Consider the following 57671-nt stretch of genomic DNA (forward strand, 5'->3'; position numbering starts at 1 on the left):
AATACTGAACAGTGTTATGGTTAAAGTGGATTGGTATAGTTGGAACGCCGTATGCGGTGAAAGTCGCTTGTACGGTGTGGACGGGGGGAAAAGGTAGCGATAACTTCAAAGCCTTACCTATCTGTATGAAGAAAAAGATAGATTTTGGTTTCAATAAACTCCATAAACCCAACAACGGCTTGCATTACTGATGTCAGTTTGCAAGCCATTTTCAATGCCATTTAAATGATATTCACCTCAAGATTGAACCCCTTATTTTAGTATATTAGAGCTTATCGCACACATCCATTAAACCCGTAATACGACACATAGCCCTTCGTGCCCCATATCTTTAATTTGCTCTTTTTGGCTAGATTTTCATCTGTTCTATATAGGTTAAGATATTTGTATGGTGGATCCATTATATAAGCTAGCCGTGCATATCCTTCCTTGATTAGCGTTTCTTGAACGGACTGTCCATCCACATATACATAAGCGAGCAATCTGCCGTAAGCATCCCTTTTTGTCCCCTACTCAACTTCCAAGGATAAACTTCCTTCCCTTACCAACTCGTTATTCCTTTGAAAAGCTTCCGATGCAAATGGCTGGACACATGTTCCTGGCTTTTTGGTTTCAGGCGTATCAACTAATAAATAACGAACAATTTCAACCTTCCCTTTTACTCTTGCTTTAATCGTATCCCCATCGATGGTTTCCACTAGTGTAATAGGAATTTGCTCAGGAGCCTGATCCACTACGTCTCCAGTAGGCACATCCTTGGGAGTATGGTTAACTGATCTATTTTCACTTGTAATTATTTCTGAAGGATGAATAGCAAAAAGGGATGCGGCTACGATGAGGGCCCCTCCCGCTAATTTCTTCTTCATGTTTTTCTCCTCCTTAGATATACCCTTCTAATTAGACTTCCACCTCTCCTCTATATAGTATTAAAGAGTAAAAAGGGACAGAGTGAGTTGGATTTTTTTCAAAATGACTTTTTATATTTCATTAATTTGTTCCTGGTACTGATTTAGAACAATGAAAAAAAACACATTAGAATTCATATGTGAATCCCAATGTGTTTCTTTATGTGTTTAGGCTGGTCATCGCAACACCGAAGGATAATAAAGATATGGATAGCATCTATTAACCTTCTAAAAAGTGTATTAAAAATTCAGAAGGAGGACCTGAAATTGGCTTCATCTCCATTATTGAAGTTACTGATTAAGCTCCCCATTTGGGATTATCGACGATTTCTACCTTGCCGTCTTTTTCGATAATTAGTTTCCGATAGCCTTTTGTTTCAATGGTACCATAATCATGTCCTGCATCCGCGCGGAAAACAAAGAAAGTAATAAGAGGCTGATCACCTACATTTATACTTCGGTGAGCATATCGACCCGGTACATACACAGCTTTTCCTGGAGTCATTTCTTCCGCAGCCCAATCCCCTTCTGGGTTTTCCATGAGCATATAACCATTTCCGCTCAAACAGTAGTAGACTTCAGCTGTATCTAGAATTGTGTGAAAATGTCCCTTGGTCATGAAAAATTCATTTCCAACTTTTCCTGGATAAACGATACTAGTGCCGAATAATAAATCTCCATCTTTTTCCGGCAGCTCCAATTCGAAAAATTCATACATCACCGAGTTTTCTTTTTGGATCATAGCCTCCAAGGCTTCACTATTCGAAAACATCCCTCTCATATTTGATAGCTGTCGTTTGGTTGTACTTTTTTCGTTAGACATTCCACTAATAAGATCAAAATACATTGTAAATGGTTTCACTGCGATATCCTTACTCATTTTGATACACCCCTCGTATGTTTTAATTATTTAATGCTTTCTGCAATTTTGGTACAATCTTGTAATAATTCACCTTTAATATCCACATGAAAGACTTCCGAGATCACCTGTGTCCAACCATGAATAAAATAAATCCAGCCATCTTCTACAAGTAAGTTACGTTTTTGTTTTTCTCTTAATGCTTGGTGCATGAAATCAAGTTCTCCGCGATAATTCAGCTCCCACACCAAGCCATTTTCCGGAAAATGCCCAAGATCCGTTAAAGGGGATCCCGGTCGATCTTTCCCCAGACCAGTAGCATTTATCACTAAAGAATAAGGCCTAATAGCAGACATCACTTCATCATTAAGGACAGGATCTGGACAATGATGATATTCGAAAGGCACTTCCGTATCAAGCTGCGATAGTAATTCTTTTGCTGAATCCAGCCTTGGTTTACTCCGGTTCGTCAAAATAATCTTGGAAGGCACGTTGTTTCCATGCTTTTTCTCTGTTAAATAAGAGCTGATTGCCAGCGCGCTTCCTCCACACCCCAGGATCAACACTTCACCACCGTGATTGTTCCAATAGTTGCTTGGAATAAATGCCTCCATTGCTAATCCGCTCGAGATCGGATCTTTCGCATAGCCTTCTAATCTTCCATTTTTCTTGGATATGGAGGAAAGCTCTTTGAACATTTGCGCATGCGGATCCAAGTAATCGAACAGGTCACTGGCGGCATGATACAGGTCGATTTTATGTGTAGTCACCAATGCACCAAGTGATAATTCGTCGTTTTTAATAAATTCCACGACTTTTCTATAATCTTCCGGTTCTGCATGAATGTCGATATCAATTCCTTTGATCACAGCGCCCTTTAGTCCAAGTGCCTCAGCCCATAGCGGGAACAGTTTCATTATCGAAGACATTTTTGTTGTAACGCCAATAAAGTACATTGTCGGTTGTGTTGCTTTAGTTGGTAGATTCATATATTCATTCTCCTATCAACGTATTAATCTCAAAAATCACTTTTGTAAAAGGAAATTTGTGTTCGACGAGATCAACGAAAACTTGTGGCGCTTCAGAAAGATGGAATGTATGAGTAACTAACGGTTGTAACTTTAATGCTCCACTTTTCACATAATCAATCGTCGCTTGCCACTCGACGCCAGGAAATGGCGCACTGTAAGAATTCCAAGAACCAACAATGGTCAGTTCGTTTCTAACGATGCATTCAAAACTTTTCGGTGGTAAAACAACATCCTTGTGAGCAGTTCCAAGATAGAGAACCCTCCCTTTTTTCTTGGCAATTCTCAAGCACTGCTCCTGCGTTTGCACCACCCCTGCGGTTTCTACCGCCACATTTACACCTTTACCCCCAGTCAATTTTTTGATTTTAAGCGCAGCATCGAGTTCACGAGAGTTCAGGCATATATCAGCGCCTAATTGCTCAGCTAATTCAAGTTTATCTGGAGCGACATCCACAGCAATGACCTGTGTGGCACCCATGATTTTGGCAAATTGGATTGCCATCAAGCCAATCGTGCCGCATCCAAGAACAGCTACGGTTTCACCCACGTTTATCGCTACACGCATCATCCCATGCAACGTAACAGCGGCTGGCTCAATCATAGCTCCCTCTAAAAAGGACAGTCCTTCTGGCAAACGAATTAGATTTCTGGAAGGAGCTGCTATATATTCAGCATATCCGCCATTGGTACGAGATCCGAGATAATTGTAGTTATCACAAAGTCCATAATCCCCCGTTTCACAAAACTCACATGTTCCACAAGGTAGAATTGGCGTAACGGCCACACGGTCACCTATTTTAAAATCCACTACATCGGTACCGACTTCTGCAACCTCACCGCAAAATTCGTGACCTGGAATCGTAGGAAAGCTATACGTTCCTGTCTTCATGACACGTCCTAAGTCAGAGCCACAAACACCCGCTGCCCTGACACGAACCAATACTTCGTCTCGCTTAACAAATGGTACCTCAACTTGCTCATATTGCAGATTAGCTGGTGCATGTAAAACAGCCGCATTCATTAACATGTTCATTTACTCCCTCCTGATTGTTACAGTTCTGTTGTAATCAGAGCTTTCATGCCCTGTCCTTGTGCTGCATAATCGAAAGCGGCCACTGTATCTGCAATCGAAAATGTAGCGGTAATCAACGATTTAACATCAATGATGCCGGTGGAGATCATCTCCATGGCTTTGTGTACATCCAATAAACTAGAGCCAGTGGTTGCTGTCACAAGAAGCTCCTTGTAGTGTATAAGGTTGGTATTTAATGACACTTCTTCCTTGCCTTTTGGTAAACCTCCGAACAAGGAAACACGCCCATGATAACCAGCAACTTCAAGTGCAACCTTCTGCATTTCAGGATCGGAGTTGGAAGTAATCACCACATCCACCCCAAAACCATTGGTTATTTTATTAATTTCTTCCTTCAAATCCGATTCCTTGTTGTTAATGACGATATCTGCTCCGTATTGCTTGATTTGTTCAAGACGCGCGTTTGATCTTCCCGCAACAATTATTCGTCCACCAGCTAATTTGTTGATCATGACATGCAGGGCACCGATTGGACCGGGTCCAATAATAAGAACGGTATCACCTGGCACCGTTTTATGTGCTTCATAGGCATGGAGTACGCAAGAAAGCGGTTCTGCAATTGCAGCCTCTTCATAACTAACATGATCGGGAATTTTGATCACGTTGTTAACCGCGAAGGCAGGAATTTTGACATATTCGGCAAAACCACCGTCCATGCTTATTCCAAACGCCTGATAATTAGGGCATAGCTGGTTGAAACCTTTTATACACATTTTGCACGTTCCGCATCCAACATTTGGTGGCAGGGCAACTCGTTCTCCACCCCTAAATCCTTTGACAGCGGTTCCGACCTTAACTATTTTTCCAGCAGTTTCATGGCCAAGCACACGCTTCATCCCTTCAGGTACTTTAAAATGTCCATGTCGATAAATACGATTGTCTGTTCCACAAACTGAACAGGCCTTAACCTTAACAAGAATTTCATCTTTTTGTATTTCCGGTATGGGTACATCTTCTACTCGAATGTCTCCAATACCGTAATAAAACGCTGCTTTCATGAATTTTCTCCTCTCCAGTGCTGTTTTGTTTTTAAAATTTTATTTTATTTAAATTTTAATAAAATATAATTTTATTCGATTCAAGACATCAGAAGCCCCCATCAAAATAACTTTGACAGAGTCGATTGATGATTCTGGAATTATTTCTCCCGTGAGCTCCGCAGCTCTTTATATGTTTCTTCCATATAATTTAACGTTTTAGTGAAATTCTTCGCAGCATAACAAGCGAAAATTAAATCAAGTACCAGAATTTGAGCTGTTTTGGATGCTGCCGCTTCCCAGTATAATGCCGATCCTTCATTTGAATATTTTGCAGATGTAAACAAGGTAATATCCGAATACTTTGTTAACGGTGAATCTGCAAATGATGTAATCCCTATCGTTCGTGCTCCTCTTGCTTGAGCAAGTCTCATAGAATCAACGACGTCTCTGGAACGCCCAGAATTACTGATCCCAATCATGACGTCACCCGGACCTGTAATGGCTGCACTAATTAATTGAATACTTTTATCTTCGAAAAGGATACACTTCTTACCTGCTCTAGTGAATCGCATAACACCAGAGATCGCCGCTGCCTTTGACGAACCCATGCTGCTGAAACAAATCACGTTTGCCTGTTCAATAGCTTCTACAGCTTTGTTAAGTTCTTCAAGATTTAGACGTTGCTTCGTCTCCGTCATTGTTTGAACGGTTCGGTACAAAACTTTTTCAAGTATCATTTCTTGTGTATCGTTTTGTGTTATATCTTCATAGACATATTTATCTTCAGCTGGCGAAGTAGAGGGATCGTTCATCGTCAATGATTCCGCAATACCGATTTTCAATTCCTGGTAACTGTCCAGACCAATCTCTTTAACAAATCGAGTAACGGTTGATTCTGCGACATTACATGCTGCCGCCAATTCCTTGTTTGTTATACTTTTGCACTGATTCGGATTTTCCAGAATATACTCAGCAATCCGACGTAAAGCAGGATTAAGATAGGCTATTTTAATATTAATAAGTCTCAATACGTCCTGGTTTGGGGTACGATTCCCTTCTTGCATTTGTGGTACACCTCGATTCATGAATATGCACCAGGATTTTCCTAAAATCCAAGGGGCGATACAAACAATTCTATCAAATAGCCACTTTTTTTCAACTAGCTTTGATTTATTAACAAACTTTCACGTACTTTTTTTCTTTTTAACTGAATCGACATAAACGGCGGTTACAATGACTAGACCTTTGATGATCATCTGCCAGTATGATGAAACATGCAGTAAATTCAACCCATTATTCAGGACTCCTATAATCAAAGCACCGATGAACACTCCACCAATTTTGCCTATTCCCCCAGAGAAACTTGTTCCCCCTAAAACCACTGCTGCAATTGCATCCAACTCAAATCCATTTCCTGATGTCGGTTGTGCAGATGACATTCTAGCTGCTAAAATAACCCCGCTCAATCCAGCTAATACCCCCGATATGGTATAAACAATTATTTCAATTTTGGAGATATGGATACCTGAGAACCTTGCCGCCTCACGGTTTCCACCAATCGCATAAACATGTCTGCCAAACCTCGTTTTATTTAAAACGAAAGACGTGATGATAAGACAAAGGATCATGATAATAACGGGTACAGGAATCGGCCCGATGTATCCATTTCCGATAAAGGATAAAACATCATTATTAAAACTCATCGGCCTTCCCCCAGTTAAAACATATGACAAGCCTCGAGCCATAATCATCATCGACAATGTCACAATAAAAGGAGGGATCTTCCCTTTAGTGATCACAAATCCATTGATGAAACCTAGGACCGCACCAATCAGAATTCCACCAAAAAGTGCCGGGACAATAGGAACCCCCATAAACAATAAACCGATGGTGATCACTTGTGAGGCTGCGAGGACGGACCCGACAGACAAGTCAATACCAGTAATGAGAATCGTAAACGTCATTCCAAATGCGATAATTGCGTTAATAGAGATCTGTCTTAAAACATTTAATAGATTGCTAGGTGTCATAAACGTAGAAGTGGTTATAGCGAAAAAAACAATCAAACTAATGAGGGCAATTAAGATGCCTGAATTGGAGAGGACAAAATTCATCATTGGCAGCTTTGTCCAAGACCCCTTCTTCTTTACGGCTGTTTGGTTAAGACTTTGCAAATTCGCTTTCATTGTTTATACCTCCCGTTGCATGGGTAAGAATATTTTCCTGGGTAATCTCACTTTCTATTGTTAATTCGCCGCTGATTTCCCCTTGATTCATGGTAATCACTCGCGTACTCATATTGATGATTTCTGGAAGCTCAGAAGAAACCATAATGATACTGACTCCTGACTGTGCCAATTCTGACATAATCGAATAGATTTCTTTTTTTGCACCCACATCAATACCTCGGGTAGGTTCGTCAAGAATAAGGATATTCGGTTCCGTAGCAAGCCATTTTGAGATGATCGCTTTTTGTTGATTCCCGCCACTAAGATTCATTAATTTCTGCTCTGGAGAAGGTGTTCGAATCGAAAGTTTATCAATATAATTATCTACTAACCTATCTTCTTGGTGTTTATCCACTTGAAACCACTTTACCAATTTGTTCAGTCTGGTAAGGCTCACGTTGTAGGAAACGCTTTGGATGAGAATAGCACCCTGTTCTTTTCGATCCTCTGGAACAAATCCAATCCCATGTTTGATTGCATCTCTAGGATTTTGAATTCGAACTTTTTTATTTTTGACATAAATATCGCCGCTGGTAGATTTGTCGATTCCAAAAATTGTCCTCATTAATTCCGTTCTACCCGAGCCCACTAATCCATATATCCCCAGAATTTCACCTTTGTAGAGGCTAAAACTAACATTTTTAACCTTTTTACCGCTCGTAAGGTTTCGAACTTCGAGAATTTTCTCTCCTGGCTGGACAGTTGGTTTCGTATAAATCTCAGATAACTCTCTTCCGACCATCATCTGAACAAGTCCTTTATATTCGACCTCGTTCATGTTTCTGGTCCCAACATACGTACCATCCCTTAGAATCGTCACCTTGTCTGCGATGGAAAATAACTCCTCCATCCGGTGTGAGATATAAATGACAGAGACCCCTTTCTGCTTTAGTCCCCGAATCGTATCCAAAAGTTTGGCTACTTCCTTCTCCGTTAAGGATGAGGTCGGCTCATCCATCACAATGATCCGGTTATCCTTAGATAATGCCTTGGCAATTTCAACCATCTGCTGCTGGGCAACCGTCAAATTACTTACAAATTCACCGGCATCAATTTCAAGATCAAACTGATTGAGTATTTCCTGTCCGAACTGCTTGATCTCTTTTCGATTGATAAGATGGAAGGGACCCTTTGAGGGCTCCCTGCCTAATACAATATTTTCAGCAACCGTCATATTCGGCGCTAGACAGAGTTCCTGATGAATAACACTAATACCCATACTTTCCGAAAAACTTACATCTTTCATATCCACTTTAGTCCCGTCGAGGTAAATTTCACCTTCGTCCGGAACCAATAAACCACCAAGGATCTTAATTAATGTTGACTTTCCCGCCCCATTCTCTCCTAGTAAAGCGTGGACTTCACCTGTCTGGACTTCAAGGTGCACTTTATCTAGTGCTTTAACGCCCGGAAAGCTCTTACTTATATTTTTCATTTGCAAAAGTGGCGTCTTGTTTTCCATAGCATCCCTTCCTTTTTATGTGCTTCTGAAACTTATTTTAAGTATTTTTCATAATTGGACTGGTCAACAAACAAGCTTTCTACTTTAACCCACTTCTCAAAGTCTTCTTTTTTAAGAATCTTATAAACCAAATTACCTGCAACCTGGCCCATCTTAACTGGGAACTGTGCAGAAGACCCAACAATCTTTTTATCTTTAATAAGTTTAATAGCCTCTTGCGAACCGTCAATGGAGTAAATTTTTATATCTGTTCGCTTGGCTGCTTCGATGGCAGCGAGCGCCCCTACTGCCGACGGATCATTAATCGTAAAGACGGTATCTATTTCAGGATTAGACTGCAGAAAGTTTTCCATGATCGGAAGAGCAGATTCTGTCGACGCTTTCCCATCCTGTCTCGCGACAATTTTTATACCCGGAGAATCCTTGATCGCAGATTCGAATCCGCTAGTTCGATCAACAACTGCCTGAACGACTGACCAATCGATAATGGCAACGTTTCCTTTACCATTCGTATTTTTCACCATTGCTTCTCCAAGTACTTTACCAGCCATAAAGTTATCTGTGGTGACCATTGCAGTGACCAGGTCCGTATCTTGTGGTGGAACATCCATAATAATAACGGGTATGTTCGCTTCTTTTGCGGATAACAGTGCTGTTTTGATTCCCTTGCTATCTACAGGGGCAATAAAGATTGCGTCAACCTGTTGTTGAATAAAGTCTTCGACATCCGAAATCTGTTTGTTAATATCCAACTGTGCATCTGCTTCTATCAGCTCGTCACCATGTTTATCGACGATTTCAGATCTTAGACCTTTGCTCCAATCGATAAAATGAGGATTATTCATGGTAAAATAGGAAGCAGCAAAAACTCGTTTTTTTTCATTTGAACCAGAAGTATTTTCCGTCTTTCCACATGCTGTTGTTACTATGGCTAGAATAAGCGCAATAATCAGTGATACCAACTTAAATTGTTTACCTTTTTTCATCAAAAAGACCCCCTTGAAAAGTCTGGTTAAATCTCTTCCCATGCTTTTGCTCTTTCTACAGCCCTTTGCCAGCCAGCATACAATTGATTACGCTTACTTTCATCAAATGTTGGTTCATACTTGCGGTCCAATTCAAACGTATCAACCAAATCGCTTTGACTTTTCCAAAATCCAGTTGCAAGCCCAGCGAGAAAAGCTGCGCCTCGTGCAGTTGATTCCACTATCTTCGGACGGATAACCGGAACGCCAAGCAGGTCTGATTGGAATTGCATTACAAAGTTGTTATTGCAAACTCCCCCATCTACCTTCAACTCACGATTGCTGATCCCCGAATCTTGTTCCATACAAGCAATGACGTCGCGAATCTGATAAGCAATCGATTCAAGTGTCGCACGAACAATATGATTGCGATTCGCACCGCGTGTCAATCCTAATATCGCCCCGCGTGCATATTGATCCCAGTATGGGGCTGAGAGTCCAACAAATGCAGGTACCACGTAGACCCCATTGGTATTTTCTACCTCTTGCGCGAGATGTTCCGTCTCCTTCGCATCAGAGATAAGTTTCAGCTCGTCTCGCAGCCATTGCACAGAAGCTCCTACCACATAAAGCAGACCTTCAAGCGCATATTCCACCTTATTGTTCAATCCCCATGCCACTGTGGTAAGGAGACCAGTATCTGATTTAATGGGCTTAGCGCCCGTGTTCATTAGCAATGAGCCTCCTGTTCCAAAAGTGGCTTTAACCATTCCCGCATCAAAACATGCCTGACCAAAAAGCGCACCCTGCTGGTCGCCAACCGCAGCTGCAACAGGAATACTTGCACCAAATAGCGATTCGACAGTCATCCCGTAAACTTCACTGGAGGGACGAAGGTCAGGGAGCATTGCCCGCGGTATGTCTAACTCTGTTAATAATTTATCATCCCACTCGATCTGGTGAATGTTAAATAACATTGTTCGTGAAGCATTGGAATAATCAGTGACATGGACCTCTCCACCTGTTAAATTCCATATCAACCAAGAATCTACCGTTCCAAATAGTAGTTCCCCCCTATCAGCCTTTTCTTTTGCCCCATCGATGTGATCGAGAATCCATTTTATCTTCGTTCCTGAAAAATAGGAGTCTATCAATAACCCCATATTATCCTTGATATATTCGCTCAAGCCCTGTTTTATCAGTTCTTGACAAACGTCAGCCGTGCGGCGATCCTGCCAAACGATGGCATTCATAACAGGCTTTCCGGTAGCCTTATCCCAGACAATTGTGGTCTCTCTCTGATTGGTAATTCCAATTCCCACTATATCCTTTGCACTTGCATTTGCTTGTCTCAGAGCTTCTCCTGCAGTTTTTAACTGGGCTTCCCAGATTTCTAGGGGATTATGTTCCACCCAACCTGGGTTAGGATAGATTTGTTCAAAATCTTGATAAGCCACTGAAACGATCTTGCCACTGTGATCAAATAATATTGTTCTTGTGCTCGTTGTTCCACAATCAAATGACATCACATACTTCCCTGCCACTCCATACCCCACCTCTCCAGAGCCGATAAACATTAGGAACTTCACTTTTTTAACCGCTTTCATTTAGGTCATTCAAGATGATCATTGGTCCAAGATAAAATTTTACCGAATTGATTACTTGACGACCCGATCCATTTCTTTTTCAAGGTAAATGGAAAGGACCGTCGAGATAATCATATAGGTGTTTTTATCTCTACACCAGTATTTCGTTATACTTCCATTCCATAACGATGTGCCTTATGTGTTGGATAGAAGGAAAACGAAGGAATTGTCACGTCTGGTGTTCTAGTTGCTACAAAAAGAGTCGCTTCGGCTACATTGTCGACATCGATACAGCTATTATAGATGCCCTCTTCAAGCTCCTTAGCATCTAACCAACCGTCGATATAGGCAGGAATTTCTCCGTCATAAATCCCTTTATCAATAACCTCGGTCATTGGTGTCTTAACATGAGAAGGATTAATGACAGTCACCCCGATATTCTTATCCTTGCCTTCCAATAAAATATTTTTACTAAGTCCCATCATTCCATGCTTTGAAGCGCGATATGGACTGTGTCCCGGACATGAAGCCACTTTCGCTGAAGAGGAGCCCATATTGATAATTCTTCCGCCAGTCGTTTGTTTTTCCATATATCGGAACGCTTCACGGCAGCAAAGGAAGACTCCCGTTAAATTTGGTCCAATTGTTTTGTTCCACTCTTCGAGTGAGGTTTGGCCGATAGGAGGAGACAGGGAATCACGGCCTGCACTATTAATAAGCAGATCTATACTTCCCCATTTGTCTTTTGCAAGTTTAAAGAAGCTGACAACTTCTTGTTCTTCGGTTACATCACCTATCATCCAATCACAAATACCATTTGCTGCTTCAATTTCAGCTGCCACTTGTTTCAAACGTTCCGTATCAATATCCACCAATAAAACTTTACAAGCATTCGCTGCAAAAATCTTTGAAACAGCTTCACCAATTCCTGATGCTGCCCCGGTTACGATCGCCACTTTACCCTCTAATTTTCTTCCTTGTGTATACAAATCTTCTTCCTCCCCTAATTGCGTTTATATTTTTAGAAAATTCTTACTTATAAAGGATTTATCATAATTATAAAATATTATTCTATTAAGTCAATAATAAAATGAAATTTTATTCTATATAAGATAAAAAAATATATCCATACCCTTTATTGGACTAATTCCCTTAGATCCGGTTCATATAGGAAATCAATTCTTTTATTTACATATATCCGAAATGACGGCTGGCTATCATCGATTAACCGTGATGCTGCCGCTTCATCCAAAAGGACCAATAAATTCGGATGTAATTGGAGTAAGGAGGCTGGGCAATGAGTTGTTATCGGTCCCAAAAAGGCCTCTTGAATAATCGAACTCTTCTCCTCACCTTGAGCAATTAATAGTACTTTTTTTGCTTTCATGATAGGACCAACCCCCATTGTGATTGCCTGTCTAGGTGTTTGCCCATCCAAAAGAAACCATCTGGCGTTTGCCCTCCTAGTCTCCTCTGTTAAGGTCACAAGATGGGTTTCACTTGATAGATTCTTCCCTGGTTCGTTAAAACCAATATGTCCGTTCAAACCAATTCCAAGCAGTTGGATATCTAGAGGCCCTGCTTCTTGCAACAGCTTTTCATATCTGATACATTCTTCTTCGGCGGATTCGGCAATTCCATTCGGAATGTGAATATTCCTTGGTTCTATATCGAGATGCTGAAATAGATGTTCTCGCATAAAAGCTGCATAACTTTGCGGATGATCCTCTGATAACCCCACATACTCATCTAAATTAAAGGAAGAAACATGTTTAAAACTAAAGTGGTTCCTTCTGTATAACTCTGCCAATTGTCTGTATATCCCAACAGGTGAAGAACCAGTAGCAAGGCCAAGCTTGGGATTAAGTTTTTCACGAATTTCCTTGAGCAGAATTGATGCACCTACTCGATCAGCGTTCACTGAATCACGAAAAACACTAATTCTCATCTTGAGTACACCCCATGAAAGGTTTTCACTTTTTCTACGAGCTGCCGACTTTTTTCGGTAATGGTTGCATAATCGCCTTGCTTCGCTGAACTAATCAAAGACCCACCCACTCCTACTGCAACGGCACCTGCTTCAAGCCAATCAGTTATTGTTTCGAGATTTACTCCACCGGTCGGCATTAGATTTATTTGTGGGAGCGGGCCTTTCAGCGAACGGATCATAGATGGGCCATATGTTTCACCAGGGAATAACTTAATGATATCCGCACCGGCCTCCATTCCTTCAATAGCTTCTTTCACTGTCATGGCTCCCGGCATACATGGTATTCCATAACGATTACATAATTGAATCGTATCTGTATTAACGTATGGACTGACGATAAATTGCGCACCCGATAGAATCGCAATACGAGCTGTTTCTGGATCTAATACCGTCCCCGCACCAATCGTAACCTCTCCAGGTGAAAAATGATTCGAAAGCGCCTCAATCACTTGATGAGCACGCGGAATCGTGAACGTTATTTCCAAACTCGAAATACCACCCCGTAGACATGCTTCCGCGATCTTGATAGCTTGCTCACTATCCTCTGCTCGGATAACAGCTACGATCCCTTCCGCACACAATCTGTGTACGACTTGCAGTTTATTGATGATCATTTGTTATTTCTCCTTGTTCATTAGTGAATTCTTAAATACTCTAGTACATTTTCAGCAGCCATGACGCCCATATTTTCAATAGCTTGATAGGTTGACGCAGCACAATGAGAACCAATGACAAGATTATCCAATTCAAGGAACCCTACATCCTGTGGCGGCTCCTGTTCAAATACATCCAATCCAGCGCCCCATATCCTTTTTTCTTGTAAGGCAGAAAGAAGGGCACGTTCGTTAATAAGTCCGCCCCTTGCAGTATTCACAATGACAGCGTTTTCTTTCATGGCACCTATCTCTTTTTCACCTATCAAATGATGTGTTTGTTTCGTTAATGGCAAATGCAGACTTATAAAATCCGAATTGGTTAGTAACTCTTCTAAACTTACATAGTTGATTTGATGTTCAGTCTCATACGATTCATCTTTTATCAAGTCATATGCAAGTATATTCATGTTAAACCCCTTAGCCCTTGCGGCAACACCTTTGCCAATGGCTCCAAGACCGATGAGACCAAGTGTTTTACCCCATACATCGACAGAGGTTACCTTATTCCAGTTCCGTTGCCTGCAGGCATGATCAATCGGAATCATTCTTCTTGCAGCAGCCAGCATAAGAGCAATGGTATAATCTGCAACAGCATCTTTATTTGCTCCATTTGTCACTGTTACTGGTATTCCCTTTTCTTTAGCGAAGACCAGGTCGATATTATCGGTTCCAACACCATATTTGGAAATGATTTTCAACTTAGGCGCTTGCTCAAGGATCTCTTTATCGATAGGATCCACACCGACAATCACCGCATCTACATCTCTGATCAATTCCTTCATTTCCTGTTTGTTAAGAATGCGGCCGTATGGATTTAGCACCAGTTCACAGCCCTTTTCTCTTAACATGTCAATCGGTTGTGGGTTCCCCTTTCCAAAGGAACGTGGAGTTACCATTACTTTGTAGGTCACATGTTTTCACCTCTTTGTTTTTTGAGAAAATGCAAAGGATGGATTATTCATCATCATATCTGCGATTGAGGATTCCGAAACACCATGTTCACGCAAAAGCGGGATGAAATTCACCTTCAAGTGATCCAAACCAATCTCACCACCGTAACTCTTCAATCTCGCCCGGGTTGTATCCAATCCTAAAAGTAGAGACTTCCCATAGCCCCAATCCAGCATTTGAACGATTAAATCCGCTTCTTCCTCATCACTATGATATTTATACCTGCCGATCGTGTCGTATTCCAGATAAACACCATATTCAGCCAGTTGTTTATGGACACTGTAATCGTCGAGTGTCCGATCCAAATGGCAGATGATTAGGTTCTTGGGAGAGACACCATGCTTTATGAAATGTTCCGCTGCAAAAACACCTTGACGATGGGTCTCCGTATGGCACATGATCGGGACCCCAGATTCCAGCGAAGCCTGCGCTGCGGCATTTAATAGTCTGATTGCTGTCAAACCCGGTCGATCCTCTTCAATTGCGGTCTTGATTATACCGGCTTTCGCGTGAATTTTGGTCCCGGGTTCGCAGTTATCTGCACCGATATACATCCCGTCTTCGATTTCATTGATGAAAAATTGAGCCAGATGATCCTCGCTCCAACGAAACAACCAATGATCTTCAACATAAAAGCTCTGCTTGTGAAACCCTGTTGATGCGATAATATGGATGTCTGTCTGTCTCGACACTTCCGTCAACCAATCTGCCATTCGTCCACATCCAACAGGCTGCGCATCGACGATGGCATTCCCTCCTAAACTATGAAAAACCTGTATTTCATCCTTCGTTTTCTCATAGTCGTCAATCTGTAAAACAGAATTGATTTTTGCTGGCTTACCAGCAGCAATAAAGAGATGTTCGTGACTATGACAGAACCCTAATTGTTCTTTAGGGATATCCCCTAAAACGGTTCGTATCGTTCCCGTTGCGGCTCCCCCCTTTAACATCAAGTTAGTTTCTCTCGTTGGAGCAATTTTACATTCTCCTTATTTTTTATTATAAAATTATATTTTTTATACGTCAATATAAAATAAAATTTTATTTTATGCTGTTAATCTTCATGGTAGTTCAACAAGAAGAAGCTGACAATCCTTAATAGATCATCAGCCCCGGTACCAGTTATTAGATTAACGAATTCTTGCCTTGCGGAAGCCATCAAATACACTGATGGCCGCCGATAGTATAAAGATGAAAATTCCACCGCCAACAATCCACGTTGTTAATTGATTAGCGGTTATAGTAAATAAATCTGTCATATACATAATAAAATCTTTGCTTAGTAAATTTGGATTTATTAATATGACAATAAATACAATGGTTGCCATTAGTTGGAGGACCGAATTGCAAATTGCCATTTTTTTTGTCCATTTTCCTTTTATTAATTTGTAAAGGGATAATGCTATTTCGAGTCCGATCATAATAACGATGATCGGCCAATACCGTAGTAAAACCTCTTGATTTAAGGATGGAGTCACGAATTCTAGTCCATCCCTTCCGCCTTCATATACACCTAAAAGATGATTCGCATAAAAATAAAGTGTTGCCCATATAGCAGTCCACATTAAACCTCCAAATACTTCGAACTTGGAAATGGCTTTTTTCTTAGGGATATAGGGGATATTTTTCAAATCATCCGGAGTCCATTTTTTAAGGCTTGCTGTTAGTGGCTGCTCATCCTTTCCTTTATCAGTTCTTTCTAAAATAGCAAACACAATAGTTAGCCAAAAGAATACTTGGATCCCTACTTCAATGATTCTCCATATTCCTTCGCCCAAAAGTCTCATAACAACATTTATTACCACTTCTCCCCCGCCATATCCGATAAAATATTCAGCAATCATCGAGATTAATGAAATGACAGCAGTAATCGGTAAAATCATTTTCAACAGCGTCACATATACATCAAAATAGCGAGGACCAATAAGATGCATGGGCCGATCTCGATAACCACTAGCCAAAGTAACTGGACTCCCCAATTTTTCAAGGACTTCCTTTACATCTTTTTCTCTGTAATCATCAGGCAGCATATCTTCTATAGATGACCGCAACTCAAGGGCAATATCTTCACGATTTTTTTCAGGAAGCCTTCGAGTAACTTCCTGAATATAAACCTCAATAAGATTCATCATCTTCCTCCCTCTTTAGTAAACTATAAAGCTCTTTTGAATTCTTGATCCATTCCTTTTTTAACAGCAAAAATATCTCTAACCCGTATTCACTTAAAACATAGTACTTACGGGGTCTACTCTCAGATGTATCCCAACTACTCGACACTAACTCCTGTTTCTCTAATCTGCGAAGCAATGGATATAAAGTACTTTGATCAATGGCAATACCTGTTCCCTCCAATAATTGGACAAGTGAATATCCATATTGGGGGGTTCGTAACTGACTTAAAACCGCTAATGTCAACGTTCCTCTCCGAAGCTCTGTCGTTAATGAATTCAATATATTACTCATTCACCCACCTCATTTTTATTACTATATGTCATACAGTATTTAATTTATGCTATGCGTCATACACTATTGTTGTGACGAAATCAATTGAAATTAATTCTATTAAAAAATATTAATGAGGTGAATATCTCCTAAAACTTCAATAAAAAAGCACAGAATCTTCCAAGATCCTGAGCTTAATATCAATTATGTTTGGTTATTTAACAATACCGCCTCGTTTGCTTCATAACAAAATAGATGACCCAAGCTCCATTATATCCTATAAACTAAACGACGCATTAAGTTTTCGAGTGGTCCATTAATATTGTGTTTTTCTAAAAGAAAGGCGATTGTGTCACCAAATATCCATATAGAAATCGCAATGATTGTGACTCCAAAGTTATTTAATGTTCCGCCTAAATCTAATGCTACCGGTGACAATAGGATTACTAACAACGTTTCATTTAATACATAGAATTTGAGAGAACGCTTTCCTAGAGCTATCAATGATTTTGTTAACATACCAGGGTTTTTAATAAAGTTACCAATGGCTCCAAATAAAGCTGCATAGCCTATTCCTGCAGCCATCCCTGTCATAATATGAACTCCCAAAAGAATCCCAGCTACAAAAAAACTAGGTTCCCATATCTTATTAATCATAACTATCGGAAGAGCACCAATAATTGATATGGTAATACCAATCAAAGCTATTCTTTTTAACTTCTTATGGTGAAGATGTGAATTAATCACAAGACGCTTTCTTCCCGCCCAGATTCCTAGTAGTACCGAAGGGAGAACTGGAAAAAGAAAGTGAATGAAGACAGGTATAATGGGAAAGGAGACAATTGCTTCCGAAAGCATTTGTAGATACCGTTCTTCTCCCGAATAATCAGTTCCAAATCCATAATTGCCCATTTCACTTAAGAATGAACCCCATATAAAAGGGAGATATAGCATAATAATCAACGAGATGGTGGTGGTTACTTTGATTAAAACCTTATTATCACGTGGTAATACCCAGGATACAATAAGACCAGCAGTTCCATAAGCCATTAATATGTCTTCTCCACCAACAAACACAGCTAATAGTATTCCGAATAAGATTAAATAATAACATCGTCTTCTAATGATTTTGATTGCTTCCTTTATGGAACCTCCTCTAGAGAGTTGTTTTTCAAAAATCATGACTAATCCGTAGCCAAATAAAACAGCAAACAATGGCCGGGCACGATTATCAATAAACAGTTCTCCGAAAGTGTTTATCAGTGTATCTACAAAAGTGACACTTTTAGGACAACTCATCATGCCTGGTTCAGAAGCGTATAAATATAATGGAGCATGTGCGAGTACGATTAATAAAAGCATAAATCCTCTGGCTAAATCTAATGAAATGGCTCGTTTAGATATTATCATTCTTACCATAATTCAACATCTTATAGCGGATCACCTCTTCCAATTCGGGTGCGCGAGTATCTTCTCTTTTCTCCAATCCTCATCTAGCAATTCTAAATAATCTTCGGAATTCTTTGCATCATATTGCATGTTTGAAGTCTCACTCCTACATTTTTGAATTTTACTGGTAGTGAATTTACTTTATTTCTCTGAATAATTCTTCAGCCCATCTACATTCTTAATATAAATTTTTTTGTTTGTAAAACCATACCAACTAATGGAGAAATTATTTTTCAACTTATTTTCTCAATAAGGGACATTGTTCACTAAAAGTCGTCTTACTCTAGCCTTGTCCTATATCGGGTAACATCAAAAATAAAATAAGCGGAGGTTTTCCCGTTAAATACAAAATACAGATCGTTTCGAGTTAAATAACGGGAGGATTTCCTGTTAAGGCAAGCAAAATCAACCATTTTTCACGTTTTCGCGTCAATAGGGGGAAAATCTCCCGCTATTCGAGCCCTTTTTAAAAATAATTTCTAATTAAGCGGAATTCTTCCCTCTATTTATCCGTTCGTGAGCATTGTAATCATAAGACAGGTTGCAATGAACGCATAAATGTTGTTTTATGTAATTATAATCCTATGTAAGAATGTGATATCCTACTCAACTCAACAATCATAAATTTTAAAAAGGGTCTTTGTTTACTTGGCATGATACATGGCCAAATCTGCATGGTGAAGCAGCAACTCCATATCTATGGGCTGCTTAATTATTTCATAAATCGTATTTGCATTATAAAAGGGTGAATAGCTATGACAAATAACATACAAAAGAGAAGAATAATTTTAGATTTAGCAGTTACTTTAGATGGTTTTATTGAAGGGAAAAATGGAGAGGTTGATTGGTGCATTATGAATCCTGATATGGGGTTCACTGATTTTTTGAATCAAATTGATACTATTCTATATGGTAGAAAAAGCTACGATTTATGGGGACAATATCTTCCAAAAAGTGAAGACCCTGATACCGAAAAGGAAATCTGGAAATTGGTTCATAGTAAAAAGAAATATGTGTTTTCCAGAACACATAAAGAGCCTGATCATCAAGCCATATTTATAAATGATAATATTCTTGAAGAAGTAAATCAATTGAAGAAAGAGTCTGGGAAAGACATCTGGCTATATGGTGGAGCAAGTCTCATTACCACTTTTATTAATTTAGGGCTTATTGACGAATTTAGACTGTCTATTCATCCGGTTGTTTTGGGAGAAGGAAAACCGCTGTTTGCTGATCTAAAACAGAGAATAAATTTAAAAATGGTTAATACAAGAACGTTCTCGTCTGGCGTTGTGCAAATAATCTATCATTGGGATGGTAACTAATAATATCTCTCACCTCGAAGATATATTATTTCACCGTAATACTTGACAGTAGTTTCACTTTTTTCAACTAAGCGGGAACCCATTATTTATGGGTTACTCCTTACTTATTATGGAATTATCAACATTAATATCGACAGAGCAAAAATAGCTATCCATTTGAATGGATAGCTAACGATAGAAGGCAGTGAAGCATTAAAAGAAATGTCAACATTAAACGTAATGCTGCAAAATTCTTGGCTTTCTTTATGCTCTATTTTTTAGTTTACAAAGGGGAAAACTTCGGAATGGTTATTTGATCGGACCATTCTTCAAAGATCACCTTGACCTTCATACCTATTGTAACATCTTGAGGCAGACAACCGATGATATTGCTCATCATTGTCACACCCTCGTCTAGTTCTATGAGAGCAACGACATATGGGACTTCTTCTGCATAAGCTTTTGAAATCGCGCGATGGACAATGGTGTAACTTGAAACATGTCCAATACCAGATGACTTAACCCATTCCACTTCTCTACACATACATTGAGTACAATGGATCCTTGGATAAAATTGATGGTTTCCGCATTTAGGGCAGAATTGGATCAATAGCTCTTTTTTACGACATCCTTCCCAAAACTCCTTCGTTTCCACTGTGGGCCTCGGGAAAAATTTCTGTAATTCAGCCATCATCCCACCTCCCTGCCAAGAATTAATGTGGTATGACTCGACATGATTCCGCCTTGGCCATGAACTAAGGCAACATTTGCCTTATGTACTTGACGTTCGCCAGCTTGATGCCTCATCTGCGTAACAGCCTCTGTCAAAGCAAACATGGAACCGGGATTTCCGGGATGGCAGTGGGACAATAAGCCACCGTGTGTATTGACCGGTAATGTTCCGCCAAGCTCAATTTCGCCGCTATCAATTAAGTCTCCGCCCTCCCCTTTTTTACAAAAACCAAGATCTTCTAACTCGATTAAAACGGTAGGGGTAAAACAGTCATACAGTTCGGCAAAATCAATATCCCTTGGGGTTAATCCAGACATTTCAAACGCCCGTTTTCCAGCTTCCACCGCTGCTGATGTTGTTAATTGATGGGCTTGACTGATATGTTCATGACTGTGCCCCTCTCCCACTCCAAGCAAATACACCGGCTGATTTTTATAATCCTTCGCCCGCTCTGCGGAAGTTAAGATAATCGCGGAGCCTCCGTCAGAGACCAATGAACAATCAAGCAAATGTAATGGGTCCGCAATCATCCTCGAATTCATAACATCCTCAATGGTAATGAGTTCCCTCATTTGAGCGCTTGGGTTCAGGCTGGCGTGCTTCCGAGCTGTAACCGCTATTTTAGCGAATTGCTCCGGTGTTGTTCCATATTTCTCCATATGCGCTCTGGCAATTAATCCATAAAATGCGGGAACCGTGGGACCAAAGGGAATCTCAAATTGAGAATGCCCCGCTGATGCTTGCATGGCCATCGCCTGATCACGAGATAATCCACTCCGCAAGCTATCACCCATCGCAATTAATACCGTTTCACACATACCAGTCACAATTGCAGATGCTGCTACATGAAGAGCGGAAAAGGTAGTCCCTCCCCCAGCATTGACCGTCATCGTAAAACGCGGGAAGATTTGCAAATTTTCGGCGATGGCTTCTGCATGATACATAAATGGCTCTGCCATCGAATTACACGTGATTAAGCCGTCGATTTTTTCCTTCGTAATCCCAGCATCCTCTATGGCACGATATGCCGCATCCACACAAAGTCCTGTTGCGCTGAAATTCGGAACGACTCCCACTTGCGTATCTGCCGCGCCTACGATCGCCACTTTTCCGTATAAAGAATTCATGATTATCCCTCATCAGTTTTTCTGTAATTTTAGTTTAGACGAATTTTGACTGTACCAGGGACGATGATCTCATCCGCTTCATTTTTAATAAAAGCTTTTACTGTCACTTCCCGCAATTCCTGATCATAGGCAGTCACTTCGCCTCCAGACCGGAGCGTTTCTCCAATATACGCTGCTTTCCGATTTGAATATTCGACGAAGGTAATCTGTCCCTCATCCTCCACCCACTCTAGTACAGCCTGTGTCAACCAATCGCCCATTAGAGGACCAGCAATGACTAATCCGGGATAGCCTTCTTCCTCTGTTGCATAGGGTAAGTCAAAATGAATTCGATGGGCGTTCCATAAAACGGCATTATATAAAAATAATTGAACATTATCAGGTGTATATTCAATTTCAGGTAACTGCTGCCCCACATAAACTTCTGCAATTTTATTCATGACTTCCTTTTCACCTCACCTTTAGAAGAATAGATTGATAGCTTGTGTTTATCGTAAAATCCTTGTTGTCTTTTCCGTAATGACTTTTTCTCCTAAATCATTCACAACTTCCATTGTCACTTCGTAGAATATTAATGGTCCCTTTGAACCCATTTTTTCGTAAATATTAGTTAATGTTCTTGTAGCCGTTAACCAATCACCAGGATAAATCGATTGATGATATTCCATTTCTACCCCGCCGGCCATTGCCTTTTTTAAGGGAAAATCGGGTAACAAAGTATCAATGGATACTCCATCGATACTCAGTTGATTTAACTCCACTACATCCCAGAATAATGTCAAATGATATAAAAGAGGCGCTTCATCGCCATTCAAATACTTAGGCAGTCGCTGGCCTGTCGCAACAGCATATTTCTTTAAATCTCTTCTTGTGACGAGTTCTCTTCTTGGAAGAGTAGAAGTTCCGATATATGAAATAATATTGTCTGTTAGTACGCTCATACTCTTTCCCCCATTTTGGCCGCATACGTCTCCCGTAGTTCTCGTTTAAGAATTTTACTTGTAGGTGACTTTGGCAAACTATCAACAAAATAAACCTTTTTCGGTTTTTGATAGGAGGCGAGATGATTTTTGGCAGATTCAATAATATCTTCCTCTGTCGCCGTTCTTCCTGGTTTTAAAACAACGGCAGCCGTCACATTTTCTCCCCATTCTTCGTCTGGAATCCCAAATACGGCTACTTCAAGCACCGCATCATTTTGGTAAATCGCATTTTCTACCTGGGTGCTGTAGATATTTTCTCCACCTGAAATAATCATATCTTTGGCACGGTCCACAATGAATATATATCCATCCTCATCCCATTTAGCCACATCCCCTGTATGTAACCAGCCATCTTGTAAGGTTTGTGCTGTCAGCTCTGGTTTATTCCAATAACCAATCATATTGGCATCAGATTTCACTACGATTTCACCCGTGGTTTTCCCATCCTTAGGGACTGGAACACCGTTATTATCGACAATTTGAATGGTATTTACAAAAGCTTCTCTTCCACAAGAAGATAATCGTTCCGGGTAAATACCGTTTACTGCCTTAATATGATCTTCCTGCGAAAGGAAGGTCATTCCCATGCCTTCTGTTTGTCCAAACCCTTGTATTAACGTACACGGAAAGGCTTCTAAGGCTGCCTTAACAACTTTCATTCCCATTGGCCCGCCGCCATATTGAATATTTCTAAGACTGCTAATGTCATAGCTATCAAAATTCTCTACCGACATCATCCAATTTAACATTGTCGTAATACCTAAAAACGCGGAAACACGTTCTTTTTCGATAACCTCAAGTGCCAGCTTAGCCTCAAAATTAATCAGCACCAATGGACATCCATGCGCCATATAATTGATGGCTAGAACGATGGGAATATGGAACATTTGTCCCGTTAGCATATAAACATCTGAAGGGACAATTCTTTCAGCAACTGTTTGATTCAACATCCCCGCATAAAAACTTTTGTGTGTATGAATGGCTCCTTTTGGCTCTCCCGTTGTGCCTCCTGTATATAAGATCAGCATCGGATCTTCATCACCAACTTCAGATGACAAGGATGGCTCTTCATTTGATGAAGCTTGAACAAGGATCTCATAGGAGTGATTGCTTCCTTCTCCAATTTCTAGCCAATAGTCAAGATCAACGTTTTGCTGCAAGTAATTTTTTACTTCTTCAAATTCTTTCAAAGTAATGATCACTGCAGGCTTCCCATCGTTTAAAATGCGGCTTAATTCTTTATTTCCTAATCTCCAATTCAATGGTTGGATAATTAATCCCACTCTTGCACAAGCAAAATAGCACTCTATATATTCCATGCAGTTTTTAGCTAAAATCGCGATGCGGTCCCCCTTCTTCAGACCAAAGCGATCAATAAATCCATTGGCTAATCTGCATACTCGATCGTCTAATTCTCCAAAACTCATGCGCCGGTCATTAGGAATATCGATTAATGCCGGACGGTTTGGTTCTATTCTTGCGTACTTGTTCGGAATGAATCCAATGTTCATTAATATCCCCCATTCATTAGTGTTGTTTCGAAACGAACATCCAAAAACAACTTATTATTTCAAATATTTCGAAAATATAGTAAAATAATTAATAAGGTAATTCTAAATCTAAATGACGTTTCTTTAACTTCCATTGATCATCGATTTTTACGACTTCATCTTGATATAATCCAGTTGTTAATAGTTTTATTTCGCCATTTTCTGTCGCAAAGAGTGATAAATAGGATAATACACTTGCATGTTCAGAATCTACTTTCTCAAAAAATACATTTGAACAGACATGTCTTCTTTTATCAGTCTGTGTGTCCATCGAGTCTTTCATCAGCTTCATAATTTCACCATGACCAGTAAATGGCCCAACCAAGTCACCTTCGGCAATACGCAAAGAAAATACCGCATCTTCTGAGAAGCATTCACCAAGCATTTCTAATTTTCGTTCATCAAGTGCGTATGCTGATTTACTTAATAGTTCACTGATTTTCATTTTTTCAGTAGTATCGACCATATTCACTATTTCCTCCTTGAAAATATTATTAATAATACTTAATAAATATAATGTAATCGGGATTGTAAACGCATACAATATGCAATTCATATGGGTATTGTTCAATATCGTACAACTGAACCACTTTTTGTCTAACAAAAATGAAAAAAAATCTTACCTAAAATCTGAAATTTCGAAATATTACTAATCTATTTAATAGAAAATGTCTCGATAGAGAAGGAGAGGTTACTTTTGCAGACCATTAATGATAAACGAATGAAACGCACAAAATTGATGTTTCACCAAGCGCTCCTTTCACTATTACAAGAAAAGACCTTTGAAGAGATTTCGATCTCTGATCTTGTCAGAAAGGCAGAAGTTAATCGGGGAACCTTTTATTATCATTACGAACAGAAAGAGGATTTATTAGAAGAAATGGTTAACACCGTCATCAACAATATGGTCATTGCTTTTCGAAAACCCTTTAAACCCTATCAGAAAATGGATATCAATGAGATTTCCATCATTCCTTTATTCGAACATTTTCTTGAAAACAGGGTCTTTTATAAAACTATGTTAAGTAATCGCGTTCCGGTTCATTTGGATGAACGACTCCTACAGACAATGGAGAAAAATTACTTTCATAATTTGGAGTTTTTCTTTCCTCCGCATGAAAAAGATGTGAATAAGGAATTATTCTATTCCTACAAAGTTCACGGACTCATTGGTTTTATCTTAAATTGGATCAAAAATGATTTCCAATATCCCATCACATACATGGCGGAGCAACTAGTCAATATCGTAACCATTAATAGCCAAACTGTTTACATAAAGTGTTAAAAACAAAGATAAGGGTCAGACCCCCAGTATATAAAAGAATTACAGTACTGAGGGTCTGACCCAAAAATTCACAATTTTGAATAGGCAGGTTGTCAATTGGACCTTATCGTTGTTCGCTCTGTGATTCTTCTAATTCTGCTAATTTTGCATAGTCGATCGAATACCAATTCGTTTAGTCGAGTATCACTTTATTCCAATTCACAGTGATTAAATAGCCCTGACGTTCAAGCTATTTGATCGTCCGTATGAATAAATTTAAAAATGGTTAAGACAAGAACGTTCTCGTCTGGCGTTGTGCAAATAATCTATCATTGGGATGGTAACTAATAATATCTCTCACCTCGAAGATATATTATTTCACCTTAATACTTGACAGTAGTTTCACTTTTCCAACCAAGAGGATACCCACTAAATCTTCCACAATTTGTGTGTGACTCAATTTTCTGAGTCACTTTTTTTGTTATTTTAATGATTGAGAAAATAAATAGATATCAAGCTATTTATGATACAATAAATAGATTGTTAGACAAATATTTACATAGATTAGGGAGTGGAGTATTGAAGTCGATCTTTTTAAAATTAGGTTTATTAACAACGCTTTCTGTTGGTTTAATTGCTGGAAAAGCATCAGCAGAAGAAATGGATTGGGCTACAAAATGTTTGTCAATGGGTGATATTCAAACAGGTAAAAATCCATCTTATCAACAAATTAATTGTTTATTAACGAACGCTGCATTAAGTAAGAATATACCACCTGAAGTTGTAAAAGCAGTCGCTGAGCAAGAATCTGCTTGGAGGCAGTTTGATGAAAACGGTGAAGTTGTTTCTGACGATAAAAATGGAATCGGTATTATGCAAGTTACCCTTAAAGACCCAACTGAAGAAACACTTAAAAGACTCACGGACGACATTATTTATAATATTGAGACAGGCGTTAATATTTTAAATGAAAAGTATAAATTACAAAATCCTTCTAGTGTTCTTAGAATACCTAGAATAGCGGGTGCGGGAAGAGAAATCATTGAAAATTGGTATTTTCCTGTCATGGCATACAATGGCATAGTGCCATCGAACAGCCCAATATTCCGTAGCAATGGAGCTAGAAATTGGTATACATATCAAGATCAGGTATTTAGTAAAATTGAAAGACAAAGCTTTTATGATGATACAAAATTAGTTCAATATCCATTTGAGTATAATGATTTTGAATACAAAACAGATTTCAGTACAGGTTTTAAGTTTAATAAATTTGACTATGTTTTAACTGATGTGCTCCATGAGTCAGGTTATTTACTGAAAAAAGGTGACGTTGTAATAGTTACTGAAAATAGGACGAAATTAAGGGAGGTTCACCCTACTAGTGACTCAAATGGAAGTGAACAACCTTTAAATAAGACGTTTATTATCACTGGAGATTTTGAATACACTAAACTAGGTAGCAAAGATTATAATGAAAAGCACTATGTTTGGTTCCCAGTTAAATCTACTGATGGAGCATTATCAGGTTATATCTCATCTGCTTATCTAGCGAAAAAGAAAGATTTCGTAGCTCCAATTGTAACTGGGGTTAAAAATAATTCGAATTATAATAAAGATGTTAAGATTACTTTTGATGAAGGCACCGCCTTATTAAATGGAGCTATTTTTAAAAATGGTGCTACAGTTACAAAAGACGGCAAATACACGTTAGTTGTGAAAGATGAAGAGAGTAACACAACAACAATTAAATTTACAATTGATAAAACTAGACCCGTTACACCATCGATGAATAGTGTTTCAGATCTTTCGACTACTGTAACAGGGAAAGCTGAAGCTGGATCCACAGTGAAATTATCAATCAACGGTAAGTACCAAAAAAGCACAACAGCGGCATCAAGCGGCAACTACAAATTTACGATTTCGAAGCAAAAAGCCGGAACAACAATTAGTGTAACTGCCACAGATAAAGTAGGAAATGTAAGTGCACCAAAGAGTTTAAAAGTCGTTGATAAGACGCCGCCAGCTATTCAAAGTGTTAATAAGGTCACTTCTAAATCTAAAACGGTAACTGGAAGCGCCGAAAAATACGCTTCAGTGAAAATCTATAGAGGAAGTACACTTATTGGCAAAGGGTCGGTTAACTCAAATGGCAAATTTTCAGTAGCTATAAAAACTCAGAAAGCTAATACTTATTTAAAAGTTTACGTGATTGATAAGGCTGGTAATAAAAAATACCGGACGATTAAAGTCGTAAAATAATCCATACGATGCGATAAGAAGTGAATCTCTTATTGCATCGTATTTTTTTATGTAATCTGGATATAAAAGTGGAGAAGTGCAAAGCTTGTCGAAGCTTTGCTTGACTGTACAGATTAAACCATCCTAGACTGTGGGTTTGTTCGACTCTCCCATTTTCATTTCTCCCTCTTAAAATTCCCCGCTATAGCAGGAACACTCTCGAATTCCTTCTTCATGTCCCGAAACGAAATCACATCATTTCCTCTATCTTCACTTTAACCTTACAAAAATTGTTAATAATTTATCATGGAAGTTCTCCTGCTGCTGATTGACGCGAACCTTACCTTTCTAATTTTTTACTCATTGATCTCAGCCTAAAGTCTGAGGTAAATTACATCCAATTATGGGGGATTAATCTTGTGATTTATCTTAAAATTTCCAATATACAATTTATTCATCTGATGAAAGAGGTTATAGTTATGAAGATAACAAACTTAGATTTAGACACTTCTAATTTTGAAGAGATGAAAAAGTTTTATTTGGAAGTTTTAGAACTACCATTAATAAATCAAACAAGACAAAACTTCTCGGTGTATGCAGGAGAAACGGTATTAACATTTCATCTAAGTGAGAATAATCCTAAGTATCACTTCGCATTTAACATTCCAAATAATAAAATAGACGAAGCAATGCACTGGCTTTCATCAAAAGTCGATATAATTAAATATGAGGATGAATATGTTATTCATTTTGAGAGTTGGAATGCTCATTCCTTATATTTTGAAGATCCTGCAGGTAATATTTTAGAGTTTATTGCACGTCATAACTTAATAAACTCGACACCAGGTCCTTTCACATATAAGGATATTTTGAACATTAGTGAAATCGGGCTTCCATTTGAAGACGTATTAGGAGCAGTAGATGTACTTCATTCTTCTTTTGGTTTAACTACGTGGAGACCGCCATCTCCAACATTTAGTACCATTGGAGACGAGAATGGGCTTATAATTGCTGTATCTAAAGGTAGACAATGGTTTATGTCAGATATCATTGCAGATTATCAACCATTAAAGATTGCAATAAAAACAGGCAAACAACACAATATAATATATGAGGGTTATGTTATAAATTCGAAGTAGTAGATTATTGATTTTAATTTTAAAGGGACTTCTCTTTTGAAGTCCCTTGTTAATTTCCTTTAATTTTCGGATCCAACGTTTCGTTTGCCAAAGGCTATCCTAAAATTAACATTAGAAAAGCACCGCTCCAATGATGAAACGGCACTTCTTTAAGTAAGTGATTGAACCCCCTGTACCTCAATACGATCCGGTCTTGTATAAATATTTAAAGAATGATTGCGAAGAAAACCAACGGTCGTAATTTGAAGCTCTTCCGCCAGCCTTAGGGCCAGTTCGGTGGGAGCTGATTTTGATAGAACGATGCCGCAGCCTATTTTGGCTACCTTTAGTAATACCTCCGAGGAGATACGTCCACTAAAAACAATAATTTTATCTGAAAGAGAAATGGAATATTGCAAGCAATGACCATAGATCTTATCAAGGGCATTGTGGCGTCCTATGTCCGTTCTGTCGACGATGATGCCGTTAGTGTCACAAAGGGCCGCATTGTGAACGCCCCCTGTATCCTGGAAGATAACGGACGACTCCTGCATTAGTCGCATTAAATGAAAGCATTGCTCAATAGAAATTGTAGCATCTACGTTTTCCAGCGGCTTAACGGTTCTAGCATCATTATAAAAATAAAAGCTTTGACGGCTTTTTCCACAGCAAGATGTGACAACTCGTTTGGAATGGAACAACTCGTTTAATTTGTTTACCTTATGCGTATTGACAATCGCACGGCCTGTCGCTTCTATAATCGTTAGCTCTTTAATCTCCGTAATATTTCTGATAATCCCTTCAGATGCCAAAAAGCCAACAACTAGTTCTTCAATGTGCTCAGGGCTGCAAACAAGTGTTGCGAATTCTTGGTCATTTAGAACAATGGTAATCGGATATTCCGTAACGATGGTATCCGTTATTTTGTGTAAGGCCCCTGCCTCGTACCGCCATATATTGCTTTCCCTTTTCATTGGCTGATCCATGTTTTTTCACTCCTAATTACTTTCCCGCGATCTGCTGGTCAAAAACAAAAACAGTCATGGCAATATCTTCTTTTATATTAATATCAGAAAATAACCCTACTACTTTTGCACCCATCAGGTTTTCAAACCGTATAAGGACCTCAGGTTTTTTATAGATTTCCTTTACAAATCGCGTTCTCGTTTCATGGACCATCTGATCGCCATTTTCGGAAGTAATCATAAACTTCTCCACATTTGTCAGGTTCCCTTTCATTTCACTGATCGCCCAAGAACCGATAAATTTAGTGGTGATTTCCTTTGGTCCATTGCCGACATATTCTTTTCTAATTTCCCGAACAAGCATACTAAATTGATGCTCCAGATTCTTTGGCATAACTGTCCTCCCTATCTATACCAGTTAGTTTGATTTTAAAAAGGAAACCCATTCATGACTTTAACGAATGGGTTTGTATTTTGTCTTTCATCCTACTCTTTCAATCCTTCACCCATACCTTTTAAAAGGTTAAATCCAAATCCTAAGACACGATTAATATCAGGATCCTTTAAGGCTTTCATTAAATCAAAGATGCCAATCTTCGAATCCTCTTTTAATCCCTGCTCCGCCTTTTTCAAGCCAGCCGTTAAGCTTTTAGCGAGCTTACTTGTTGTTTCGGGATCCAGCTCTGTCAGAATTCCACCTGCAGCCATCGCATTATTGATCATGTTTGTGACAGGCTCACGTGTAAACTGATGAACCGCAATTTTTGCTGCTTTCTCTTTCGCTTTTAGAAGACTTCCAAAAGCGTCTAGGATCCCACTATCATGTAGTTCTTGGAGCAGATTCATTGTCTCAAGAAGCGAATCTTTATTTTCTGCAACCCCGCAGAGAAGATTCTCCAGGGATTGCATTTTCTTTTGTTCTTCTGTCATTTCGGTCTTTTGAATGACTTTAATCGGCTGTGCCATTACGCATTCCTCCTGTCATAGAAACCAGGGTTAATATGATCGTTTACATCTGCAATCGGAGTGTAATCCCCGCGTTCCCACTTGCGGTAGATTTCAAGCCCCATTTGCGGTGTACGAGTGGCATTACGTGGATTATACCTTGGAAGTGGATTTTCACCATTCTGTTCAAGGACTTCCATCCGCACTCTCGTTTGTTTGTACGCTGGTGTATGTGTTACGACATCCACTGCTCCACCAGTCAGTAGGTTCACCGCACTCTCGTGGCTTGAGGAATGCATTGGCACATAAACCGTTTTTCCTTCCACACGATCGGTTACAAGAACAGGGAGTTTAATGGCACCGTATGGTGATACAAGACGTACAAATGAACCGTCCATTACACTGCGTTCTTTCGCCAATTCCGGAGATACTTCCACAAACACTTTCGGGAATTTGTAGTTAAGTCCCTCTGATTTTTGTGTTAAGTTTCCTTCGTGGAAGTGCTCCAATAATCGTCCATTATCCAATGCGAGATCGAACTCTTGCGGGAACTCCATAGGCGGCACATAATCGAATAAACCAAACCGTGCTTTTTTATCAGGGAAATTAAAGCCGTCTTGGAAAAGCAGTGGCGTGTTTGATCCATCAAGGGAGCCCCAATGAAAGCTGTTCCATCCTTCAAGAACCTCATAGTTACACTGGCTGAAGAATGGTGTTAAGCTAGCCATTTCGGCAAAAATCTCACTTGGATGGGAATAATTCCAATCGAAGCCCATTTTTTTCGCGAGCTGTGTAAGAATCCACCAGTCCGGTTTACTATCTCCTAATGGCTGTAATGCTTGGTACAAGCGCTGCACACGACGTTCTGTATTGGTAAACGTTCCATCTTTTTCAAGAGATGGAGCGCCTGGTAAAATTACATCAGCAAATTGGGCGGTTGTTGTTAAAAAGATTTCTTGTACGACAAGGAAATCTAACTTCGCAAGCATCGCCTGAGTATGATTGGAATCAGCATCGACCCATGCCATATCCTCCCCAGCGATGTACATCGCCTTCATCTCGCCTCTATCAACAGCTCCAAGCATTTCAATATTGTCAAGGCCAGGATTTGGAGAGATTTTCACTCCATAGGCCTTCTCAAATTTTTCTCGGATTTCAATATTTGTGACTGATTGATAACCAGGGAAGATATTTGGCATCGTTCCCATGTCAGCTGCACCTTGTACATTATTATGTCCTCGTAATGGGTAGGCACCAGCGTTCGGACGCATCATGTTGCCTGTTGCCAGAAGCAAGTTAGCAATGGCAACAGATGTATGCGATCCCGCGATATTTTGCGTTACACCCATTCCCCAACAAATGACTGTTCCATCCGCATCACGAATCATTTCAGCCATTTGGATTAATGCTTCTTTTGTAATACCGGTAATCTTCTCGGCCTCTTCCAAACTATAAGGCTCCATCATTTTCAAAAATTCATCATAGTGATTGACATGATCTGTGATGAATTTCACATCGTGCCAACCTTGGTCAATGATATACTTCGTAATAGCGGAAAGCCATACATAGTCCGTTCCTTGCTTTGGACGAACAAACAAGTCAGCACGGTCACCCATTTCATGTCTGCGCACATCCACGGTGATTAATTTTTGCCCATGAAGTTTTTGCGCACGCTTAATACGAGTGGCAAGCACAGGATGTCCTTCTGCAGGCGCACATCCTACAAGCATGACAAGACCCGCTCCTGCAATATCTTGAATCGTTCCAGAATCGCCGCCGATGCCTCCGGTTTGCTGCAGTCCCCATGAAGCAGGTGACTGGCAATAACGAGAGCAGTTATCTACATTATTTGTTCCAAATACTTGACGAGCCATCTTTTGAATCAGGTAGTTTTCCTCGTTCGTAATTTTAGATGACGAAATAAACCCAATCGCATCACTGCCATAGGTATCTTTGATCCCGCCGAGTTTTTCCCCAACGAGCGAAAGAGCCTCGTCCCAGCTTGCTTCTACAAATACATCACCTTTTCGAATTAATGGTGTGGTAATTCGTTCTTGTGAATTAACAAAATCCCAGCCGAATTTCCCTTTTACACAAGTGGAAACACTGTTAACTGGCGCATTTTCAGATGGTTCAATTTTAAGAATTTCACGGTCTTTGGTCCATACTTCAAAGGAACAACCCACACCGCAGAATGTACAAACGGTTTTTGTCTTTTCGATTCGCTCTTCACGCATGGCTGCTTCTACTTCTGACACGGCCATGATCGTTTGATAATCCGGCTCTACTGCTTTGACGATATCAATCATGGGTGTAAGCAAGTCATCGGAAATACCTGTCATAAATCCTGCATTACCAAGCATGGATTTTTCCATTAAGGCGTTACATGGACAAACGCTCACACATTGACCACAGGAGACACATGATGATTCGTTAATGCTTTTTCCACCGTCCCATAAGACACGCGGCTGATTGGTTTCCCAGTCAATAGTTAGTGTTTCATTCACTTGAAGATCCTGACAGGTTTCCACACAGCGTCCGCACAAAATACATTGATCAGGGTCATAGCGATAAAACGGGTGAGACATATCTACTTCATAGCCCTTCGAACGATGTGGTCGAGTTTGGTGTTCGACTCCCATCATTTCTGCCGTATTATGTACACGACAATTACCATTGTTATTATCACATACGGTGCAATATAATAGATGGTTTTCTAGAATACGGTCCATAGCTTCCTCTTGGGCTTCTTTTGCAAGCTCAGAAGAGGTCAAAATGTCCATTCCGTCCTCGACCACAGTGGAACATGCTCGCATAATGCTGCCGTTTACTTCACACATACACGTATCACAGCTCTGTACCGGTCCGAGAACTTCGGAATAGCATATGTGCGGATGCTCCATTTCCTGTTTTAATAAATAATATAAAATACGAGTTCCTTTTTCTACTTCGTGTGCTGTTCCGTTGATAAGAACATTCACTTTTTCCTTCACAGTAAGTCCTCCTTAGTAAAAAAACAGAAAAATCTATTAAACTACTAAAATTATTAGTTATTAACTTGCTTTTTTAATACTAGATATTGCTTTAGATGATGATTGAAGAGAATCCTTGTGAACCGTCCAATAGATCAAGGCTACAAAAACACCGCCACCAATTGCATTGCCGATAACTACCGGAATAAAGTTTCCTATATAATCTGCCCATGTGAAGTGCCCCGCGAAGATCGCTGCCGGGATGACAAACATGTTCGCCACTACGTGCTGAAAACCAATCGCTACAAATCCCATAATCGGGAACCAAATAGCTAATATTTTTCCACCGATATCGTCTGCACCATAGGCAAGCCAAACGCCTAAACAAACGAGCCAGTTACAACCAATCGCAGAAATTAGGGTTTTAATAAATGTTTCATCTATTTTTGCTTGGGCAATCGCAACAGTTTTGGTAAGAAATGGACCAGCTTCCGTTAAACCTACTATGTGACCAAAGAAATAGGCAACGAAAATCGCTCCAATAAAGTTACTAATTAATACTAGCAGCCAATTCCTACCTAGTTGGGCTAGTGTCGCACGCTTGGCTAGAACAGCAATCGGAAGAGCCATCATATTCCCTGTTAACAATTCGCCGCCTGCAATAATGATTAACATGAGGCCGACTGGGAAAACCGCTCCTCCCAATAGAGAGCTGAAGGTCCCCCATTCTTTCGGTAGATCAGCAATGACACGAATATCTAATAAAAATCCAAGTGCAATAAAAGCTCCACCTAAGAATCCTAATAATAGTGCATGTTCAGCACGCATGGATGCCTTTTTCGCGCCAGCATCCACTGCTAATTCCGCAATCCGCTGCGAACTATGAAACGCCATATTTTTTCCTCCAGTTAATTGAATGTAAAAGCTTTTTGTTCGTACAATGGGACAATAGCCGATCTCTTTGCACACTGTTTTTACGTATAAATAAAAACGCAAAAAAGCCCACCATAAATCGGTTTCCATGCCATACATGGACCGTTTTACAGTGGGCTGATAACTAAGCATTTATTATACTAGCAATCCATCCCGCTACAGAAACAATGGAAGAACAGGATATACAGTCAATTATTATTAACTTACATCAATGAACATTCCATCTTCTATAAACCTTTCTTATAGTAACATGAATTCATTGATTTGTGAACATTTTACGAATTTTTTTCAACTATTGGTTTAAAATTTTTAACTCTTGTTATAACTGAATGTGGATTTTGTGATGATGGGAAAATAAAGGTAAAAATTCCACTTAAATTGGGAAATATCCATATTTCCCTATATATAAAGGAAGCTTTTCCCCTTATATGATCCAAATCGTTGGATTTTGTCTTATTTTAGAGCAGTTAAAGGGAATATCTTCCCTTATTTCCACTTCTTAAGCTTCTTCTATTTACATTAACCGGAATTTCTCCGCCTATGAATTCTCACACGTAAACGAAAATCAACATTAAATAATAACAGAGCAACTTATCCGTCTGTTTTCTTATGAAAAAAATCAGGATTCCTAAATTTTTGTTTTTAGTGGTGACGAAAATTAGTATCTGCCAAAGTTTATGGTTTATCTCTCCAATAATTTAAGCTCCGATTGAACCATTATTTTCAATAAATTAGGAGCTTGAACAACTGCACTTTTTCTGTCACCCGTTCCAAAGTTATCTTCTTTTTGAAAGAACATCCTTTTATAGGATCTATTCATTAATCATCTTTAATGCCGTATTTAATGCGTCAACAACCCTATCACACCAATTGTCAAATTCCTCATCCAGTATTTGTAGTTCAGGATGGGCTAATATGTATTCGACCGTTTGCTTAATCCCTTGGTCAAATCGGGTCGTAGCAACAAAATCGGGAACCAGCCTTTTAAGTTTAGTATTATCGAAAACGACGGAATTGGCCTTATCCCCCAATAATCCCCCCCTGTAATCCTCTTTACTGCATGCATCCAAAAATTCAGATGACACATGGATCGCATTCAGTTTAACTCCGAGTGCATCCGCGATGGCCTGGTAAATTTGATTCCAGGTTAGACTTTCATCGGAAGTAATATGAACAGACTCACCGATTGCATGGATATTGCCCATTAAGCCAATAAAGCCCTTAGCAAAATCACGATTGTGTGTCATCGTCCACAGTGATGTTCCATCCCCATGAATAATAACCGGTTTATTCTCAAGCATTCGTTTGGCTACCTGCCAGGCACCTTTGCTTCCTTGTACTCCAAGAGGAATCGAACGTTCGTCATAGGTGTGACTTGGTCTTACAATCGTAATCGGAAAGCTTTCCTCTCGATAAAGCTTCAGCAAATACTCTTCACAGGCAATCTTATTTCTCGAATATTGCCAATATGGATTTGATAATGGCGTTCCTTCTGTAATTCGATAGTCGGACAAAGGAGTTTGGTAGGCAGAAGCGGAACTAATAAAGATAAATTGTTTCGTTTTCCCGTTAAATAATCGATAATCTCTTTCAAGTTGTGCAGGTTCAAACGCAATGAAATCAGCAACAACATCAAATTCTAAATCTTCAATCAGTCTGGAAACTTGGTCTTCATCATTAATATCGGCTTTAAGTAAGTTTACCCCTTCTGGCAAGCGATTCTTCCGACTCCCCCTATTAAGAAGATAAAGCTCACATCCCATTGTTACCAATTGCTTCGTTATGGCAGAACTAATCGTTCCCGTCCCACCGATAAATAAAGCTTTCATTTTTCCACCTCCGCTAATTTTCAAGCAAGCCATTCTATTAAAACGTTAACAAATAATTATTCTATATTGATTTCGAAATTCCTTTTGTAGTTATTATAACTAAAAATATTAAAAAAACGGGAACACTGACCCCCGGAGTGCAGGTTGTGTTCCCTATCCCTATCAATTAGATATTTTGATTAGTGGTTCTTTTTCAATGTCTCACTTTATTTGGTCGGTTCCATAATCCTAGACCCTATTTTAATTAAGTAAAAGGAGCTTACCCATGTTTTTATTTTTCCTAAATTCTCAATTCCACATGATGGTCGAGTCCGTCATCTCGTAATTCCACAAATGGTCCTGCAGCTTTTTCCTGTTCAAGAATCGGAATTTGCACGCCGTCAACAGTCAACTCGCTTCCACTGCCACCAGACCCATTCTTAACGTTAATGTGGTAAGGAGTCTTCCCAAATCGGTACGTAGCAGAGAATCCCGGCCACTCACTTGGAATACGCGGATCAATATAAAGACGAGTTTCTCGGCGTCGAATCCCTAGGATCCACTCGATACCGGCCTGATAAAACCACCCTGATGCACCCGTATACCATGTCCATCCTGAATGACCCTGATTCGGTTCTGCCGTATACACATCAGCGGCAATTGCGTAGGGTTCACCTGTATATCTTCTTACTTCTTGGTCAGTACGAGTATGCGTCATCGGATTAAGCATTGTAAACATCTCCATTGCCTTATCACCATTACCAAGCTGACACCAAGCGATGATGCCCCAAATTACTCCATGTGTATATTGGGCACCATTCTCCCTGATTCCTGGTGGATAACCTTGTATATATCCAGGGCTTGGTTCAGTCTGATCGAAAGCTGGAGTCAATAGCCGAACAATTGCAAGGTCCTGCTCGACGAGTTCCCTGTCAAACGAGTTCATAGCCTGAACCGCACGATCCATTGGTGCCGCACCTGAGATTACGGACCATGATTGAGCTATGGCGTCGATCCGGCACTCCTCATTTTGAATGGAGCCGAGCCATTGTCCTGCATCGGTAAATGCACGTCTGTACCATTGACCATCCCAGCCCTCATTGTTGAGAGAGTCTGTTAACTGTTGCCGCATTGTCTGGAATGACTCCACCCGTTCAGAATCCCCACGTAATTCGCAAATCTCGGCAAATCGGTTCAGCACGTCACAAATAAACCAACCGAGCCATACGCTTTCGCCTCGCCCTTTCACACCAACCTGATTCATGCCATCATTCCAATCTCCTACACCGATTAATGGCAAACCATGCTCACCAATCCGGCTCAATGCCCGATCGATCGCTCGCACGCAATGCTCATATACAGATCCCGTTTCAGAAGAACGTACGGTCGGTTCATAGCGTTCGTGTTCACCCTCAGCAAGCTGTTCACTCACTAGGAACGGTGCGACTTCGTCCAAAACCGTTCGATCACCAGTATGCTCGATGTAACGTGAAACCACATACGGCATCCATAATAAATCATCCGAAAACGTCGTCCGGATCCCACGCTCCGTTTCTTCATGCCACCAGTGCTGCACATCCCCCTCTAAATATTGGTGGGAGGCGTGGAGCACGATTTGTGCTCTTGTTTTTTCTGGCATCGTATGCAGGAGTGCTAGCGAATCCTGCAATTGATCGCGAAAGCCAAATGCTCCTCCCGCTTGATAAAAGGCCGTTCTGGCCCATATTCGACAGGCAAGAGACTGATATAATAACCACCCGTTCAACATAAAATCGGTTTCCTTTGACGGGGTTGACACTTGAATTTGGCCTAAATGATGGTCCCAAAAAGAAGTAATCTCCTCCATCGCTTGATCACAAGCGGAAGGTTGGCTGTATTTCTCAGTTAACTGTAAGACGCTCTCTTTAGAATCATCGCATCCTAATAAAATGTAAATTACCTGTTCTTTCCCCGGGTCTAACGTAAGCTTAGCCTGAATCGCACCACAAGATTCGTAATGGGTGCCTGTCCGACATGACAATCCCACACGATCCATTCCCGCTGGATGTTCCATTGTTCCATTTCGTCCGATAAATTCGTTACGGTCCGCGGTCCACGTAAGATCGTTTAAATGGTCTTGGCCCTTATCAGCACCCATCTGTGGATACATCCCCAAAAATGCGGTGGCATCACGGAAGGTTTCTTGATATGTGTTTTTGGCGATCATGACCCGCGCAGACTCATCCCATTCCGTCACAATAAATGGTGCATTCATCTGTCGCTGAACCCCTAATACCCATTCCGCATAATAGGTAATAGAAATCTGCCTTTGCTCCGTAGTCTTGTTTTGCAGCTTCAACTTGATGATTTTCACCGGATCCTCTAATGGTACATATACCATCATTTCGTGTTTAATGCCGTTTCTTTCGTGATCAAACTTTGTAAATCCTTTGCCATGCGTTATTTTATATGGCTCGTTTGAATGATCTGCGGATGGTGCAACTGACCAGAACTGACCACTTTCCTCATCTCTTAAATAGGCTGTTTCCGTGGGCGGATCAAGGACGGGATCATTAGACCATGGCGTTAGCTTGCATTCACGGCTGTTCTGCCACCAGGTATAACCCGTTCCCATCTCGGAAATGAGACAGCCAAAACGAGGATTGGACAGGACATTAATCCACGGCGCCGGTAAGTGGTTTCCATTTTTAATCATGAGCCGGTACTCTTTTCCATCGGGGGAAAAACCACCCCACCCGTTGAAAAATAACCAATCTTTCGTTTCCGCTTGAATGGCTTGACCTGAAGAAACGAACTTATTTCTTGCAGAAGATACTGGATTCAGTTGGTCCGGCAACCCATTCTTCGTTTCAGACCTAAGCGGTTCATTTTCTGTTTCAACCTTAGGCAATCGCATTTGCGTTTCTATACTAGCACCGCCTGCTCGGAACTCGACACGAGCTACAGCCATTAACAATGCTTTGTCCTCCGCAGCCAATTGATTAGAGGCAATCACATATACTCCAGATAAACCTGCACCAAATCGGTCCACTCCATGTTCTGCCGCCTGCTGAAGTGCTTCTTGCAAGAATTGTTGATAACCTTCCTCCGATTCGTTAAGGAGTACAAGGTCGAATAAGAGACCAAGTCTCCTAATGTATTCATGACCTGTTAACATTTTTACAACGAACGGCATTTGGCTTCGGTCTTCAATTCGGACGAGGACAATCGGTCGATCACCAGATACCCCAAAACTCCAAAGTCCAGACTGACCTTTTCTATTGATTGAAATATTTTCACTCCGGCCCTCTTTAAGCGGAGGAGTATATACAATATGACCTGCCAGCCTTTGAAAATCAGTTGCCTCTCGATTCGTTAAATGCAGATTACGAATTTCAATCTGTCCTCGGTTCCATGATAATTGAAACGCCCGTTCCACAGCTTGATTAGGAGCAAACTTACGAATAATTTCGATTGCATCTTCCTTCCTCTCACTAACCGAAGTGACGGCCACTAATCGAATTTCCTTGCCAGGTTCAATGCAGATCCGCCGTCTCATCACAAAGGCTGGATCGGCCACTGAACCAACCTTACCACGAAGGCGAGACCGGATTCCTTGGGGATTGGATAGCCGATAGCCCCGGCCAATAAAGCTTGCGCGGTCTGTTTCAAATTCTACCGTTCCAAGGGTATCACCCTCCACCATGAGTGAATGTGCCGACCAGAGTGTCTGGTCCTTTGCTTCACGAGGTCTTCGGCCAGCAATAAGGCAGCCTGATCCAGCATCGAAAGCCGTCCGGATAAAAAGCTTGCTAAAGGCAGTATGGGCAGCATCCGCGATCGGATTGGACAAAGCAAGCTCAACAAAAGTAGTAACCTCCAAAACTTTCGCTTCGGCACCGTTATTGGTTAATGTTATTCTACGCAGCTCCGCATTCCATTCCGATGAAACGCAAATCTCCATACTTGTCTTAACCTCTCCATCCTCCCGCATATACGTAGCACGATCTAATTCAAATTTTACGTGTTGTTCCGGAGAATTCACTCGGCATGGCTGGTACGACGGCGACCATAATTTATCTTGGGAGATATCCCTTATATAAACATAGCTCCCCCATGGATCCATTACCGGATCCTCGCGCCATCTAGAGAGCAATAAACCTTTGTACTGGCTAAAACCACTGCCGGTATTCGTTACCACTGTTGTGAACGAACCATTTGAGAGAACGCTGACTTCAGGAACCTTTGTGTCAGGTGAAATATACTCTCTTACAGTTGGAACATCCTGAGCGGTTTTGGAATAAGGCTTGTGCACACGTCCCAAGGCAGGATGCTTAATATACTTCGGTGTTTTAGAAATCCGTTCTTGTAAAAGTAATTCTGCCGAACGGATTTGTTTGTTCCGATGGAATCTCTCTACCATTGTTCTTGGCAGCAATAGGTTCGCTAAGGTTAAGAAACTCATCCCTTGATGATGGGCCATAAAACTTTGAATCACCTGATGCTGCTTCCCATTAGGGAGCCTTTCTTGCGTAAAATCCATGGCTTCATAAAAGCCATATTTACCTCGACCATTTAACTTCTCTATTTTTTTCAAAGCTTCCAAAGCTTGATCCTTTGCAAATGGCAGAGCCATGATCGTTGCGTACGGTGCAGTCACTAAATCTTGTTCAAGTCCCCGTTTAAAACCGAGACCCGGGACACCGAAGGCCCGATATTGGTAATTCATTTGATAATCAAACGCATAATAGCCTGACTCAGAGATCCCGAATGGCACTCCTCTCTGGTTTGCGTATTGAATTTGGCGATCCACAACCGCAGCATACGTCTTTTCCCACAAGGTATTTCGATAGGTCCTCATTAACAGCCATGGCATTAAAAATTCAAACATGGTTCCAGACCAGGACAAGAGGACGGGCCGTTTCCCCACTTTTGTCATCGTTCTTCCAAGTACATGCCAATGGGATACAGACACTTGACCAAGCGCAATCGCGACAAAGCTAGCAATTCTTGCCTCAGACGCCATTAAATCATATAGCACTTCATCCTGTGTATTTCGATCAGCATGGTATCCTAAGGAAAAAAGATTCGCTCTATGATCAAATAGTGGCTGGAAATTGGTTTCTTCAATCAATTTTTCAATCCGTTTAAGCAACACATGACCCCTATCGCGCCATATACTATTTGCCTTCTTACCACTTCGTTGTCTCGAGACATCTGGTGCGATTTCTTCGGAAAAAGCCGTTTTCAGTCTTTCATCGTTATGAAAGTGGTAAATCGGTGTTTCCTTTTTATCAAAAGAGTCTAGCCACTCAGCTAAGCCTTCCTTTACCGTAATCAGACAGCCGACTAAATTTCCAGAGTCAACTGTTGATATATACTTCGGTGACAACGGGTTCAGTGTTTCCGTGTCATACCAATTGTATAAATGCCCTTCCCACTTTTCCATCCGCTCAAGTGTCTCCAATGTCCGCTCCAACCGTAAAATTAATCCAGGGGTATCAATAAACGCAAAATCCCTCGCCGCTAAAGCGCAGGTAAGATACATCCCTATATTGGTAGGAGAGGTTCGATGCGCTACCCCGTTCGGCGGTTCCATTTGCACATTGTCAGGCGGCAGCCAGTTCTCTTTTTCGGTAACAAAATCTTCATAAAAAGACCATATTTGCTGAGCCAGGTTCGTTAATTCTTCGAGCTCCTCTTCCGAAAATGCCAAACGTTCCTCTGGAGATGGCTGATCGAGCCACCTTATGACAAGTGGAGCACATATCCACATCACCGTTAATGTAAGCCCAATGATCTGCACCACTGTATTTTCATTAAATAAGGTTGCCGCCAAGAACAAAAGACAAAGAACATAACCTCCTAACATGGATTGGAGCAAAGGAGTCCCCTTCCGTTCACTATTCCGATTCACTTCATCCGTTGAGACCCACTCGAGCATCCGTTTTTTTGAAAACCATAAACGATACAACGATCTCACAATAGCATCGAGCAAAAGGACTATTTGAAACGGCAAGGTAACAACCCCTAACAAGACTTGAGCCGCCGTGTTTAAAATACTACGCAGATTCATGAAACTTGTCTGAAAGGTAACAAGCTGGCGAATAACCGGCAAGAACCATGTCGCGGCCACCAATGCAATCCAGCGTAAAGGTGATCCCGGAAGGATCGTGACTGCTAATAGTGTGGTAATAAATAGTGACGTAGACATTAGACTCCGCCGTAAATTATCAATGATCTGCCACTTAGTCAGTGCAGACATATCGACTGGCAGCAGTTCACCTTTTCGGTTCTTCACTCTTGGCAGCAACCATAGTAATAGCTGCCAATCTCCTCTTACCCAGCGATGCAGCCGCTTTTGAAAGACGATAAACTTCGCTGGATAATGATCAATTAATTCAATATCGGAAAGCAGGCCTGCACGCAGGAAACTCCCTTCAAGTAAATCATGACTCAACACCCGGTTATCCGGAATCCGTTCACATAACACTTGATAAAACGCATCTACATTAAATATTCCTTTTCCAGTGAAAATCCCCTGACCCATTGCATCTTGATACGGATCAGAAACAGCAAACGCATATGGATCAAACCCTGGATCCGCTGAAAATAGACGGGCAAAGCGCGATTTCATTGACGCCTCATGACTCATACTGAGCCTTGGTTGAAGCACCCCGTAGCCCTCGATTACTCTTGTCTTTGTATCATTTAGGATCGGTTGATTATAGGGTAGATGCAGTGTACCAATCATTCGCTGGGCGCTTTCCAGTGGAAGCTGCGTATCAGAATCGAGCGTAATGATATAACGCACATCCTGAAGCGTAGTCAACTCGGCTTTTATTAAAGCAAAGCTTGTATCCTTTCTCCCTTTTAGAAGCTCTACAAATTCGACTAGCTTTCCACGCTTTCTCTCCCATCCCATCCAAACACCTTCTGACGGGTTCCATTGCCTCTTTCGCTGAAAGAGATGAAAGTTTGTGCTGGAATAGGTCGTTCGCAATCGTTCAATTTCTTTCTTAGCCGCTGTTAAAATGACTTCATCCTGTTCTAGTGACTCTGTCTCCGCATCCTGGAAGTCGCCAAGTAACGCGAAGTGGAGATTGGAATCCCGATTCGCCAAATAATGCAATTCAAGCCGGTCTGTCAATTCCTTTACTTCTGTGATCGATGACCAGATGACAGGAATCACGACCATCGTTTTCGCATCAGCGGAAATTCCTTTTGAAAAATCAAATCTCAATAATGGGACTGGACTTTTGACTCGTTCAATAAACCAATGAGCTGAAGTAACCGCCCATTCTGTCACTGGGAACAAAAGAGTTCCTAGAATAGCAAGCCATTGAAGCGGTGTAAAAAATTCATCCCAACCTATCCATAGTGAAAAGGCAATCAAGAACACAGCGAAGTATACTGCTAACATATTAAAATAGGTCCCTGTGGCTCGGCGCATTAACCCTGTTTCTGGGAGAGCTCGTGGTTTACCACACATTTTTAACGCTTGTCTCAATAGCATCATGCCATTGGGATCTAATAAGTAATAGGCAACAAATAATTGACGATTTTTATCCTTGCTATATTTTTCGTTAAGTTCCTTTCCATATGTATCTGCTCGTTCCTCGCTATTTTCCTGTTCTTGCGATTCCTCACTAGATAGTTTCTCTCCATATTTATCCGCGAGCTCCACTGCTTGTGCTGCCACAAGATTTTCCGGCAGATTTAAACGTCTCGAAAGGCTCTCGATCCTCTTTCGAAGAGTATCACGACTAGAGAAATCAAGTTGCGCATAAAGGCCAGTCCTCTCTTTCCTTAGTGATTGCTCCACCATGCTAATTTGCTCAAAGGTTTCCTTCCAATCCCATCGAGAAAGCTTACGCAAGCTAGTGATTAGGTTACCTGTTGTTACTTGGAAGGCTGCTTGGAGCTGATATTCATATGACAATATGTGATCAAGGCTCTCTGGTCCATTCTCCAATTTGCAAATAAGCCATTCGCCGACTGTTGCAGAATAATCCGCTCGTTCGCGCAGATGTTTGACCAAATGGACAATCATTGGTCCAGAAAGAGGCATTTCTTGTCCAGCTTCCTCTAATACTTGCTTCAGTTTTTCAGGGGTGATCTCTGTGGTCTTGATATCGGTAAGTAACTTTTCAACCAACACACAAACATCGCGTCTTTCCTTAACTGTATCCATGATTTCGGCCAACCGGCGAATCAAAGCCACCCTCATAATAAGCGGCACAGCCCAAACTTCACCCATTGTCAGTACGGAAACTTCTTGATAAGACTGTAGATAGGAAATATATGAATCCATATCTAAATGCCCGTCGTTAAATTGAAGATAGTTTGTACAAATCGAATAAACTCTAGAATCCCCCGTTTTTTTGAGGTGAGGTAAAGAGTGAACAAAATTTTTCGTCAACTCTTGGTTTACTACAAGCACCTGCTCTTCCAAAAATTCCGCGTTATCTAGTAACCATTCTTCGGCTGGCTGTGAACAGGATGAACGATTATCTCTTAAGTCGTTAACAAAGTTACGCAATTTCTCAAAGTCGGACTCATTTGACCGTATAAAGCGTGTTGATTTCTTTCGACTTATGTAAGGATCGTGGGTTAATGCTGTTTTATGCGCTTCTTCTCTTAACTGCTCTTTATTAAAAATCAAATTATTCCCCCCAAAAAGGCATTTTTCACCAAGTACTATACTGATAAAAATTGCCCATTCCGGCTGGAAAATATGCAAAAAAGTTCCATGGGGAATGTCAAGAGAAGGCATTTGAGGCGGAAAGTTTGAGTACACTATCGAAAAATTAAAGCATTTAAGCAATCTATTTACCTTCTAATAAAAGCGAATGTTACTTCCCAAATAAATGGAGAGTACCATTCGCTGATATTTTTTAAACTCTTGTAGTACAGGAGTTGTAGCAAATTTTTGCTTGATGAATATATATAGTTATAGTAAATATTATTAAACTAAAGGGTGATGATGATATTGGAACCTAAATGGCTGGATTGGGCGAAACAACTTCAATCCATTGCACAGGCGGGATTAACGTATTCAAAAGATGTTTATGACTTGGAGAGATTTGAATTAATAAGAAATATAAGCGTTGACATTTTAGCACATTACACAGATATGGACAGGCCTATAATCAAAGATTTATTTGCAGGTGAAACTGGGTATGCAACTCCTAAGGTTGATATTAGAGCTGTAGTCTTTAAGGATGATAAAATACTAATGGTCCGGGAAAATACCGATGGTAACTGGGCATTACCTGGCGGCTGGGCTGACATTGGACATGCCCCAAGTGAAGTCGCTGTTAAGGAAGTAAAAGAAGAATCGGGATTTAATGTGAAACCGATCAAAGTATTAGCTGTAACCGATAAAAAGTGCCACCCGCATCCTCCTTCTGCTTTTCATGTTTATAAAATATTTATTCAATGTGAAATTATCGGCGGGTAGCCAGCTAAAGGAATTGAAACAAGTGAAGTAAAGTTCTTTGCTGAAAACGAACTGCCTCCTCTGTCAACAGCTAGGAATACAAAAACACAAATTGAACTGGCTTTTAAATACTTAAAAAATCCCTATGAAGCAGTTTATTTTGATTAAGTTTAATTTATAAAAGTGCTTCCTTTTTTTATTAACTAAATGTTTAAGACCAAGATATATTAGGAATCCCTCCAAATACATCTTGGTTTTGAACTTCTATTTTCTTTAAATCCCCGATCTTTACACATAAAAATTTATACTCCTATTTTTCAAGATCTTTATAATGTGTCTTGTTTGAAATTCACTTCTTTATCTTTATAATTTGGCCACTGCATCTTAATAGATTCTCTGAATTGGCCCATATTAAAGTTTTTACCTGGACAACTTTTTGTGACCCCTTTTAATTCATGATGTCCCAGAATGTGACTAGTTGATAAATTATATTGATGTAATAGGAAAATGCATAGTTTAGTTAATGAATTTAGCTGCTCTATGGATGGAGTATGAATATCAAAATTACCTGCTAAACAAATACCTATTGATTTTTCATTTTTATAAAATTTTTATTTCTCCTTGTTTTATAGCAAGCAGCTTCACCTTAATAGGATTTTATTAATCTACTATTTTCTTTATAACTAAAACACATTTCTATGTATCACAGATCTTTATGAATCACTTGGTTTTCTGTTCATTATTTCCAAATAAAGAAAGCTGCCAATGTTTGATCGGCAGCTTCAAGTGGTTATGTGGTAAAACCCTTTTGTGTTTTGATGTAAGACATCTGAAACTTCCTCAGCGGAAAGCTTTTTGAGCAGAGCGATTTTCCTTATGGATTCCTCGATCATATTCGGATGGGTCACTTTCCCCGCAAATGGACCTTCAAATGGCCAAGGACCATCGGTTTCAACCATCATATGCTCGAGAGGATAGACGCTGACAAGCTGCTGGATTTCTTGTTCATACACCACATCCGGGGTAATAGAAATATGATAGCCGTTTCGTATCATTCGGTCTATTGTTTTCTGATCCCCTTTAAACCAATGAAAATGCGCTTTGGAAACAGAATATTTTTCGAGAAGGTCACAAACGAGAGGCGCATCATCGTAAACAGCATGAAGAACAATCGGTTTGTCCCATATTTTCGCATTACTTATAAACACTTCTAATACTTCAAGATAAGGAGCAATCGAAATCCCCTGCTCTTGCCTTAAGTAGTATGGCAGCCCCACCTCACCTACAGCAATCATCTCATCACGGTGTTCGTCCATCCAATTTAGCAGCACGTTCAGCTCGTCTTCAGAAGGCAATGCTTGTTCTGGATGGTAGCCAAATGCAGGTTTTACCATTGGATATTTTTGTGAAAGCAAAAGGTTTCTTTTACTGGAATCCAAATGAAAGGATACGGAAATCAAGGCTTCGATATGGGCAGAATCCAATACGATCCGTTTAATTTCCTCATCCTGATAGCGATCCAAATGGATATGAGCGTCAATCATGTTCATTTGACTTCACCTACTAATTGGTAATAAACATCCCTTTTCATTTGAATAAAGCTTTCATCTAGCAGAATATCTTCGTGCCGCGGCCTTTCAAATGGAACCTCTATGTTTGAAACAACCTTAGCTTGCTTACCAGACAGCATCATCACTCGATCGGATAGAAGCAGTGCTTCCTCAATATTGTGAGTAATAAATAAAATGGTCCTTCGGTGTGATTCCCACATTTCCAATAACCATTTCTGCATTTCCAACCGGGTTAGCTCATCTAAAGCGGAAAAAGGTTCATCAAGACAGATCACCTCTTGTGGGCTCAATAAGGCACGGATAAAAGCAGCTCGCTGCTTCATTCCTCCAGATAGCATGTTAGGATATGCGTTTTCATAATCGGAGAGTCCTGCAATCGACAGCATTTCTCGTGCTGCTTCTACGTCTTTTTTACCCTGAAGTTCTTGGCCAAGAAGGACATTTTCAAGGATCGTCCTCCACGGGAAAAGAGAAGAAGTTTGAGGCATGTAGCTAATTAAACCACGCTTGCCATTAATGGACTTGCCTTCTAATAGGATCTCCCCTTCATCTGGTGAAAGAATTCCTCCTATTAAATTGAAAATGGTGCTTTTCCCACTGCCTGAAGGGCCAATAATCGAAACAAATTCATCTTTATGAATGGAAAAATCAAGGTCTTTTAGTACTTCCTTTTGCCCGAAACGTTTCGAAACGTTTTGAAAATGAAGATAGCTCATTTTTTCTCATCCCCTTTCGGCTGCCATCGAACCACTCTTCGTTCCATAAAAAAGATGAAAAAGAAAAAGAAGAGGCTTAAGAACATGATGGTAAAAATGGCAACGAACACCCGGTCCGTTCGAAAAGACGACGATGCGAATGTCATAAAGACACCGATCCCCTGCTTAGCACCAAGCCATTCAGAAATAACGGCACCCATTACACTATACGTGGCAGAAACCTTAAAGCCTGAAAAAATCGAGGGCATAGATGACGGCAGCTCCAATTTCCAAAAAAGCTGTGTTTTGGATGCACCTGCCATCCTCATATAATGCTTCAACTCTGAAGGGGTTTGGCTAAATCCATCCAAGGCGGCCACTGTAATGGGAAAGAAACAAACAAGGGTGATGACAATCATTTTGGGCAATAACCCAAAACCAAACCAAATCACCAGCAGTGGAGCAAGAACGATAATGGGAACATTTTGCGATAAAATCAATAATGGATAGAAAGAATCTCTTAAAACAGGTACCAGATGAAATAAAATGGCGACTGCCAGTCCAATGAATGCTCCAACTACAAATCCAAATAATGAAATTTTAACCGTTGAAAACACATCTGGATAAAAATCATGCCAACCGGCAATGGCCTCTGTGAAAATCTTGGATGGCGGCGGAAGAAGCCATTCCGGCACTTCTGCTATTTTCACGACAATCTCCCAAATGACAAACAAAAGGAGGAGAACCAAAATCGGTCTCCACCCTTTTACAAGATTCTTTCTCATGATCGATATTTCTCCGTTAAGTTATCCATGGTAATCCCTGTTGGCTGATAAAGGATTTTCACTTGAGAAATGACATTTTTGCTTCCCATTTCAATCATTCGTTCATTCATTTTTGAAATCACCGAAAATAATTCGTGGAGTTCGCCTTCCATGGTTGTTTCTAACGGGTGTACCTCATATTTCACACCAGATTCAGCAATGACTTTAATCGCTTCATCAACGTATGGAATAACGTCCTCGCCATTCGTTGTTTTCGGGATGATTTGAATGCTGATTAATGTATTCGCCATGTTTTTCTACCCCCTATTGTTTTGGTAAAAACTCATTTGTAAATGCTTTTTTCGCATCTAATTTCTTGTCAAGAAGCTTATTCTCATACATCCATTGAGCATAATTTTCCCAAACCTCTTGCTTTTGAATTCCCCATTCCTTTGCATCATCCCGATATTTCGGAGACAACCATTCTTGACTCTTCTTTACAAGCTTTGGATCTAAATCCGGTGCGGCTTTAATCAGGATATCTGCAGCTTGATCAGGGTTTTTAATCGCAAATTCATAGCCCTCGGCAGCGGCTTTTACGAATGCCTTAACCGTTTCAGGGTTTTGTTCGATCATTTTTTCGTTGGTTTCTAAAACAGGTGTATAGTAGTCCAGTTTGTCAGAGTAATCTGTTAAGTAAACCATATTAATCTTTTCATTTCGAAGCTCCGCTTCTACACCAGTCCATCCATAGTAAATCCAAGCAAAATCGATGTCTCGTTTCACAGCCGTAAAAAAGTCCGTATCCCCCATGTTCACGATTTTCACCTTATTGTCATCGGCGTTTTCCTTTTTCATGAGAGAAGTGATGACAGATTTTTCGACTGGCGAACCCCATCCGCCGTATGTTTTTCCTTCAAAATCCTTCGGAGATTGAATCTTTTTGCCAACAGGTGAAGCGAATCCAGATGTATTGTGCTGAATCACTGCAGCGATCGATACGAGCGGCACCCCTTGTATACGTGCCTGGGTAATTGCTTCTTGGTAGCCAACACCAAATTGCGCCTTGCCAGAAGCTACTAGTTGATCAGCACCGGACTCGCCCGGCATGATAATATCCACATCCAAGCCCTCTTTTTTAAAGAATCCTTTTTCTTTTGCTACATATAATCCAGTATGATTGGTATTTGGAGTCCAATCCAGTACAATTGAGACCTTTTTAAGCGGCTGTTTTTTTTCTTTTGTGTTTTCTGTTTCTTTTTTGCTGCTGCATCCAGTCACTAGAAGGACTGAAAGGAGTAGTACTAGCCATTTCTTCATGTTGTATCCCCCATATGTAAAATAAAATCTAAAGTGAAACAAATGAAATAGAGCGAAACCTCAGTGTTAGTTAGAGGGCAAAAACTTGCTTAAATAAAATAAAGCACTCAGGCAAAGAACCTGAGTGCATATCAGCAAACAATTAATTGTTTAAGAATATGTTCCCTCCGCCGGTATCAACCAGATCAGGTTCCAAGGGTAATCGTCTTACGGACTAAATCTCAACCGGCAACACCGGTTCCCCCACATTTCATCGTTTTTCAGTTATTATTTTACTATTATATCAGTCAAGGCAGTCAATGCCAACTTATTTAATGTATTTATGCTTCTTTACAGCTGCCTTCCCTTTCCCGTATACGTATGAACCTACTTCAAATTGGCAATGGCCTGTATCCAATCCTTTCAACTAATACAAAAAAGATGCCCCATTCCAATGGAACATCTTTTTCTATTGAACCTTATCCTATTTGCTCCTCTGTCCCTGTTTCTTCAGAAGTCACATCCTCAATGGAAACAAACTCCTCCGACATTGGACGAAGTTTCTTGGATATCGCATGCTCCTGAAGGCAAAGACCTTCCGCCAGATGACGCTTTACAATTGTGTTTCCCACTTCAGGGGTTACATTTTTATACCAAGTCCCGGACGGATAGACGATGGCAACGGGAGCGTCCTTACATCTCCCATTGCAACTCGTTCTTGTTGTATGTATGTGTGAATCTAAGTTTAAATTTGGTCACCTCAGAAGAGCGATCTTGTCTGGCTTTTTTTAATAAGAATATTGACTCCTCTGTCATGACGCCAGTATAATGCATCATCTTGTTATTCACCGCTTCATTCACGGCAAAAATGTAGTCATTTATAGCTATGGCTTTTAAAGTGTCATGCCTTCTATCTTGTTTGACTGCCCTCCAAAAGTCTGACTTTTCCCTGAGGATTGAGAAGGTTATGAAACAAATTCTTAAATGACTCTAGAAGAAGGTCTCATCATCTTCTGGAAAAAAAGTAGAATTTTAAAATGGTCTACAATACAAAAAGAAGCACACGTTCACGTTCCATGTACTTCCTTTAGTAATATGGTTGAATTCGTTGCGTTCAGGTTAGGCTACAAAAACCATCTAGACTGTTGGACTTTTCCCCAAGCATATTTACCTGCATTGAGGAGGAAGTAGACAACCCTTGAGCAGAAGGAGGAGCCGCCATTCCAGGGGAGCCCTTTCCTATAGCGAATCCAATCGTGAATGTGCCAGGGAGTTAATAGGTCAAATTTATACATGTCCCAAATCTTGCATTTCCTTTTCTTTGAATCTGCCGCATCAAGTATACTGTTGACCGCTCGGCGGGCCGCCTCATTTGCCGCTTCCATCGACGCCAGATCCGTATTTGTACGCACATAATCGGAAGCCAGGAAGAGATTGGGGATCTTTGTAAAAGCATAGGGTCTTAAGCTCCACGCAAAAACTTTGTTTATAAGCAAAGGCTCACTATTGATCATTTTGCCGGAATCGTCGAATTGAATGCCCGGATCCAAAAACCAAGAGTGAACATCCTCATCCCGGAGCAGTACTTCTTCGTGATTTAAGGCTTGTTTCAGCTGTGCCCATACTTCCTCTTTAATTTCTTCTTTCGTGCATTCGATTGCCTTTTTTCCTAAAAGCATACCTGGTTGGTTCCATTCCGAAATATCAACCGAAATAATGCCCCTAACCTGACCATCCCCATATGCTCGAAAATCCTTCCTGTCCCAAAATTGCTTTTGTGAAATGGCCGTAATCGCCCACGGAGAATCCATAATGATCAGATGGCCGTTTACAATGGGCACATCCCGTTTCATAAAGAACTGGAGCCCGTTCATCCAATCAACATCTTTGGCAAGCTTCTTCAATCCTATCAGCGCCGGGTCCGCTCTAAGCATATCAGAGGAAACTAGTGGGGCCATGGCTTCCACCGGGAGAGTACTTAAGTAAAAGTCTGCATTGACATACTCGTCCTTTCCTGCCCTATTGATATGGACACCCGTGATTTTGCCTTCATTGAGTTGAAAGCCGCACACGGTTGCATTGGTAAAATAACGAACTCCTTTTTGTTTTAAATAGCTGATCCATGGATCGATCCACACCTCATTGGTTGGGCCGTTCAGGACTCGGTCCGAATCATTAGTCGGCGTAAGGATACCGATAAGGAGTTGGGAAAGAACCGTACCGAAGGTCTTGGCGCTTGCTTCTGTAGATTTCGCGGCAACCAATGAGCGGGAAAGGGAAGCAAACACTTCATGGAAGTTCTTCGATTGGTTATCTCCATCTAGATAATCCCACCAGCTAATCCTTTCATATTCATCCATGATTCGTTCCCTGCAGCTCGTCATCACCTGCCAAAGCCGCTCCGTAAAGAACACCACTTCTTCCTCTGTAAGTCCCCAATCCGAATCAAACAATGCTTTCAAGTTCTTTTTGATACCGGTCATCGATTTCGGAATGGAAGTGGAGATGGCGACTAGTTCATGATCAAAGCGGGCAAGTCCCATTTCCCGAGCTGTTACTAATTGATCATAAACGCTTTGCTTTTGGTCAAAAGGGATTCGTTTCATCGTATCAATGATATGGCGATAAAATCCGGGAAAGCAACGGAATCCGTGTTCTCCCGGTAGATTTTTTCTGCCGCTCGTCCCGGAATGGGGAACAGGAATCGAGCGTGCTTTTCCACCCGGAATGGTTTTGCTTTCGTATACCGTTACGTCAAACCCTCTTTCTACCAGTTCATGTGCCGCACTAAGGCTAGCCACCCCTCCTCCCAAGATGGCCACTTTCTTCATGAGCTCACCTTCCTTGCATAGTGGATTAGAGTAATCCAATATATGCAAAAGGAGTTGGAGTTGATTGGACATTCTGTAACCTTGGTAACCGGACATTGGCCATGTCAGCAGAGATCATTTAAAGCTCATTACGTATTTTTCTATTTTTTATGAAATATAAAATCATAGTATTTCTATATAACCTTCCGTCCCGTTCACCCGGATTCTCTGTCCGTCCTTTATGATCCCCGTGACGTTTTCAACTCCTACGACGGCCGGAAGACCATATTCGCGGGCAATGACAGAACCATGTGTCATTAGTCCGCCTACTTCTGTCACCAAGCCTTTAACAGCTACAAACAGCGGAGTCCAGCTGGGATCCGTGAATGTAGTTACGAGAATATCCCCATCCTCTATTTGAGTTTCCTCCATTTTTAAAATGACACGTGCGCGGCCCTCGATGATGCCGGATGATACGGGGGTTCCCGCTAAGGCGCCTTGAGGGATATCATCGGTGTTGTATGCACCTGTTAGGACCTCGCCCTCAGACGTCATCACCCTTGGTGGTGCCAACTTCTCAAAAACTTGATAATCCCCTTTTCTCTTATTAATCATCTTGTAATCCAAATGCTTGGTTCGAACGGTTTCATAAAGCTCCTCAAAAGATAAATAGTAGATGTCTTCTTTTTCTTGGATAACCCCTTTTTGAACAAGTAGAGCGGCCTCCCTCAACAGCGCCTGCTTGTAGATGTCGAAACGTCTAATGTAAGCGTACTTGGGATATTCCCGATAGCCAATATAATTTCGAAGAACACTGATCATCTTTTCTGTCTTTTTTGCCTTTCGTTTGCCGCCGGGCAGTTGCTCCAAGCGTTTCAGAAGATCCTGCGCTTTCTGCTCTGCCTTCCACTTGCCTTGCTCAAATTTAACTCTGCTCGAATGAGGAGGAAAATTCTTTATATTGCTAAGAATCATGGGGATGAGTGCGGTGGGCTGTTCTCTCCAACGGGTCCTTGTTAGATCGATCTCTCCAGAACAGCGCATTCCGTATTTTTCAAGGTACCCTCTCAAAGCGTTAATAATTGCCTGCCCGCCTTCCAGTTCGGCTAGTTCCTCGAAAAAATTGTCATCGCGGGTATGTTGTAAAACTTCCATCGTGTCCGGATATAGCCGAACGATGTCCGACACATCCATGAGTGCAAAACCCATTTCAGATGTAACGTTGTTTGCCACCGATTGGGAAAGTGTGTCGGCTGCGTTCCTTTCCCCCAACCATCTTTCCATTTTTTTATTGATCCAGTCCCATGCTAATACCCCCACCATAATGACACCTAATCCTCGAGGATCATAAAAGAGTTCTTTTAATTTCTTAAGGTCTTTCCTAATGAAAGTAAACAGTTCTTCTCTCGAAAAGGTTGTAATCCGTTCCTGCAGTTCCATTATGGATGCTTCGTTTAGAGTGATGAGATTCTGAGGGAGTGCGGGGTCGTTTTTTCGGTAGATGTTGATTATGTGTAAGGGAAGTGTCCAGGAAAGTCCCTTAGTGCCAAGTTTGAATACTCTCTTTCCCCGTGGCAATGAATTCTTGAAATCCTTTCTGTTCATTAAGCTTAACATCGCATTCTTTGAGAGAGGGTCGTTCTTGCCCATCACAGAGGGCAGGATCTTCCGGCCAATGGGAGAGGCCAGGTCGTAAGTTAGGTCAAGAAACAGTCTTCCACCCGCTTTACGAAGCGGAAATTCATCGAATAGATCCATTAAAAAGGACATACCCAATGGTCTAATAGCATCTGTCATCATTTGTTGATGGCCAAACGACAAGTAAACCCTGTTCTGCCCATCGGTATCTTCCGGAATCGGAAATAAGGTTGTGATGGGGCGGCTTTGGACAATATATAACGCCTCTTCAGAAAGGCACCATTCAATGTCCTGCGGGCAGGAAAAATACGCCTCAATCTTTCTTCCTACTTGCTCCAGCTGTAAAATCTGCGAATCTGTAAGGGTTTGCCGATTCTGTTGGTCCCACTCGATCTCTTTTTCCTCTATACCGCCCTCTTTTAATGCATGTATGGCTAGTTTCTTGGCAGAGACAGTTTTTTCAAAAATGGTTCCCTCTCGAACCTTATAGTTATCGGCATTCACTAAACCAGAGACAAGGGCTTCCCCAAGTCCAAAGCTAGCATCGATCGATAGCACCTTGCGGTTGGATGAAACAGGATCGGCTGTAAACAAGATCCCTGAAGCTTGCGGGAAAATCATCCTTTGGATCACGACTGACAAGTAAACCTTTCGATGGTCGAATCCATTCATAATGCGGTAGATCACCGCCCTATCTGTAAACAGGGAGGCCCAGCACTTACGGATATGCCGAAGGATTTCTTCTTTTCCTTTGATATTTAAAAACGTATCTTGCTGCCCTGCGAAGGACGCATGAGGCAAATCCTCCGCAGTGGCACTGGAACGAATTGCGTAGGCCCACTCCTCGCCAAACTCTGACAGGTACTGAATGATCTCTGTTTCTATCTCCAGGGGTATTTCCGCTTTCTCGATAAGGCTGCGGATCTTTCCACTAATGACACTGATTTCTTCCCTGTCATCGGCTCTTAGCTGATCGAGTTGATTGAGGAAGCAGTCAAATTGACTGTTATCGCTGATCATTTTTTTGTAGGCTTCTGTAGTAATGCAAAAGCCTACTGGCACCCGAATTCCCTCAATTCTTGACAGTTCTCCAAGGTTTTTCCCTTTGCCCCCAACTGCCATAAGCTGCTTATGATCAATTTCTCGAAAACCTAGCACGTAGGCATTCATGGCACACCCTCCCCCAAAAATGATGGCTTTTTTTATTTTATTGAGGGTATCGCGAATGTGCCCCTTGCATTCGAATTATTTAACGATTATGGCTCCTTAAAATAACCCAGATTGCCAATGTTAAATATACGTCGCCATACGAAGTGACTAAGTGATTACTTTTCAAACAAAAACGATACCCTTTATTGGGTACCGCCACATCGGACAATTTTATAGGATTGATTTATGATTAATTCCTCCTCTATGCGGGAAATGAAATTTTGAGTTTATTATAAAGCATAAGAAATGCCTGTCCTAAATAGCAGGGACAGGCATTGTATATGCATTAACTTTAACGGTATCGTTCTTCTTTAAATGGATTGGCTGTCATCGAATAGCCTAACTCCTCCCAAAAACCGGCCTCGTCATCTTTCATAAATTCTATCCCTGAAACCCATTTGGAACCTTTCCAGAGATAAAATACTTCTGGTGGAATAAATCTTAGTGGATAACCATGTTTTGGATCGATATCCTGCCAATCATGTGCGTTATCCTTCCAACGGTAGACAAACAAAGAATCGTCCCCCAATAAAGGCTCGAGCGGCAGGTTAGCAGAATAACCGAAGTTGTCTCCATTGTAATAACCGTAAATTTTAATGTATTTTACCTCTTCATTTATTTCAACGAAATTTAATAACTCTCTAAGGGCAATGCCTTCAAAGGTGGTATCAAACTTAGACCAGGTGGTAACACAATGCATGTTAACGGTTGAAATGGTCTTCGGAAGATCCATGATTTCTTTATAAGATAAAAACTTTTCTTCTTTTACCTCACCAAAGAGTCTGAAATTCCATGTGGTTTCATTAAACTCGGGAACATCCCCTTGATGCAATATTGGCCATTTTTCGGTTTCGAATTGTCCAGGTGGAAGCTGTTTGTCCATCATACACCATCCCTTTTCACTTTTAAAAATTGGCTTGGTTATCACTGAATTTGGATTTCACTGTGTTTGAAAAATAAACGGAAAAATTCCGTTTAAATTGGGAAATACCTCTATTTCCTAAAAAATAAAGGAAGTTTTTCCGTTTATACCTTCCAAATCTTTGGATAGTGTCTTATGTAGAGCTGTTAATCGGAATATCTCCGGTTATATCTGCTTCTTAAGCTTCCTCAAAATACATTAGACGGAAATTCTCCGCCTATACATTCTCATTCCTACAGAGCAAAGAATAATAACAGAGCCTAATAGGTTTTCCAGCCGTAATTTGAGATCATTCCTCCTCTTTCAAATGCTCAACAAACCGTCCTAGCAAATCGCTTAATACCCCAATTTCTTGATCATTGTAAATATCATACGTCTGGGCATTAAATTCATTTCGTAACGATTTTAATTGCTCATACACACGGATACCTTCTTGTGTTATTTTTACCCGAGTTCGTCTTTTATCTTCAGAGTCTTGAAATAGAGTAACTAAATTTGATTGCTGCAGCCGATTACAGCATTTCTTCTTTTAATTCACCGATGGAGATGTCTCCTCTATCCTTCACACTATAAGGTCATGGAGCATCAAAAGCAAGTCCAACAATAAGCAGAAAGCCGCCATTTCTTGGCGGCTTTCTTTCTATCTTACAAGTCTCTTGTTCTTGAATTTTGGATGGTATTTATTTTCCAGTAGTATTTTTTGTAAAATCAGGAAAAATACCCTATTAATAGTATGAGTAAAATGGTATAATTTACCTGGTTTTGCCACTTTATTGGTAGTGTCAAAACTTCTATGAAAAAGTGA

The 57671-nt window shown here is 40.6% G+C and carries 45 protein-coding genes, 4 pseudogenes and 1 riboswitch; of the genes and pseudogenes, 6 read left to right on the plus strand and 43 right to left on the minus strand.

The genetic code is table 11. The annotated features are described in order from the left end of the window. Positions 1-272: 272 nt before the first annotated feature. The 18 genes and pseudogenes from M3610_RS22840 to M3610_RS22925 all read right to left on the minus strand — a co-directional run bounded on the left by M3610_RS22840 (position 273) and on the right by M3610_RS22925 (position 18567). A pseudogene (locus M3610_RS22840) lies at positions 273-866 on the minus strand (thermonuclease family protein). Positions 867-1203: 337 nt separating this feature from the next. After that, positions 1204-1785, minus strand: coding sequence for a glucose-6-phosphate isomerase (locus M3610_RS22845; protein WP_251462877.1), 582 nt, complete (start codon positions 1783-1785; stop codon positions 1204-1206). Between the two features lie 26 nt (positions 1786-1811). Beyond that, positions 1812-2753, minus strand: a complete 942-nt coding sequence (locus M3610_RS22850; protein WP_251462879.1) for a shikimate dehydrogenase family protein — start codon at positions 2751-2753, stop codon at positions 1812-1814. 4 nt (positions 2754-2757) lie between these two features. Further along, a complete protein-coding gene (locus M3610_RS22855) occupies positions 2758-3828 on the minus strand; it encodes a galactitol-1-phosphate 5-dehydrogenase (RefSeq protein WP_251462882.1) in 1071 nt (356 codons plus the stop codon). A 17-nt stretch (positions 3829-3845) separates the two neighbouring features. Beyond that, positions 3846-4886 (minus strand): zinc-dependent dehydrogenase, encoded by a 1041-nt coding sequence (locus M3610_RS22860; protein WP_251462883.1) that lies wholly within the window; start codon positions 4884-4886, stop codon positions 3846-3848. 140 nt (positions 4887-5026) lie between these two features. Further along, on the minus strand, positions 5027-5953 hold the full coding sequence (locus tag M3610_RS22865) for a MurR/RpiR family transcriptional regulator (protein ID WP_251462886.1): 927 nt from the start codon (positions 5951-5953) through the stop codon (positions 5027-5029). Positions 5954-6052: 99 nt separating this feature from the next. Then, positions 6053-7054 (minus strand): ABC transporter permease, encoded by a 1002-nt coding sequence (locus M3610_RS22870; protein ID WP_251462888.1) that lies wholly within the window; start codon positions 7052-7054, stop codon positions 6053-6055. After that, complete coding sequence (locus tag M3610_RS22875) at positions 7029-8558, minus strand: sugar ABC transporter ATP-binding protein (RefSeq protein ID WP_251462890.1); 1530 nt, start codon at positions 8556-8558, stop codon at positions 7029-7031. The genes M3610_RS22870 and M3610_RS22875 overlap by 26 nt, the downstream gene beginning before the upstream one ends. A 32-nt stretch (positions 8559-8590) precedes the next feature. Further along, a complete protein-coding gene (locus tag M3610_RS22880; protein ID WP_251462891.1) occupies positions 8591-9544 on the minus strand; it encodes a sugar ABC transporter substrate-binding protein in 954 nt (317 codons plus the stop codon). A 26-nt stretch (positions 9545-9570) separates the two neighbouring features. Continuing rightward, positions 9571-11100, minus strand: coding sequence for a glycerol kinase GlpK (gene glpK / locus M3610_RS22885; RefSeq protein WP_251462948.1), 1530 nt, complete (start codon positions 11098-11100; stop codon positions 9571-9573). 176 nt (positions 11101-11276) lie between these two features. Further along, complete coding sequence (locus M3610_RS22890) at positions 11277-12098, minus strand: SDR family oxidoreductase (RefSeq protein WP_251462893.1); 822 nt, start codon at positions 12096-12098, stop codon at positions 11277-11279. Positions 12099-12244: 146 nt separating this feature from the next. Beyond that, positions 12245-13057 (minus strand): glucosamine-6-phosphate deaminase, encoded by an 813-nt coding sequence (gene nagB / locus M3610_RS22895; RefSeq protein WP_251462895.1) that lies wholly within the window; start codon positions 13055-13057, stop codon positions 12245-12247. After that, a complete protein-coding gene (locus tag M3610_RS22900) occupies positions 13054-13713 on the minus strand; it encodes a bifunctional 2-keto-4-hydroxyglutarate aldolase/2-keto-3-deoxy-6-phosphogluconate aldolase (RefSeq protein ID WP_251462897.1) in 660 nt (219 codons plus the stop codon). Before M3610_RS22900 ends, nagB begins: the two co-directional genes overlap by 4 nt. 20 nt (positions 13714-13733) lie before the next feature. Further along, positions 13734-14666, minus strand: coding sequence for a phosphoglycerate dehydrogenase (locus M3610_RS22905; RefSeq protein ID WP_251462899.1), 933 nt, complete (start codon positions 14664-14666; stop codon positions 13734-13736). Positions 14667-14672: 6 nt separating this feature from the next. Next, positions 14673-15656 (minus strand): phosphotriesterase family protein, encoded by a 984-nt coding sequence (locus tag M3610_RS22910; protein WP_251462950.1) that lies wholly within the window; start codon positions 15654-15656, stop codon positions 14673-14675. 180 nt (positions 15657-15836) lie between these two features. Beyond that, positions 15837-16835, minus strand: a complete 999-nt coding sequence (locus M3610_RS22915) for an HAAS signaling domain-containing protein (RefSeq protein WP_251462952.1) — start codon at positions 16833-16835, stop codon at positions 15837-15839. Continuing rightward, on the minus strand, positions 16822-17169 hold the full coding sequence (locus M3610_RS22920; protein ID WP_251462901.1) for a PadR family transcriptional regulator: 348 nt from the start codon (positions 17167-17169) through the stop codon (positions 16822-16824). The genes M3610_RS22915 and M3610_RS22920 overlap by 14 nt, the downstream gene beginning before the upstream one ends. 249 nt (positions 17170-17418) lie before the next feature. Continuing rightward, entirely contained in the window at positions 17419-18567 is a 1149-nt protein-coding gene (locus M3610_RS22925) for a DUF418 domain-containing protein (protein WP_251462902.1), read from the minus strand. Positions 18568-19352: 785 nt separating this feature from the next. On the opposite strand from M3610_RS22925, the gene M3610_RS22930 reads away from it, so the two are divergent. Then, positions 19353-19922 (plus strand): dihydrofolate reductase family protein, encoded by a 570-nt coding sequence (locus M3610_RS22930; protein WP_251462904.1) that lies wholly within the window; start codon positions 19353-19355, stop codon positions 19920-19922. A gap of 262 nt (positions 19923-20184) precedes the next feature. Here the strand turns inward: M3610_RS22930 and M3610_RS22935 are convergent, their stop codons facing one another. The 6 genes from M3610_RS22935 to M3610_RS22960 all read right to left on the minus strand — a co-directional run bounded on the left by M3610_RS22935 (position 20185) and on the right by M3610_RS22960 (position 24760). Then, a complete protein-coding gene (locus M3610_RS22935) occupies positions 20185-20595 on the minus strand; it encodes a Zn-ribbon domain-containing OB-fold protein (RefSeq protein WP_251462906.1) in 411 nt (136 codons plus the stop codon). Next, the gene (locus M3610_RS22940) at positions 20592-21761 is read right to left on the minus strand and encodes a thiolase family protein (RefSeq protein ID WP_251462908.1); all 1170 of its coding nucleotides are present in this window, start codon (positions 21759-21761) and stop codon (positions 20592-20594) included. The genes M3610_RS22935 and M3610_RS22940 overlap by 4 nt, the downstream gene beginning before the upstream one ends. A gap of 29 nt (positions 21762-21790) precedes the next feature. Further along, entirely contained in the window at positions 21791-22201 is a 411-nt protein-coding gene (locus M3610_RS22945; protein WP_251462910.1) for a hotdog family protein, read from the minus strand. A 48-nt stretch (positions 22202-22249) separates the two neighbouring features. Continuing rightward, positions 22250-22702: an FAS1-like dehydratase domain-containing protein gene (locus tag M3610_RS22950; RefSeq protein ID WP_251462913.1), complete on the minus strand. Its 453-nt coding sequence runs from the start codon at positions 22700-22702 to the stop codon at positions 22250-22252. After that, complete coding sequence (locus tag M3610_RS22955) at positions 22699-24255, minus strand: AMP-binding protein (RefSeq protein ID WP_251462915.1); 1557 nt, start codon at positions 24253-24255, stop codon at positions 22699-22701. Before M3610_RS22955 ends, M3610_RS22950 begins: the two co-directional genes overlap by 4 nt. Before the next feature lie 88 nt (positions 24256-24343). Next, positions 24344-24760 (minus strand): nuclear transport factor 2 family protein, encoded by a 417-nt coding sequence (locus M3610_RS22960; RefSeq protein ID WP_251462954.1) that lies wholly within the window; start codon positions 24758-24760, stop codon positions 24344-24346. A gap of 231 nt (positions 24761-24991) precedes the next feature. On the opposite strand from M3610_RS22960, the gene M3610_RS22965 reads away from it, so the two are divergent. From M3610_RS22965 to M3610_RS22980, 4 genes and pseudogenes are all read left to right on the plus strand, one after another. Beyond that, the gene (locus M3610_RS22965; RefSeq protein ID WP_251462917.1) at positions 24992-25579 is read left to right on the plus strand and encodes a TetR/AcrR family transcriptional regulator; all 588 of its coding nucleotides are present in this window, start codon (positions 24992-24994) and stop codon (positions 25577-25579) included. A gap of 249 nt (positions 25580-25828) precedes the next feature. After that, positions 25829-25906: pseudogene (locus M3610_RS22970) on the plus strand (dihydrofolate reductase family protein); the annotation flags it as partial. A 231-nt stretch (positions 25907-26137) separates the two neighbouring features. Beyond that, complete coding sequence (locus M3610_RS22975; RefSeq protein ID WP_251462919.1) at positions 26138-27817, plus strand: Ig-like domain-containing protein; 1680 nt, start codon at positions 26138-26140, stop codon at positions 27815-27817. Positions 27818-28275: 458 nt separating this feature from the next. Continuing rightward, positions 28276-28935, plus strand: coding sequence for a VOC family protein (locus M3610_RS22980; RefSeq protein WP_251462921.1), 660 nt, complete (start codon positions 28276-28278; stop codon positions 28933-28935). A gap of 149 nt (positions 28936-29084) precedes the next feature. On the opposite strand, the gene fdhD is transcribed toward M3610_RS22980, so the two are convergent. The 7 genes from fdhD to M3610_RS23015 form a co-directional block, all read right to left on the minus strand. Beyond that, positions 29085-29900, minus strand: a complete 816-nt coding sequence (fdhD, locus tag M3610_RS22985) for a formate dehydrogenase accessory sulfurtransferase FdhD (RefSeq protein WP_251462923.1) — start codon at positions 29898-29900, stop codon at positions 29085-29087. A 16-nt stretch (positions 29901-29916) separates the two neighbouring features. Next, the gene (locus M3610_RS22990; protein WP_251462925.1) at positions 29917-30273 is read right to left on the minus strand and encodes a Na-translocating system protein MpsC family protein; all 357 of its coding nucleotides are present in this window, start codon (positions 30271-30273) and stop codon (positions 29917-29919) included. A 92-nt stretch (positions 30274-30365) separates the two neighbouring features. Continuing rightward, complete coding sequence (locus M3610_RS22995) at positions 30366-30845, minus strand: helical membrane plugin domain-containing protein (protein WP_098574166.1); 480 nt, start codon at positions 30843-30845, stop codon at positions 30366-30368. After that, complete coding sequence (gene fdhF, locus M3610_RS23000; protein WP_311315851.1) at positions 30845-33817, minus strand: formate dehydrogenase subunit alpha; 2973 nt, start codon at positions 33815-33817, stop codon at positions 30845-30847. Before fdhF ends, M3610_RS22995 begins: the two co-directional genes overlap by 1 nt. Before the next feature lie 60 nt (positions 33818-33877). Beyond that, positions 33878-34690, minus strand: a complete 813-nt coding sequence (locus tag M3610_RS23005; RefSeq protein ID WP_251462927.1) for a formate/nitrite transporter family protein — start codon at positions 34688-34690, stop codon at positions 33878-33880. A gap of 851 nt (positions 34691-35541) precedes the next feature. Beyond that, entirely contained in the window at positions 35542-36558 is a 1017-nt protein-coding gene (locus M3610_RS23010) for an SDR family oxidoreductase (protein ID WP_251462929.1), read from the minus strand. Between the two features lie 280 nt (positions 36559-36838). Beyond that, entirely contained in the window at positions 36839-45181 is an 8343-nt protein-coding gene (locus M3610_RS23015) for a glycoside hydrolase family 94 protein (protein ID WP_251462931.1), read from the minus strand. Positions 45182-45508: 327 nt separating this feature from the next. On the opposite strand from M3610_RS23015, the pseudogene M3610_RS23020 reads away from it, so the two are divergent. Further along, a pseudogene (locus M3610_RS23020) lies at positions 45509-46126 on the plus strand (NUDIX hydrolase). 158 nt (positions 46127-46284) lie between these two features. On the opposite strand, the gene M3610_RS28535 reads toward M3610_RS23020, so the two are convergent. The 12 genes and pseudogenes from M3610_RS28535 to M3610_RS28090 form a co-directional block, all read right to left on the minus strand. Beyond that, positions 46285-46545 carry a peptidoglycan recognition protein family protein gene (locus M3610_RS28535; RefSeq protein WP_396953670.1) on the minus strand — a complete coding sequence of 87 codons (261 nt, stop codon included), beginning with the start codon at positions 46543-46545 and terminating at the stop codon, positions 46285-46287. Positions 46546-46740: 195 nt separating this feature from the next. After that, positions 46741-47508: a TatD family hydrolase gene (locus tag M3610_RS23025; protein ID WP_251462933.1), complete on the minus strand. Its 768-nt coding sequence runs from the start codon at positions 47506-47508 to the stop codon at positions 46741-46743. Beyond that, the gene (locus tag M3610_RS23030) at positions 47505-48245 is read right to left on the minus strand and encodes an ABC transporter ATP-binding protein (protein WP_251462935.1); all 741 of its coding nucleotides are present in this window, start codon (positions 48243-48245) and stop codon (positions 47505-47507) included. Before M3610_RS23030 ends, M3610_RS23025 begins: the two co-directional genes overlap by 4 nt. After that, on the minus strand, positions 48242-49009 hold the full coding sequence (locus tag M3610_RS23035) for an ABC transporter permease (protein WP_251462937.1): 768 nt from the start codon (positions 49007-49009) through the stop codon (positions 48242-48244). The genes M3610_RS23030 and M3610_RS23035 overlap by 4 nt, the downstream gene beginning before the upstream one ends. Next, on the minus strand, positions 49006-49299 hold the full coding sequence (locus M3610_RS23040) for an MTH1187 family thiamine-binding protein (protein WP_251462938.1): 294 nt from the start codon (positions 49297-49299) through the stop codon (positions 49006-49008). Before M3610_RS23040 ends, M3610_RS23035 begins: the two co-directional genes overlap by 4 nt. Before the next feature lie 13 nt (positions 49300-49312). Continuing rightward, complete coding sequence (locus tag M3610_RS23045; RefSeq protein ID WP_251462940.1) at positions 49313-50308, minus strand: ABC transporter substrate-binding protein; 996 nt, start codon at positions 50306-50308, stop codon at positions 49313-49315. Between the two features lie 145 nt (positions 50309-50453). Then, positions 50454-50563: riboswitch (TPP riboswitch) on the minus strand. 203 nt (positions 50564-50766) lie between these two features. Then, complete coding sequence (locus M3610_RS23050) at positions 50767-50919, minus strand: hypothetical protein (RefSeq protein ID WP_251462942.1); 153 nt, start codon at positions 50917-50919, stop codon at positions 50767-50769. A gap of 166 nt (positions 50920-51085) precedes the next feature. Then, positions 51086-51244 (minus strand): annotated as a pseudogene (locus M3610_RS23055) (transcriptional regulator); the annotation flags it as partial. Positions 51245-51411: 167 nt separating this feature from the next. Beyond that, complete coding sequence (locus tag M3610_RS23060) at positions 51412-53118, minus strand: hydroxysqualene dehydroxylase (protein ID WP_251462944.1); 1707 nt, start codon at positions 53116-53118, stop codon at positions 51412-51414. Positions 53119-53280: 162 nt separating this feature from the next. Next, the gene (gene ppsA, locus M3610_RS23065) at positions 53281-55905 is read right to left on the minus strand and encodes a phosphoenolpyruvate synthase (protein WP_251462946.1); all 2625 of its coding nucleotides are present in this window, start codon (positions 55903-55905) and stop codon (positions 53281-53283) included. Between the two features lie 331 nt (positions 55906-56236). Continuing rightward, positions 56237-56827 (minus strand): molybdopterin-dependent oxidoreductase, encoded by a 591-nt coding sequence (locus M3610_RS23070; protein WP_251462958.1) that lies wholly within the window; start codon positions 56825-56827, stop codon positions 56237-56239. A gap of 328 nt (positions 56828-57155) precedes the next feature. Next, the gene (locus M3610_RS28090; protein WP_285851460.1) at positions 57156-57287 is read right to left on the minus strand and encodes a hypothetical protein; all 132 of its coding nucleotides are present in this window, start codon (positions 57285-57287) and stop codon (positions 57156-57158) included. Between the last annotated feature and the right edge of the window lie 384 nt (positions 57288-57671).

Source organism: Neobacillus sp. MER 74 (assembly GCF_023714155.1).

Excerpts from the sequence above, each read along its gene's own strand:
- M3610_RS22845 (WP_251462877.1), bottom strand. The coding sequence starts at position 1,785 with ATGAGTAAGGATATCGCAGTGAAACCATTTACAATGTATTTTGATCTT.
- M3610_RS22850 (WP_251462879.1), bottom strand. The coding sequence starts at position 2,753 with ATGAATCTACCAACTAAAGCAACACAACCGACAATGTACTTTATTGGC.
- M3610_RS22855 (WP_251462882.1), bottom strand. The coding sequence starts at position 3,828 with ATGAACATGTTAATGAATGCGGCTGTTTTACATGCACCAGCTAATCTG.
- M3610_RS22860 (WP_251462883.1), bottom strand. The coding sequence starts at position 4,886 with ATGAAAGCAGCGTTTTATTACGGTATTGGAGACATTCGAGTAGAAGAT.
- M3610_RS22865 (WP_251462886.1), bottom strand. The coding sequence starts at position 5,953 with ATGAATCGAGGTGTACCACAAATGCAAGAAGGGAATCGTACCCCAAAC.
- M3610_RS22870 (WP_251462888.1), bottom strand. The coding sequence starts at position 7,054 with ATGAAAGCGAATTTGCAAAGTCTTAACCAAACAGCCGTAAAGAAGAAG.
- M3610_RS22875 (WP_251462890.1), bottom strand. The coding sequence starts at position 8,558 with ATGGAAAACAAGACGCCACTTTTGCAAATGAAAAATATAAGTAAGAGC.
- M3610_RS22880 (WP_251462891.1), bottom strand. The coding sequence starts at position 9,544 with ATGAAAAAAGGTAAACAATTTAAGTTGGTATCACTGATTATTGCGCTT.
- glpK (WP_251462948.1), bottom strand. The coding sequence starts at position 11,100 with ATGTTTATCGGCTCTGGAGAGGTGGGGTATGGAGTGGCAGGGAAGTAT.
- nagB (WP_251462895.1), bottom strand. The coding sequence starts at position 13,057 with ATGAGAATTAGTGTTTTTCGTGATTCAGTGAACGCTGATCGAGTAGGT.
- M3610_RS22900 (WP_251462897.1), bottom strand. The coding sequence starts at position 13,713 with ATGATCATCAATAAACTGCAAGTCGTACACAGATTGTGTGCGGAAGGG.
- M3610_RS22910 (WP_251462950.1), bottom strand. The coding sequence starts at position 15,656 with ATGTTAAAGGGGGGAGCCGCAACGGGAACGATACGAACCGTTTTAGGG.
- M3610_RS22915 (WP_251462952.1), bottom strand. The coding sequence starts at position 16,835 with ATGAATCTTATTGAGGTTTATATTCAGGAAGTTACTCGAAGGCTTCCT.
- M3610_RS22920 (WP_251462901.1), bottom strand. The coding sequence starts at position 17,169 with ATGAGTAATATATTGAATTCATTAACGACAGAGCTTCGGAGAGGAACG.
- M3610_RS22925 (WP_251462902.1), bottom strand. The coding sequence starts at position 18,567 with ATGGTAAGAATGATAATATCTAAACGAGCCATTTCATTAGATTTAGCC.
- M3610_RS22930 (WP_251462904.1), top strand. The coding sequence starts at position 19,353 with ATGACAAATAACATACAAAAGAGAAGAATAATTTTAGATTTAGCAGTT.
- M3610_RS22935 (WP_251462906.1), bottom strand. The coding sequence starts at position 20,595 with ATGATGGCTGAATTACAGAAATTTTTCCCGAGGCCCACAGTGGAAACG.
- M3610_RS22940 (WP_251462908.1), bottom strand. The coding sequence starts at position 21,761 with ATGAATTCTTTATACGGAAAAGTGGCGATCGTAGGCGCGGCAGATACG.
- M3610_RS22945 (WP_251462910.1), bottom strand. The coding sequence starts at position 22,201 with ATGAATAAAATTGCAGAAGTTTATGTGGGGCAGCAGTTACCTGAAATT.
- M3610_RS22950 (WP_251462913.1), bottom strand. The coding sequence starts at position 22,702 with ATGAGCGTACTAACAGACAATATTATTTCATATATCGGAACTTCTACT.
- M3610_RS22955 (WP_251462915.1), bottom strand. The coding sequence starts at position 24,255 with ATGAACATTGGATTCATTCCGAACAAGTACGCAAGAATAGAACCAAAC.
- M3610_RS22960 (WP_251462954.1), bottom strand. The coding sequence starts at position 24,760 with ATGGTCGATACTACTGAAAAAATGAAAATCAGTGAACTATTAAGTAAA.
- M3610_RS22980 (WP_251462921.1), top strand. The coding sequence starts at position 28,276 with ATGAAGATAACAAACTTAGATTTAGACACTTCTAATTTTGAAGAGATG.
- fdhD (WP_251462923.1), bottom strand. The coding sequence starts at position 29,900 with ATGGATCAGCCAATGAAAAGGGAAAGCAATATATGGCGGTACGAGGCA.
- M3610_RS22990 (WP_251462925.1), bottom strand. The coding sequence starts at position 30,273 with ATGCCAAAGAATCTGGAGCATCAATTTAGTATGCTTGTTCGGGAAATT.
- M3610_RS22995 (WP_098574166.1), bottom strand. The coding sequence starts at position 30,845 with ATGGCACAGCCGATTAAAGTCATTCAAAAGACCGAAATGACAGAAGAA.
- M3610_RS23005 (WP_251462927.1), bottom strand. The coding sequence starts at position 34,690 with ATGGCGTTTCATAGTTCGCAGCGGATTGCGGAATTAGCAGTGGATGCT.
- M3610_RS23010 (WP_251462929.1), bottom strand. The coding sequence starts at position 36,558 with ATGAAAGCTTTATTTATCGGTGGGACGGGAACGATTAGTTCTGCCATA.
- M3610_RS23025 (WP_251462933.1), bottom strand. The coding sequence starts at position 47,508 with ATGAACATGATTGACGCTCATATCCATTTGGATCGCTATCAGGATGAG.
- M3610_RS23030 (WP_251462935.1), bottom strand. The coding sequence starts at position 48,245 with ATGAGCTATCTTCATTTTCAAAACGTTTCGAAACGTTTCGGGCAAAAG.
- M3610_RS23035 (WP_251462937.1), bottom strand. The coding sequence starts at position 49,009 with ATGAGAAAGAATCTTGTAAAAGGGTGGAGACCGATTTTGGTTCTCCTC.
- M3610_RS23040 (WP_251462938.1), bottom strand. The coding sequence starts at position 49,299 with ATGGCGAATACATTAATCAGCATTCAAATCATCCCGAAAACAACGAAT.
- M3610_RS23045 (WP_251462940.1), bottom strand. The coding sequence starts at position 50,308 with ATGAAGAAATGGCTAGTACTACTCCTTTCAGTCCTTCTAGTGACTGGA.
- M3610_RS23060 (WP_251462944.1), bottom strand. The coding sequence starts at position 53,118 with ATGAAGAAAGTGGCCATCTTGGGAGGAGGGGTGGCTAGCCTTAGTGCG.
- ppsA (WP_251462946.1), bottom strand. The coding sequence starts at position 55,905 with ATGAATGCCTACGTGCTAGGTTTTCGAGAAATTGATCATAAGCAGCTT.
- M3610_RS23070 (WP_251462958.1), bottom strand. The coding sequence starts at position 56,827 with ATGGACAAACAGCTTCCACCTGGACAATTCGAAACCGAAAAATGGCCA.